A 57384-nucleotide genomic window follows, 5' to 3' on the forward strand; every position below is an offset into this window, starting at 1 on the left:
ATTCAGTTGTTAAAGAGCGTTTCGATTAAGCCTTTCGTCTCAACCGAGGCCGCGCATTCTACAGCAGCCTTTCTTTCTGTCAACCAGTTTCGAAGAATTTTTCGTTTCCTCTCAACCGCTTGCACTTCCGATCCGCTTGCGCTTCACATCAGCGGGAGGCGAATTCTACAGCGTTCAAACTCGCTGTCAACCACCTCTTTTCAGCTTCTCCAGCCCTTTCGGGCCGAAGCACCGACAGGATCAAACCACCACCCTGCCAGCCCGGCGCATTCTACTCGAATCCGCCACCGGAGCAACCTTTATTTTCATCTAACTCATTGTTTATCAAGGAGTTTTCAGATCAGGCCGCGCCGGAAGAGGTGCGCATTATAGGCCCGCAAAACCTCCCGTCAACACCTTATTGAAAGCTTTATTCGGCTTTTAACGAGATACGAGCAAAAGCCTTCTTGCCGGCCTGGCAGACATGGGTCGAACCCAGCTTGAAGATGAACGCACGATCAACCACCTCGCCATCCACCTTCACCCCACCAGAACCCAGCAGATCACGAGCCCCAGCAGCGTTCTTGACCAGGCCTGCCTTATTAAGGACGAAGGAGATCGGCATATCTTCCGCCGACAGCAACTCGACCTCTGGCAGGTCTTCCGGCAGTTCACCATCCTTCATGCGGTTGCCCGCAGAGCGGTGCGCAGTAGCCGCAGCCTCTTCGCCGTGAAAGCGCGCCACAATCTCCTCAGCCAGCTTGATCTTGATGTCGCGAGGATTGGCGCCCTTCTCTATATCCACCTTGAACTGCTCGATCTCTTCCATGGAGCGAAAGCTCAGCAGCTCGAAATAACGCCACATCAGCGCATCGGGCATCGACACCAGCTTGTTGTACATGACGCCTGGCGCTTCCTGGATACCTATATAGTTGCCCAGCGACTTGGACATCTTCTTCACGCCGTCCAGCCCCTCAAGCAGCGGCATGGTAACGATGCACTGCGACTCCTGACCGTAGCCACGCTGCAACTCGCGCCCCATCAGCAGATTGAACTTCTGATCGGTACCGCCCAGCTCGACATCCGCACGCAACGCGACCGAGTCATAGCCCTGCACCAGCGGATAGAGGAACTCGTGAATGGCGATAGGCTGGTTACTGCTGTAACGCTTGTCGAAGTCATCGCGCTCGAGCATGCGCGCAACTGTGTATTGCGAGGTCAGGCGAATGAAGTCGGCCGGACCCATCGCATCCATCCAGGTGGAGTTGAAGGCCACTTCGGTCTTCGCTGGATCGAGGATCTTGAACACCTGAGTCTTGTAGGTTTCGGCGTTCTCCAGCACCTGCTCACGAGTCAGCGGCGGGCGCGTGGCGCTCTTGCCGCTCGGATCGCCGATCATGCCGGTGAAGTCGCCGATCAGGAAAATCACCTGATGGCCCAGCTCCTGGAACTGGCGCAGCTTATTAATAAGCACGGTATGACCTAGGTGCAGATCCGGTGCGGTTGGATCGAAACCCGCCTTGATCCGCAGCGGCTGGCCGCGCTTGAGTTTCGCGATCAGTTCCGCCTCGACCAGAACCTCTTCCGCACCGCGCTTGATCAGCGCCAGCTGCTCTTCAACCGACTTCATAACAGGACTCGTCGCCACTCAAAAACAAAAGGGAACCAACCATACAAGATCACTGACCAATTACAAGCTCTGCGCCTGGCGCATGCCACTGGGCCGATGCTTGGCCTGCAGGGTTGCCTATAGATAAATTTGATTATATTTTAGACAGTTAATGCATTCTTCCAAGAAACACCCTTAGCCATGACGCAATCTGTACCCAAAGCCCCGCCCTACTATCCGAGGAGCCACCTGCTGGCGGCCAGCGGCGTAGCGGCGCTGCTGAGCCTGGCCTTGCTGGTGTTCCCGTCGCGCGAAGTCGAGGCGAAGAAGACCTACTTGAGCCTGGAGCTGGATAACGGCTCCGAGCAACTGCTGCAGGAAAAAGACGATCTCCGACCAGGTCAAGCCTCCGGGGATATCGGCAGCTCGCCATTCAACGGCAGCGCCAACCTTAATAAAGACAGCGCCAACCAAGACGCGAACAAGACCGCAGCAGCGACTCCTCCCTCCGACCCTTTGCAGAAAACCGTTACCGTCGGCAATGGCGATACGCTGTCGACGGTGTTCGCGCGTGTCGGCCTGAGCGCAACGGATTTGCACGAAGCCCTGAACAGCAGCAAGGATGCCAAGCAGCTCAGCCGCCTGAAGATCGGCCAGGTGCTGGACTTCAAGCTGACTCCCGACGGCAAGCTGGACAACGTCCGCAGCAAGCTCAGCGACCTGGAAAGCATTGCCCTGAGCCGCACCGACAAGGGCTACAACTTCAAGCGCGAGCTGGTCAAACCAGACATGCGCACCGCCTACTCCCACGGCGTGATCAACAGCTCACTGTTCCTCTCGGCCAAACGTGCCGGCCTGTCGCATGACCTGACCATGGACTTGGCCAACGTCTTCGGCTACGACATCGACTTCGCTCTCGACATCCGCGAAGGCGACGAATTTGAAGTGATCTACGAAGAGCACGTGGTTAACGGCAAGCAGGTGGGTAACGGCGACATCCTCGCCGCCCGCTTCACCAACCGCGGCAAGACCTACACCGCCGTGCGCTACACCAGCAAACAGGGTGTAACCAGCTACTACAACGCCGACGGCAACAGCATGCGCAAGGCGTTCATCCGCACCCCGGTGGACTTCGCCCGTATCAGTTCGCGCTTCTCCATGGGCCGCCGCCACCCAATCCTGAACAAGATCCGCGCCCACAAAGGCGTCGACTATGCAGCCCCGCGTGGCACGCCGATCAAGGCGGCCGGGGATGGCAAGATCCTCCTCGCTGGCCGCCGCGGTGGCTACGGCAATGCGGTGATCATCCAGCACGGCAACAGCTATCGCACCCTCTACGGGCACATGCAGGGCTTCGCCAAAGGCATTCGTACTGGCGGCATGGTCAAGCAGGGGCAGATCATTGGCTACATTGGCACCACCGGCCTGTCGACCGGCCCGCACCTGCACTACGAGTTCCAGGTCAACGGCAAACACGTCGACCCGCTGAGCCAGAAGCTGCCGATGGCCGACCCCATCGCGCGCAACGAGAAACAACGCTTCATGCAACTGAGCCAGCCGCTGATGGCGCGCATGGATCAGGAAAAGGCCACGCAACTGGCCATGAACAAGCCCTGAGCATGCAGCGCTACCTGGGGGTAATGTCCGGCACCAGCCTTGATGGCCTGGACATTGCCCTGATCAGGCAAGATCAACGCCCCACCCTCCTCGCTCATCACTACATCCCGATGCCCGCCGAACTGCGCAGCGCCCTGCTTGCGCTGTGCGCCAGTGGCCCCGATGAGCTGGCGCGTGCCGCTATGGCCGAGCAGCAGTGGGTCGCACTGGCCGCCCAAGGCATTCACGACCTGCTGGCCCGCGAAGGACTGCATGCCAGTGATATCCAGGCGATTGGCAGCCACGGCCAGACGGTGCGCCACGAACCGGCCCGCAGCTTCACCATCCAGATTGGTAACCCGGCTCTGCTCGCCGAGCTGACTGGTATCTGCGTGGTCGCCGACTTTCGCCGTCGCGACGTAGCCGCTGGCGGCCAGGGCGCGCCACTGGTACCGGCGTTTCACGAAGCCCTGTTCGATGACAGCAAGCAGCCCCGCGCTGTGCTCAATATCGGTGGATTCAGCAACCTCAGCCTGATCGACCCGGAGCAGCCCGTACGCGGCTTCGACTGTGGGCCCGGCAACGTGCTGCTCGATGCCTGGATCCAGCAGGAAAATGGCGCGAGCTACGACCGCGACGGCGCCTGGGCTGCCAGCGGGGACCTGGATCAGGGCCTGCTACAGGTACTGCTTGGTGACCCGTTCTTCTGCGCACGCGGCCCCAAGAGCACCGGGCGCGAACTGTTCAACCTGGCCTGGCTGCAACAGCACCTTGCCGCCCTGCCTGCGATTGCGCCTGCCGACGTGCAACGCACCCTGCTGGAACTCACTGCACGCAGCATCGTCGACTCGTTGCAGCACGCCCAGCACGGCACAGCCGAACTGCTCGTCTGTGGCGGCGGCGCGCACAACGGCGCCCTGATGCGACGCTTGCAGGAGCTGCTGCCGGATTGCCACGTGGCCAGCACCGAAGCCCATGGCGTAGCACCTGACTGGATCGAAGCGATGGCCTTCGCCTGGCTGGCCCATTGCTGCCTGCACGGCATCCCGACCAATCGCCCCAGCGTGACCGGCGCTCGCGGCCTGCGCGTACTCGGCGCGATCTACCCCGCCTGAAGCCCAGCCCCAGAAACGAAAAAGCCGCGCAAATGCGCGGCTTTTTACTGGGTGATACCGGTCAGATCGAGAAGGACGAACCGCAACCGCAGGTAGTGCTGGCATTGGGGTTCTTGATCACGAAGCGCGAACCTTCCAGACCTTCCTGGTAGTCCACTTCGGCACCTGCCAGGTACTGGAAACTCATCGGGTCGACCACCAGGCTTACGCCCTCGCGCTCGACGATGGTGTCGTCATCCGCCACGTCTTCATCGAAGGTGAAACCGTACTGGAAGCCAGAGCACCCGCCGCCGGTCACGAACACACGCAATTTCAGGCGCTCGTTACCCTCTTCATCGACCAGGCTCTTCACCTTGTTCGCTGCCCCGTGGGTGAAAACCAAGGGGGTTGGAGTGAAGGTTTCGACGCTCATCTTGCTGCTCTCCCGGCGCCAGGCGCCATGTTACGTACTGCTGAGGCTAGGCATTATCCGCTTACCCGAGCAAATTGGTCAATTATTGTCCGACCGCACGCCCGGGCTCACTCGCCTGTAAATGGGTACCTGCAGCGGCGAAATCAAGCCTGGCGCCGCAAGCAGTTCACCCTTACGGCATCATCCCGGCGTGGGAAAGACCCAGGCGCTCATCGAGGCCGAACAGGATGTTCAGGTTCTGTACCGCCTGGCCGGAGGCGCCCTTGACCAGGTTGTCGATCACCGCCAGCACCACCACCAGCTCGCCGCCTTGCGGGCGATGCACGGCAATGCGGCAGACGTTGGCGCCGCGCACGCTGCGGGTTTCCGGATGGCTGCCGGCCGGCATCACATCGACGAAAGGCTCGTTGGCATAGCGCTTCTCGAACAAGGCCTGCAGGTCGACACCCCGGTCCGCCACGGTGGCGTAGAGGGTGGCATGGATGCCACGGATCATCGGCGCCAGGTGCGGCACGAAGGTCAGCCCCACCGGCCCGCCGGCGGCGCGGCGCAAGCCCTGGCTGATTTCCGGCAGGTGGCGGTGGCCCTTGACCGCATAGGCCATCAGACTTTCGCTGGTCTCGCACAGCAGCGAACCGACCTTGGCACCACGCCCGGCACCGCTGACACCAGAGGCGCAGTTGGCGATCAGGCGACCCGGCTCGGCCAGGCCAGCCTCCAGCAACGGGATCAAACCGAGCTGGGTGGCGGTCGGGTAGCAACCCGGCACGGCGATCAGGCGTGCGCCCTTGATCGCTTCGCGGTTGACCTCGGGCAGGCCATAGACCGCCTCGGGCAGCAGGTCTGGCGCGCCGTGCGGCTGGCCGTACCACTTGGCCCATTCCTCGGCATCCTGCAGGCGGAAGTCGGCGGACAGGTCGATGACCTTGGTGCCGGCAGCCAGCAGTTCGCCGGCCAGGGCATGGGCCACGCCGTGCGGAGTGGCGAAGAACACCACGTCGCAGGCGCCCAGGGTCGCCACGTCCGGCACGCTGAAGGCCAGGTTGTCGTAATGGCCGCGCAGGTTCGGGTACATGTCGGCAACCTTCACCCCGGCCTCGGAGCGCGAGGTGATGACCGCCACTTCAGCCTGTGGGTGCTGAGCCAGCAGGCGCAGCAATTCCACCCCGGTGTAGCCCGTGCCGCCGACAATACCAACCTTGACCATCAGATTTTCCTCGAAGCGAACCCAGAAAAGCTGTCGATGATAAGGCGCACCGGGGCTGCGGCCAACCTCAAAGGTGACGCGCGGGCCGACCTTTCACTACTATCGGCAGCAGAATCCGCGCTCAGGAACCGCTCGATGCTCTATCTGTGGGTCAAGGCCCTGCACATTATCGCCATGGTCTGCTGGTTTGCCGGCCTCTTCTACCTGCCCCGGCTGTTCGTCTATCACGCCCAGAGCGACGACGAGACCAGCCAGCAACGCTTCTGCGTGATGGAGCGCAAGCTCTATCGCGGCATCATGAATCCCTCGATGATCGCCACCCTCGTGCTCGGCGGCTCGCTGCTGTACCTCAACCCCGCCTGGCTGCAGATGGGCTGGCTGCACGCCAAGCTGCTGCTGGTAGCGCTGCTGATCGGCTACCACCATGTGTGCGGCGCCCAACTCAAGCGCTTCGCCCGCGGCGAGAACGCCCGTGGCCATGTGTTCTATCGCTGGTTCAATGAAATCCCGGTACTGTTCCTGCTGCTTATCGTCATTTTGGTGGTGGTGAAACCCTTCTAGGATCACCCACGCCACAACACTATGAGGAAGCCCCATGTCTCTGCCCGCCCTGCTTGATAAACGCCTGCGCCTGCCGGTAGTCGCTGCGCCGATGTTCCTGGTCTCTACCCCGCCATTGGTGCTGGCCTGCTGCCACAGCGGCGTGGTCGGCAGCTTCCCCGCCCTCAACCAGCGCGAAAGCAGTGGCTTCAAGGCCTGGCTGGAGGAGATCGAAGCAGGCCTGACAGCCGACTCCGCGCCCTACGCGGTCAACCTCATCGTGCATGGCAGCAACCCGCGCCTGCAGGCCGACCTGGCGATCTGCGTGGAGCACAAGGTGCCGGTGGTGATCACCAGCCTGGGCGCGGTGAAGGAAGTGGTGGATGCGGTGCACAGCTATGGCGGCCTGGTGTTCCATGACGTGACCACCCGCCGGCATGCCGAAAAAGCCGCCGAAGCCGGAGTCGATGGCCTGATTGCCGTGGCCGCCGGCGCCGGTGGCCATGCCGGCACCTGGAGCCCGTTCGCCCTGGTGGCGGAGATCCGTCAGTTCTTCGACAAGACCGTCCTACTGGCCGGCTGCCTCAACCACGGCCACGAGATTCTCGCCGCGCAACTGCTCGGTGCCGACCTGGCCTACCTTGGCAGCCGCTTTATCGCCACCCGCGAGAGCAATGCCGGTGAGGCGTACAAGCAGATGATCCTCGAAGCCAAGGCCGCCGACATCGTGCACACCCCGGCGGTGTCCGGCGTGCCAGCCAGCTTCATGCGCCAGAGTCTGACCGCGGCCGGCTATGATCTGCAGCAGCTGCAGAACAAGGGCGACATCAACTACGGCGAGAAACTCAAACCGATCAACGATGAAGCCAAGGCCTGGAAGACCGTGTGGTCTGCTGGCCAGGGGGTGGGCGGGATCGACGATCTGCCGAGCGTGGCCGAACTGGTCGCCCGCCTGGATGCCGAATACCGCGCGGCGGCAGCCCGCAGCGGGCAACTGGTGCAACACTGGCCACGTTGAGCCGCGGACTTGTCTAGCCGCTTTAGCGAACATTAGGCTGTAGCCAATCGACCATAAGAACCGACAGGGACGCATCGATGACACAAGCTCGTTTCAAGATCGTATTCAGCGGCGAACTGATGCCGGATATGGCACTGGATACCGTCAAGGACAACCTCGCGCAGCTCTTCAAGAGCAACCGCAGCCGGGTCGAATCGCTGTTCAGTGGCGCCAACGTGCCGATCAAGCGCGACCTGCCCGAGGATGAGGCGGACAAATACCTGATCGCCCTGCAGAACGCCGGCGCCAAGGTGCGCAAGGAGCCCGACCTGGCCGCCAGCCTGACCCTGGTGGACACGGAGACCCCGGAGCCCGCGCAAACGGTGGTCAGCATGAACTGCCCGAAATGCGGCCACACCCAGGCCAAGTCCAACGAATGCAGCGCCTGCGGCATCATCATCGACAAGTACCTGGCCCGCCAGGCGCAACTGGCCGCCAACCCGCCACCACAGCCGCAGCCCGCGGCCAGCGCCGACCCCTCGCCCTACTCCACGCCCAAGGCCCAGGTCGCCGAGGAGCTGTCGGACTATGCCGAGCTGAAGGTGTTCAGCGTCCAGGGCCGGATCGGCCGGGTGCGTTACCTGGGCTGGTCGGCCGCCCTGCTTTTCATCGCCATGATTGTCTATGGCCTGGTCATGGGCGCCATCGCCCTGTCTCCGACGCTGGGCATCATCCTCGCCATCCCGGCAGCCATCGCCACCATTGTGGTCAGTGTGCAGATCGGCGTGCAGCGCCTGCATGACCTCGGCTGGTCCGGCTGGCTCTGGCTGCTCAACTTCGTCCCAGTGATTGGCAGCGTATTGGCCCTGCTCCTGCTCGTCGTACCGGGCAACACCGGCGCCAACCGCTACGGCCCGCCGCCACCGCCAAACAGCCGCGGCGTGGTTGCCCTGGCCTGGAGCATGCTGCTGATTCCGATCCTCGGCATCCTCGCCGCCATCGCCATCCCCTCCTACCAGGACTACACCGAGCGCGCCGAGCAGGCGCAGCACACGGACTCCGCCACGACTATCGAGGAGTAACCGGTGAGCCAGCCAAAGGAGCACGCATGAGCGGTTACGCGCTGATCACCGGGGCCTCGGGTGGCCTGGGCCTGGCCCTGGCCGAAGCGCTGGCCCGGCGCGGGCACAAGCTGATTCTGGTCGCCCGCCAACGCGAGGCCCTGGAAAGCGTGGCCTGCGAGCTGAGCCAGCGCTTCGGCGTCGAAGCGCTGTTCCGCGTCTGCGACCTCAGCCAGCCGATGCAGGTCAGCGGCCTGATCCAGGAACTGGAACAGGGTGAGCGGCGCATCGACCTGCTGGTGAACAACGCCGGCATCGGCAGCGCCGGCCTGTTCACCGAGCTGGATTGGGGTCGAGAGCAGCAGCTGATCGAGCTCAACGTGCTGGCCCTGGCGCGCCTGTGCCATGCCATCGGCCAAGGCATGGTCGCCCAGGGTGGCGGGCAGATCCTCAACGTCGCCTCGCTGGCTGCCTTCCAGCCAGGCCCGCTGATGAGCAACTACTTCGCCAGCAAGGCCTATGTGCTGAGCCTGTCCGAGGGTTTGCGCAACGAACTGGCGCCCCACGGGGTGAAGGTTTCCGTGCTGTGCCCGGGGCCGGTTGCGACCGGTTTCTTCCGCAATGCGGCGATCCGCTCCAGCGGGCTGGAACGCCAGCAGTTGCTGGCCAGTCCAGAGGAAATCGCCCTGATCGCCGTGCGCGGCCTGGACAAGAACCGCGCGATCATCATTCCCGGCTGGCGCAACCGCCTGGTGCCACCGCTGCTGCGCCTGGCGCCCCGTGCACTGGTGCGGCGGATCGCCATGCGCATGATCCGCCCACTGCTCCCCCGCGAGTAACCCCGCACACGGCACGCCGGTTCAGCCGGCGTTGACCGTGCGTCCATCCGCCCACGCGCGCAGCTCGGCCAGGTCCTCGGCCATCACCACCGACAACGGCGCAGTGCTCTGAATGTTCTGCAACAACAACGCCTGATCCACCGGCTGCTGGCGCGCCTGCGCCGCATACAGGCCGCTGACCACCACTTGCTCGATCTCCGCCCCGGAGAACCCAGCGCAGGCGTCGGCCAACTGCTTGAGATCGAATTGCGCCGGGTCCAATTCGCGCCGCCGCAGGTGAATGGCGAAGATGTCCGCACGCACAGTCGCATCCGGCAGGTCGACGAAGAACAGCTCGTCGAAGCGCCCCTTGCGCACCAGCTCTGGCGGCAACCGCTGGATGGCGTTGGCCGTGGCGACCATGAACACCGGCGCCGTGCGTTCGGCCATCCAGGTCAGCAGGGTGCCGAGCACGCGCTGGCTCACCCCGTCATCGTGCTCGCCACTGGCCAGCCCCTTCTCCAGCTCATCCATCCACAACACGCAGGGCGCCATCTGCTCGGCCAGCTTGAGCGCCTCACGCAGGTTGCGTTCGGTCTCGCCGAAGAACTTGTTGTACAGGCAGGCGAAGTCCAGGCGCAGCAGCGGCAGGCCCCAGAGCCCGGCAACGGCCTTGGCCGCCAGGCTCTTGCCGCCGCCCTGCACGCCGACCAGCAACACGCCCTTGGGCATGTCCGTGGACTTGCCGCTGACGAAGATTTCCTCCCGCTCGCCCAGCCAGCGCTTGAAGTTGTGCAAACCACCGACCTCGGCAAAGCGCGCGGTGTCGTACTCGAAACTGAGCACGCCTTCGAGGTCGAGCAGCTTGAACTTGGCCTTGTTCAGCTCCGGCAGGTCTTCCTGGGTGATCGCGCCGTCGTCGCAGATCACGTTGCGCGCCAGTGCCCGCGCCTCGGCGTGGCTCATGCCGCGCAGGTTCTTCACCACCTGCTGCAGGGTGCGATTATCGGTACGCACCCGCGCGCCGCGGTTGCGCTCGCTCCAGCGCGTGGCCTCTTCGCGCACGATGCTCAGCAGTTCTTCCTCGGTCGGCAGCGCCAGGCTAAAGCGCGCGGCGTAGCGCTGCACTTCCGCCGGCAGCTTGAGCGCGTGGGACACCAATGCCAGCGTCGGCTTGTTCGGCGCCTCGCTCATCGCCACTTCCTTGAGCAACCGCACCAGCTTGGGGTTGTCGACCAGGAACGGATGTAGGTCGCACATCACATAGAGATTGGGCGTGGGGTCCGCCTTGATCAGGCGCAGTGCCTGCTCCGGTTCACGACTGTCCAGCTCGCCCACCGGCTCGCCGCCAAAGGCCAGGCGCTGCAGGCCTTCGGTCACCGACCAGGTGTAAATGCCCAGGCCGCGCTTGATCGCCAGGGCCGTCAGGGTCTCCAGCACCCGCGCCTCGTCCCAGGACTCGACTGCCACCAGCTTGACCCTGGAATCGAGCACCAGCCCCAGATCATGAATATCGTTCTTCACACTCACTCCTTGTGAAACCGGCCCAGGCTGGCCGGGGTAGATAGGCGCCACTACACTGCCAGCTTACCGAAACTCGTAAGAGGAAAGCCCGTGGACTGCCTGTTCTGCAAGATCGTCGCCGGTGTCATTCCCGCCCGCAAGATTTACGAAGACGACCAGGTGCTCGCCTTCCACGATATCGGCCCGCAGGCACCCGTGCACTTCCTGGTGATCCCCAAGCGCCACATCAGCACGCTCAATGACCTGGGTGAAGACGATCGCCCGCTGGCCGGGCATATCCTCTTCACCGCCCAGCGCCTGGCCAAGGAACTGGGCTGCGATGCAGGCTTTCGCGTGGCGATGAACTGCAATGAGCTGGGCGGGCAGACCGTCTACCACATCCACATGCATGTACTCGGGCAACGGCAGATGAACTGGCCACCGGGCTAACGCCTCCCCTGGCCCCGCGGCCTCTTGTCGCCGGTCAATTTTCTGCCCGGCTGTTCAGGTAAACTGCCGGCATGCTTTCCGTGGAGATGGCCATGAGCAACGAACGCCAGTTTTCCCCCGTCGACCGCCTGCTGATGCAGGCCGATGCGGCCATGCGCACCCTGCTGCCCTTCAGTGGCGCACCCGCTCGCCCTTCGCCGGCCGTGCTGCAGAACGAAGCGCAGATGAGCGAGGAAGAAACCCGCCATGTCGCCGGGCTGATGCGCATCAACCACACTGGCGAGGTCTGCGCCCAGGCGCTGTATCAGGGCCAGGCGCTGACCGCCAAGCTGCCGCAGGTGCGCAAGGCCATGGAGCATGCCGCCGATGAAGAGGTAGATCACCTAGCCTGGTGCGAACAGCGCATCCGCGAGCTGGGCAGCCACCCGAGCGTGCTCAATCCGCTGTTCTACGGCTTGTCGTTCGGCGTCGGCGCGGTCGCCGGGCTGATCAGCGACAAAGTCAGCCTGGGCTTCGTCGCCGCCACCGAGGATCAGGTGGTCAAGCACCTGGACGAGCACCTCGAGCAGATCCCCCTGGATGACGCCAAGACCCGCGCGATCCTGCAGCAAATGCGCGACGACGAAGAGCAGCACGCCACCAGTGCCCTCGAGGCCGGCGGCCTGCGCTTTCCCGCACCGGTGAAGTTCGGCATGAGCCTGTTGTCCAAGGTGATGACCAAGAGCACCTATCGGATTTAAAACAACAGACATGAAAAAGGGCGCCAATCGGCGCCCTTTTTCTTTACCACCACAAATACCTGCTTGCATCTGTGCCGCTTGACCTGGATTCCCGCCTGCGCGGGAATGACGGTGCTGCTACCCAGCCAAAACAGTCATCCCCGCGCAGGCGGGGATCCAGTGCACGGACTCGAGGTCTCAGCGCGGCATGTTGCGCGCGTAGAAGATCTCCAGCATCTCGTGCCGCACCCGCTCTTCCACCTGCTTGCGCTGCTCGGCGCTGAGGTTGCGGGTGGCGTCGCCGAACAGGTAGTTGTCCAGTTCGAAGTCCTTGAGCAGCATCTTGGTGTGGAACAGGTTCTCCTGGTACACGTTGACGTCCGTCATCTGATAGGCGTCCTGGGTGTCGTCGGAGAGGTAGTTCTGGATCGAGTTGATCTCGTGGTCGATGAAGTGCTTCTTACCTTGCACGTCGCGGGTGAAGCCACGCACGCGGTAGTCGACCGTAACGATGTCCGAGTCGAACTGGTGGATCAGGTAGTTGAGCGCCTTCAGCGGCGAAATCACCCCGCAGGTCGACACGTCGATATCCACGCGGAACGTCGCGATACCTTCGACCGGATGAATCTCCGGGTAGGTGTGTACGGTGATGTGGCTCTTGTCGAGGTGCGCCAGGATGGTATCCGGCAGCGGCCCCGGTGATTCCTCGATCTGGCTGGCGGTGGGTTCCACCGGCTGTTCGGAGATCAGGATGGTCACGCTGGCGCCTTGTGGGTCGTAGTCCTGACGGGCAATGTTCAGGATATTGGCGCCGATGATGTCGACAACATCGGTGAGGATCTGCGTCAGGCGCTCGGCGTCGTACTCGGTGTTGATGTACTGGACGTAGGCCTGCTGGTCTTCCGGCGTTTCCGCGTAGCAGATGTCATAGATGTTGAAGCTCAAGGTCTTCGTCAGGTTATTGAACCCGTGGAGCTTGAGTTTGCTTTTCACCGTTGGAGATTCTCTTTGTGGATGCGGCTCTGCCGCGTGATCGAGCATGCCCGTCAACTGCGAACGACACAGCTGCGTAGGACGGTTAACACCTCTTCGCGATGGCGATATGGGTAAGGTTTGGGGCGCTGGCCAGCCCCGAAAAAAGGCCGCGCATTATGCAGAGCGACGGCGCCGACTGCCAGAGTCTGCGCCGTCTTTATGAGCGTCGTGTGTCAGACGCCCAGCTCGATTATTTCGTAATCGTGGGTGATCTCCACGCCGGCGCGGCCAAGCATGATCGAGGCCGAGCAGTACTTCTCCGCCGACAGCTCCACCGCGCGCTTGACCTGGGCTTCCTTGAGCCCACGGCCCTTGACCACGAAGTGCAGGTGGATTTTGGTGAACACCTTGGGATCTTCGTCGGCGCGCTCGGCTTCGAGGAAGGCTTCGCAGCTCTCCACCGGCTGACGCGACTTCTTGAGGATGCTGACCACATCGAAGTTGCTGCAGCCACCCAGGCCGATCAGCAGCATTTCCATGGGGCGTACGCCGAGATTGCGACCGCCAGCCTCGGGCGGACCGTCCATCACCACCACGTGACCGCTACCGGATTCGCCAAGGAACATGGCCTCGCCGGCCCATTGAATGCGCGCTTTCATCGCCAGGACTCCACTGCCAAAAAGGGGCGCGTAGCTTATCACAGGCCTCTGCGCCGCCCCTCCCGGACAGAACCGCGGAGTTTAGTGACAGCCAGTGTTAGCTACGTCGCAAATCGGCTTGCCCGACCGGTCCGGTCTGTTAAGCTGGCCGCGGATAACTGGCACACTTGTTCGGATAACTAAATAAAAAAACGCCTGTGGACAAAGGCTTACTCTTTTTTCTTTTCGGGACTCGGGCATGGTCGCTATTACCCTCACACCAAAAATCAAGAATCTCGACAAACTCCTCGCGCATTGCCATCGCCGCCGCTACACCGCGAAAAGCACCATCATCTATGCGGGCGATCGCTGCGAAACCCTGTTCTTCATCATCAAAGGCTCCGTCACCATCCTGATCGAGGACGACGACGGCCGTGAAATGATCATCGCCTACCTCAATCCCGGCGACTTCTTCGGCGAGATGGGTCTGTTCGAGAAGGAAGGCACCGAGAAAGAACGCAGTGCCTGGGTACGTGCCAAGACCGAGTGTGAAGTGGCGGAGCTGAGCTACACCAAGTTCCGCGAGCTGACCCTGCAAGACCCGGAAATCATGATTGCCCTGGGCAGCCAGATGGCCGAACGCCTGCGCAACACCACGCGCAAGGTCGGCGACCTGGCCTTCCTCGACGTTACCGGCCGTGTCGCGCGCACCCTGCTCGACCTGTGCAAGCAGCCAGACGCCATGACCCATCCGGATGGCATGCAGATCAAGATCACCCGCCAGGAAATCGGCCGCATCGTCGGCTGCTCGCGCGAGATGGTCGGGCGTGTACTGAAGAGCCTGGAGGAACAGGGTCTGGTGCATGTCAAAGGCAAGACCATGGTGGTCTTCGGCACCCGCTGACGGACTGCTGCCTGGCGAAAGCTTCTGCCAGGCACAAAAAAGCCCGCCAATCGGCGGGCTTTTTTATTGGCCGGCGATCAGTCCGGGTCGGCGCCCAGCACCACGCGTCCTTTCTCCGGGAAGAACAGCCGGCGCAGCTCGTTGCCAGGCTCCTCGGCACGCATGAACGCCTCGCCCACGAGGAAGGCATACACCTCGCTGATTTCCATCAGCTCGACATCGGCGCGGTTGAGAATGCCACTCTCAGTGATCACCAGGCGGTCGCGCGGAATGCGCGGCAGCAGGTCGAGGGTGTTTTCCAGGCTGACTTCGAAGGTGTGCAGGTTGCGGTTGTTGATACCTACCAGCGGCGTATCCAGCACCGTCAGCGCGCGCTCCAGCTCGTCGCCATCGTGCACTTCCACCAGCACATCGAGGCCGACATCCTTGGCGGTCGCGGCCAGCTCGGCCATGCGCACGTCATCCAGCGCGGAGACGATCAACAGCACGCAGTCGGCGCCCAGGGCCCGGGCTTCGACGATCTGGTACGGGTCGACCATGAAGTCCTTGCGGATCACCGGCAGCGCACAGGCGGCACGCGCCTGCTGCAGGTACTCGTCGGCGCCCTGGAAGAAGTCGATATCGGTCAGCACCGACAGGCAGGTGGCGCCGCCGGCCTCGTAGCTCTTGGCGATCTGTGCCGGCACGAAGTCCTCGCGCAGCACGCCCTTGCTCGGCGAAGCCTTCTTGATTTCCGCGATCACCGCCGGCTGCTTGCGCGCCGCCTGTTCCAGCAGGGCACGGGCAAAGCCGCGTGGGGCATCGGCGATACGGGCCTGCGCTTCGACCTCGGAAAAACTGACGCGCGCCCTGCGCTCGGCCACTTCCTCGAACTTGCGGGCGATGATTTTCTCCAGCACGGTAGGCAGACTCATGCCTGGTTCTCCACTCGATAAACCGCGGTAAAGGACGCCAGCTCCGACAGCTTCTCCAGCGCCAGCCCCGTGTGCAATGCATCATGGGCGAGCGCCACGCCCTGCGCCAGGCTGCTGGCCAGGTCGGCGGCATACAGCGCCGCGCCGGCGTTGAGCACGATCATGTCGGCGGCCTTCTGGCCGTTCTCGGTGCGGCGCTTGCCCAGCGCATCGCGAATCAGCTCCAGCGAAGCCTGCGGGCCGTCGACCGTGAGGCCGATCAGGCTCTGGCTCTTGATGCCGAAATCCTCCGGCTGTACCTGGTATTCACTGACCACGCCATCCTTGAGTTCGGCGACGTGTGTGGGCGCGGCCAGGCTGAACTCGTCCAGCCCGTCGCGCGAGTGCACCACCAGGATGTGCGTGCTGCCCAGGCGCTTGAGCACCTCGGCCAACGGCCGGCACAGCGCCTGGTTGAACACGCCGATCACCTGATGACGCACGCCGGCCGGGTTGGTCAGCGGGCCGAGCATGTTGAACAGGGTGCGCTGGCCCAACTCACGACGCGGGCCGGCGGCATAGCGCATGGCCTTGTGGTGCGACTGGGCGAACATGAAGCCGACACCGACGTGCTCGATGCAGCGCGCCACCTGCTCGGGCTGCAGATCGAGGTAGATGCCGGCCGCTTCGAGCAGGTCGGCACTGCCACTCTTGCCCGACACCGCGCGATTGCCATGCTTGGCCACCTTGCCGCCCGCCGCCGCCACCACGAAGGTGGCCGCCGACGACACGTTGAAGATGTTCGCGCCGTCGCCACCGGTACCGACCACATCGACCACGTGGTCCAGGTTGCTCAGTTCGACCTTGGCGGCCAGCTCGCGCATTACCGACACGGCACCGACGATCTCGTCGATGCTCTCGCTCTTCATGCGCATGCCCATGAGGAAGGCACCGATCTGCGCGTCGGTGCACTGCCCGGTCATGATCTCGCGCATCACGTCCTGCATTTCCTCGGTGCTCAGGTCCAGGGAGTTGACCACCCGGCCGAGGGCTTCCTTGATATCCATGTCAGCGCACCCCGCCTTGCTGTCGGAGGAAATTGGCGAACAGCTCGTGCCCCTGCTCGGTGAGGATGGATTCCGGGTGGAACTGCACGCCCTCGATGTTCAGGGTCTTGTGGCGCAAGCCCATGATCTCGTCGACCGAGCCATCGGCATGCTGGGTCCAGGCGGTGACTTCCAGGCACTCGGGCAGGGTTTCGCGCTTCACGATCAGCGAGTGATAGCGGGTCACGGTCAGCGGATGGTTCAGGCCGTTGAACACGCCCAGGTCTTCATGGAACACCGGGCTGGTCTTGCCGTGCATGGCCTGGCGCGCACGCACCACGTCGCCGCCGAAGGCCTGGCCGATGCTCTGGTGGCCGAGGCACACCCCGAGGATTGGCAGCTTGCCGGCGAAGTGCAGGATGGTCTCGATGGACACCCCGGCCTCGGTCGGCGTGCACGGACCGGGCGAGACCACGATGCGCTCGGGCTTCAGCGCCTCGATCTCGGCGACCGTCAGCTCATCGTTACGGATCACGTGGACGTCGGCACCCAGCTCGCCCAGGTACTGCACCACGTTGTAGGTAAAGGAGTCGTAGTTATCGATCATCAGCAGCATGGTAGGGGCTCCCTTACTTCTTGGCCGCAGGTACGGACTGTTCGGCGAGGCTGACCGCGCGGAACATGGCACGACGCTTGTTCAGGGTCTCTTCCCACTCCAGGGCCGGCTGTGAGTCGGCAACGATGCCGGCCCCTGCTTGAACGTGCAGTTCGCCGTCCTTGATCACCGCGGTGCGGATGGCAATCGCGGTGTCCATGTTGCCGTTCCACGCCAGGTAACCCACGGCGCCGCCGTAGACACCGCGTTTGACCGGCTCCAGCTCGTCGATGATTTCCATCGCACGGACCTTCGGCGCCCCGCTGAGGGTGCCCGCCGGCAGAATGGCACGCAGCGCGTCCATGGCCGACAGCCCTTGCTTGAGCTGGCCAGTGACGTTGGAAACGATGTGCATGACGTTGGAATAGCGCTCGATGACCATCTTCTCGGTGACCTTCACCGAGCCGGTGCTGGCGACGCGGCCGACATCGTTGCGGCCCAGGTCGATCAGCATCAAGTGCTCGGCCAGTTCCTTGGCGTCGGACAGCAGGTCCTTCTCCAGTTCCACATCGGCCTCTTCCGTGGCCCCGCGCGGGCGGGTGCCGGCGATCGGGCGCACGGTGATCAGGTTGTCCTCGACGCGCACCAGCACTTCCGGCGAGCTGCCGACCACATGGAAGTCGCCGAAGTTGAAGAAGTACATGTACGGCGTCGGGTTGATGCAGCGCAGCGCGCGGTAGAGGTCGATCGGCGCCGCCTGGAACGGGATCGACATGCGCTGGGAAATCACCACCTGCATGCAGTCGCCGGCGAGGATGTATTCCTTGATCGCCAGCACAGCGGCCTCGTAGTCGTCGCGCTTGAAGCTGGAGACGAAATCCGGTTCGGCACCCGCCGGCGCGGCCAGGTCGACGCCCAGGCGCGGGGTGATCGGCTGGCGCAGCTGGTCCAGCAGTTGGCCGAGGCGCGCCTGGCCTTGCTCGAAGGCATCGGCAGCGGCCGGATCGGCGAGCACGATGGCGTGCATCTTGCCCGCCAGGTTGTCGAACACCACCACGGCGTCGGACACCATTAGCAGGATATCCGGGGTGCCCAGCGGGTCCGGGTTGGGGCTGGCGCCGAGTTTCTTCTCGACGTAACGCACGCTGTCATAGCCGAAGTAACCGACCAGGCCACCGTTGAAGCGCGGCAGGCCGCCTAAGGTCGGTACGTTGTAGCGGGCCTTGAACTGCTCGACGAAATCCAGCGGATCGGCGCACTCATGGCGCTCCACCTCGACCCCGTCGACGCTGACACTGACCGTGTGGCCGTAGGCGCGCAGCACGGTGCGGGCCTGCAGGCCGATGATCGAGAAGCGCCCCCATTTCTCACCGCCCTGCACGGACTCGAGCAGGTAGGTGTTGGGCGCATCGGCCAGTTTCAGGTAGATCGACAGCGGGGTGTCGAAGTCGGCGAGGGTTTCGAAAGCAAGCGGAATGCGGTTGTAGCCGTCAGCGGCCAAACGCAGGAATTCGTCGCGGGTCATGATCAATCAGCCTCATGGCCGGAAGCCTGTGGGCGTCCGGTAAGCAAAACACTGGGGTAGCAAACACGCCGGCGGGCCGGCCAAAAATCGATCAGGCGCGCCAACGCCAGCGGGCCAGGGCCTTGATGATTTTCATGTTGGCAAGATTGAGCCAGTGTTTGCAGGGAACCGCCACGGTGCGCTCTCTCGGCTGCGGGTATTGGGAGGGGTTCGCCGACATTAGCGTAGCCTCGTCCTCCAGGCAACCACCCGGCAGCAGCTGGCGCAGGTCATCGAGCACCAGCTCCGGTTGCTCCTCGGCAATCGGCCGCCCGTGGTTGTAGCCATAGGACAGCCCCACGCACGGCACACTGGCGGCGCGGGCGGCGAGTACGTCGTTGCGCGAGTCGCCGACGAACAGCGCGTGCTGCGCCTCGACGCCAGCCAGGCGCATTACATGCAGCAGCGCGGCCGGGTCGGGCTTCTGCTGCGGCAGGGTGTCGCCGCCAATGATCCAGCGGAAGTAGCGACCGAGCTTCATCTCGTCCAGCAAGGGGGCGACAAAGCGCTCCGGCTTGTTGGTGATCAGCGCCAGCTCCACCCCCTGCTTCTTCAGCCACTTGAGGGTCGCGGTGACGCCCGGGTAGACGCTGCTCAGGTGATGGCTGCCGGCATAGGCCTGGTTGAACAGCTCCAGCGCCTGCTCGGTGTCCGCATCACTCACGGCGGCATGTTCGATGCTGCCGGCCAGGGCGCGGCGCACCAGCACGCGGGCACCGTTGCCAACCCAGTCGCGCACCTGCTCAACCCCGGCTGCCGGACGATCGAGCTGGCCGAGCATGCGGTCGATGGCCGCTGCCAGGTCCGGCACCGAGTCGACCAGCGTGCCGTCCAGGTCGAACATCACCAGGCGCGGCAGGCGGCCGTCGTAGAGGCCGTGCAGCAGGGTCACGCGCGCACCTGGGCCAGCTCGGCGCGCATGGCGTCGATCACCGCTTTGTAGTCCGGCTGGTTGAAGATCGCCGAGCCGGCAACGAAGGTATCGGCGCCTGCCGCGGCGATTTCGCGGATGTTGTTGACGTTGACCCCGCCGTCGATCTCCAGGCGGATATCGCGGCCGGACGCATCGATCAGCGCCCGCGCTTCGCGCAGCTTATCGAGGGTGCCAGGGATGAACTTCTGCCCGCCGAAGCCGGGGTTGACGCTCATCAGCAGGATCATGTCGACCTTGTCCATCACGTACTTCAGCGCATCCAGCGAGGTCGCCGGGTTGAACACCAGGCCGGCCTTGGCGCCACCGTCGCGGATCAGCTGCAGCGAGCGGTCGATGTGCTGGCTGGCTTCCGGGTGGAAGGTCACGTAGGTGGCGCCGGCGTCGATGAAGTCGCCAATGATGCGATCAACCGGAGAGACCATCAGGTGCGCGTCGATCGGCGCGGTGATGCCGTACTTGCGCAGTGCCGCGCAGACCATCGGGCCGATGGTCAGGTTGGGCACGTAGTGGTTGTCCATCACGTCGAAGTGGACGATGTCGGCGCCGGCGGCGAGAACCTTGTCGACTTCTTCACCCAGGCGGGCGAAATCGGCGGACAGAATCGACGGAGCGATGGCGAAGGGTTGCATGACGACCTCAGAGCTTGAATCACGGTGGCGCGATTGTAGCCTGAGTCGCCGTCAGAGGCAGTTGTCGTATGTCAGGGAGCGGCCCTCTCCGACGGGAGAGGGCCATGCACGGGGATTATTCCGGCATCGAGGTGCGCAGTTTCTCGCTGCGCCCTCGCAGCCACTCCAGGGTCAGCAGCATGACGATGGAGAAGCCGATCAGCAGGGTCGCCGCGGCGGCGATGGTCGGCGACAGGTTCTCGCGGATACCGCTGAACATCTGCCGGGGTAGCGTCGCCTGCTCGGGGCCGGCGAGGAACAGGGTCACCACCACTTCGTCGAACGAGGTGGCGAAGGCGAACAGCGCACCGGAAATCACCCCGGGGGCGATCAGCGGCAGGGTCACCCGGCGGAACGCGGTCAGCGGCGTGGCACCCAGGCTGGCGGCGGCGCGCACCAGGTTGTAGTTGAAGCCCTGCAGGGTCGCCGACACGGTGATGATGACGAACGGCACGCCGAGCACCGCATGCACCAGGATCAGCGAGATAAAGCTGTTGCCCAGGCCCAGCGGGGCGAAGAACAGGTAGCTGGCCACGCCGACGATCACCACCGGGGCGACCATCGGCGAAATCAGCAGACTCATCACCAGCGCCTTGCCGCGGAATTCGCCACGGGTCAGGCCGATCGAGGCCAGGGTGCCGAAGATCATCGCCAGCACGGTGGCGGCCGGCGCCACGATCAGGCTGTTGGTCAGCGCGCGCACCCACTCGGCGGAGGTGAAGAAATCGGCGTACCAGCGCAGGGAAAAACCCTGCAACGGGTAGACCAGGAAGCTGCCGGAGTTGAACGACAGCGGGATGATCACCAGCACCGGCAGGATCAGGAACAGCAGCACCAGCGCGCACAGGCTGCGATGGGTCCAGAACCAGGCGCGTTCGATCGGCGATTTGTAGGGGCTCAGCATCTCGATGTTCTCCTGATCAACCCAGACGCAGGCGGCTAGCGCCCACCAGCCAGCTGTACACCACGTAGAGCAGCATGGTGGCGAACAGCAGCAGGCCGCCGAGGGCCGTGGCCATGCCCCAGTTGATGGTGGTGTTGGTGTAGAAGGCGACGAAGTAGCTGATCATCTGGTCGCTCGGGCTGCCCAGCAGCGCCGGGGTGATGTAGTAGCCAATCGACAGGATGAACACCAGCAGGCAGCCGGCGCCGACGCCAGCCAGGGTCTGCGGGAAGTACACCCGCCAGAAGCTGGCGAACGGATGGCAACCAAGGGAAATCGCCGCGCGCATGTAGCTCGGCGAAATGCCCTTCATCACGCTGTAGATCGGCAGGATCATGAACGGCAGCATGATGTGCACCATCGCCACGTACACGCCGGTGCGGTTGAACACCAGTTGCAGCGGCTCATCGATGATGCCCATGGCCAGCAGCGCGCCGTTGATCAGCCCGCCCGACTGCAGCAGCACGATCCACGCCGCCACCCGCACCAGGATCGAGGTCCAGAACGGCAGCAGCACCAGGATCATCAGCAGGTTGCTCTGCCGGGTCGGCAGGCTGGCCAGCAGGTACGCCAGCGGATAGGCCAGCACCAGGCAGATGGCGGTGATCACCAGGCCCATCCAGAAGGTACGGACGAAGATGTCCAGGTAGATGGCCTGGTCCGGGGTAGCCGGGGCCAGCTCGCCGAGGTCGTCGATGCGGTGATCGAGGGCCGCCAGCAGGTAATAGGAGGTCAGCGCACTGTCGTTGCGGCGGATCACCTGCCAGTAGGCCGGGTCGCCCCAGCGCTCGTCGAGGTTTTCCAGCGCTTCTTTATAGGAGGCAGGCTCCTGCTTGAATGGCAGGGCACGGCCGGTCTTGGCCATCAGGCTGCGGTAGCCGGCCAGTTCCATGTTCAGGCGCTTGGACAGGTCGCCAATCGTCTGGTTCTTGCGTGCATCGGCCAGGTCCAGGCTGAGGGCCTTGTAGGTCGCCTCTTCCGGCAGGCCGCGTCCATCCCACGCGGCGATGGCCGCAACTGTACGCGGCAGAGCCTGCACCACTTCGGGGTTTTCCACGCTCTTGTAGAGCAGGATGCCGATCGGCAACAGGAACACCAGGACGAGGAACACCAGCAACGGCAGGATCAGGCCCTGCGCCTTGAGGCGATTGATCCGCTCGGCACGCGCCAGCTTCTGCTTCAACGTGAGGCCGGCGAACTCGGTGAGGGAGACGGTTTCAGCCATTGCTAGCTCCGCTAAATCGAGCCGCACCAGGCGGCGAAAAAAGAGAGGAGCAGGCGCCACCGGCGCCGCCCCCTCTCAGACCTCCCCCGCAGGAGAGGGGCATTACCGAACTTACTTGGCGGCCCAGGCGTTGAAGCGCTGTTCCAGTTGCTCGCCGTAGTCGGCCCAGAAGGTCACGTTCATGGCCACCTGGCCCGCGATGTTTTCCGGGGTGGTCGGCATGTCGGCCAGCAGGCCCTTGTCGAGCAGCGCCACGGCGTTCTTGTTGGCCGGGCCGTAGGCGATGTTCGACGAGTAGATCTTCTGCTGCTCAGGCTGCACCGAGAACGCGGCGAAGGCCTTGGCCACGTCGAGGTCCTTGGCGCCTTTGGGGATGGCCCAGGAGTCGAAGTCGTAGACGCCGCCGTTCCATACCACCTTCAGGTTGCTCTCCTTCTGCACGGCGGCGATGCGACCGTTGTAGGCGGAGCTCATGACTACGTCGCCGGAGGCGAGGAATTGCGGCGGCTGGGCGCCGGCTTCCCACCACTGGATGCTCGGCTTGATCTGGTCGAGTTTCTTGAACGCGCGGTCCTGGCCTTCCTGGGTGGCGAGCACGGTGTAGACGTCTTTCGGTGCCACGCCGTCGGCCATCAGGGCGAATTCCAGGGTGTACTTGGCGCCCTTGCGCAGGCCGCGCTTGCCGGGGAATTTCTTCACGTCCCAGAAATCCGCCCAGCCGGTCGGCGCACTGGCCAGTTTGTCGGCGTTGTAGGCGAGCACGGTGGACCAGACGAAAAAGCCCACGCCGCACGGCTGGATGGCACCGTCGACGAAGTCGGCAGCGTTGCCGAACTGGGCCGGGTCGAGCTCCTCGAACAGGCCTTCGTCACAGCCGCGCGCCAGCTCCGGCGACTCCACTTCCACCAGGCTCCACGACACGCTGTTGGTATCGACCATGGCTTTGACCTTGGCCATCTCGCCGTTGTACTCGCCGGCGATGACCTTGCCTTTGCCGGCCGCTTCCCACGGCTGGTAGAAGGCCTTGGCTTGCGCTTCCTTGTTGGCGCCACCGAAGGAAATCACCGTCAGATCGGCGGCGGCCGCCTGGCCGGCACACGCCAGGCCGAGGGTCAGGGCGCCGAGGCGAAGGTTGCTGTGCAGTTTGTTCATTGTTGTTTTCTCCACGTGTGCGGTGTGCGGGTTGATAAACGAAGCACTCATTCCACGATCAGCGGATCGAGCGCGCGAACGTGTTCCACATGCCAGCCAAGCGGCACCACATCGCCCACGCCCAGGGCGGGATCGAGCTCGGCAATCGGCTGTTTGACGAAGAAATCGGGTTTGCCACACACCTCCATGCGGATGCGCACGTGGTCGCCCAGGTAGATGAATTCCGCCACGCGCCCGGAGAAGCGGTTGGCGCACTGTTCGCTGGCGGCATTGAGGCGCACGCGCTCGGGGCGGATCGACAGAGTCACCGGCTCGCCGGGTGCGCCAACATTCACCGCCAGCGCCTCGATCTTCTCGCCACGGGCCAGGCCGACCACGCAGCGCTCGCCATCACGGCTGAGCAACTGGCCGCTGATGCGGTTGTTCTCGCCGATGAAGTTGGCCACGAAGGTGTTCTTCGGCGCCTCGTAGAGCTCACGCGGCGGGGCGATCTGCTGGATCTCGCCCTGGTGGAACACCGCCACGCGGTCGGACATGGTCAGCGCTTCGCCCTGATCATGGGTCACGTAGACCACAGTCACGCCCAGGCGCTGGTGGATGTGCTTGATCTCCATCTGCATGTGCTCGCGCAGCTGCTTGTCCAGCGCGCCGAGCGGCTCGTCCATCAGCACCAGCTGCGGCTCGAACACCAGCGCGCGGGCCAAAGCCACGCGCTGTTGCTGGCCGCCGGAGAGCTGCGCCGGGTAGCGGTTGCGGAAGCTGTCGAGCTGCACCATCGACAGCGCGCGCTTGACCCGCTCGCTGACGTCGGTCTTGCTCATGCCGCGCACGCTCAGCGGGAAGGCCAGGTTCTCGGCCACCGTCATGTGCGGGAACAGCGCGTAGTTCTGGAACACCATGCCGATGTCGCGCTTGTGCGGCGGCACGTTGTTGATCGCCCGGCCGGCCAGGAGGATTTCGCCGGCAGTGGGGGTTTCGAAACCGGCCAGCATCATCAGACTGGTGGTCTTACCCGAGCCGGACGGACCGAGCAGGGTGAGGAACTCGCCTTTGCGAATATCCAGATTGAGGTCTTTGACGATCAGGTTCTCGCCGTCGTAGCTCTTCTGTACGCCACGAAAACTGACCAGCACGTCGTTGCACGGAGTCTCGACCATCACCACACCTTTTGTTCTGTTCTGCCGTGCCCTAAGACTAGGAAGAGCTGCAGCCAGCGCAAATCGGGCGGTATGAGAGATTGCTATAAGGCTTAGAGAGGAAGTGTTGTAGGGATCGCCCTACAGCGGTGCACTGACCTATAGGAGCCAGCTTGCTGGCGATCAGATGCCCGCGCGGAGACTGCGGATCGCCAGCAAGCTGGCTCCTACAAGAGCACGGTGTTCAGACCAGTTTGTGTTCCACCGCGTAGCGCACCAGATCGGCCACCGAATGCAGGCCGAGCTTCTGCAGCAGGCGCGCCTTGTGGGTGCTGATGGTCTTGCTGCTGACCGACAGCTGCTGGGCAATCTCGTTGACACCCTCGCCCTGCACCAGCCGCTCGAACACCGAGAACTCGCGCTCGGAGAGCTGCGCATGGGGCGGCCGCGAGTCGGTCAGGCCGACCTCGAAGACCATGCGGTCGGCCAGGTCCGGGTCGATGTAGCGCCCGCCGCTGGCGACCTTGCGGATGGCAGTGAGCAACAGCGCCGGGTCGCTGTCCTTGGTCGCGTAACCGGCGGCGCCGGCCTTGAGCGCACGCGCAGCCATCTGCGCCTCGTCGTGCATGGACAGCACCAGGATCGCCGGCGGCTGGCTCAGCGCGCGAATCCGCGGGATCGCTTCCAGGCCGTTGACCCCGGGCATGGAGATGTCCAGCAGCACCACTTCGCAGGGAATCTGCCGTAGGGTTTCCAGCAGCTGCTCGCCGTTGCAGGCCTCGCCCACCACCTGCAGGTCCTTGGCCAGGCCGATCAGTTGCTTGATGCCCTCGCGGACGATGGTGTGGTCTTCGGCGACCAGGACTCGAATCACGACACGTGCTCCTCTTGCTCCACTGCGATCCTCACGCTGAGGGTGGTGCCCTCACCGGCCTGGCTGTCGATCTGCAGGCTACCGCCGAGCATCAATACCCGCTCGCGCATGCCCACCAGGCCGAAGGATTGTGCGCGCACCGCGCCCGCATCGAAACCCTGACCATCGTCGCTGATGCTCAGGCACAGCTGGCCCGCGTCCACCTCCAGGCGGATTTCCACGGTGTGCGCCTGGGCGTGGCGCATGACATTGGTCAGCGCCTCCTGCAGCACGCGGAACAGGCCGATGGCCTTGGCGTCGGACAGTGCCGGCAACTGCTCGGGCACCAGCACCAGGCAGGGAATCTGCGTGCGCGCCTCGAAGCGCCGGCCCTGCCACTCGATGGCCGAGCCGATGCCGGCATCGAGGATCGGCGGGCGCAACGCCGTGGCCACGTCGCGCACCAGCTGGAACAGGTTGGCGATCAGTTTCTTCATGCTCTCCAGGCGCTCGCCGAGGCCCGGATCGAGGTTGCCGAAGGCCAGTTCGCACATCGAGGTCTCCAGCTTGAGCACAGTCAGCACCTGGCCCAGTTCGTCGTGCACTTCGCGGGCGATGCGCGCCTTTTCTTCCTCGCGCACGCTTTCCAGGTGCGCCGACAGCTCGCGCAACTGCGCCCGCGACTCGCCCAGGGCCAGCTCGATGGCCTTGTTGTCGCTGATGTCCCAGACCACGCCGTCCCACACCACATGCTCGTCGCCCAGGTGGCGGGCACTGGCCTTGATGTCGGCCCAGCGCTCACGGCCGTCACGGGTGAGAATGCGCCCCTGCCACTGCCAGTCGCTGGCCGCCTCGATGGCGGCATCCTGGGTCGCGTGGTAGCGCGCGCGATCATCGGGATGCACCAGGCTGCGGATACCGAAATCCGCCGCCATGATCTGCGCCGCCGGGTAGCCCACCAGCTGCTCGCTGCCTTCGCTGATGTAGGCGAAGTCCACCGGCGCGCCGGGCAATGGGCGTTCCAGGCGGAACACCAGCCCCGGCACGTTGCCGGCGATGCCCTTGAGGCGCGCCTCGCTCTCTTCCAGCGCGGCGCGCACACGGCGCCGCTCGGTGACGTCGGTGAGGTACACCACCAGGTACTCGGCTTCGCGAAAGCGCAGGAAACTCAGCGACACGTCTACCGGCAGCAGGCTGCCGTCGGCGCGCAGGCAGCTGCTCTCGAAGTTCAGCGCGCCCTCCTCCTGGGCCCGCACCCGCCGCCACAGGCCGAGCCAGCGATCCATGCCCAGCCCCGGCTCGATTTCCTGCAGCGGCCGGTCGACCAAGGCGCCGGCCGCGTGGCCGAGCATCTGCTCCACCGCCCGATTGGCATAGCGCACCCGGCTGTCCCAGTTGACCCAGAGAATGCCCACCGTGCTGTGATCGATGGAAAACTGCGCCAGACGCAACGCCTCCTCCGCCACCTCGCGCAGCGCCAGGGCCTGGCGCGCTTCCAGCAGCCCCCGCTCCAGGCGAGTGCGCTGGCGCCGCAGCACCACCAGCAAGGCGCCGCTGAGCAATAGCAACGCAGCGAGCAGCACGCTGAGGTTGCGCCAGAACCCGGCCGACTGGCCCAGCCCCGGCGTGCGCGCACTCAGCCAACGCTGTTGCAGGCGCTCCAGTTGCTGGGGCGGCAACTCGTGCAGGGCGCGGTCGATGATCACCGCCAGTTGCGGCCAGTCGCGCCGGGTGCCGATGCGCAGCAACTGCGGCAGGCCCACATCGCCCACCACCGCCACCCGGGCGAACTCGCTTTCCTGGGTCAGGCGACTGAGCTGGGCCTGGTCGATCACCGCGTAGCGCACGTCCTGCGCCAGCAAGGCCTGTAGCGCCTGGCGATCGGACGCCTGGCCGCGCAGGTTGAGGTTGAAGTAGTTGCCCTGCAGGTAATCGGCGATGGCGCTGGGCATGCGCACCGCCACGGCGTCACCGGCGCCGAGCTGCTCCAGCTCCACCGCGCCAGTGCCCTGGCGCTCGCCCACCAGCAGGTGCGGCACGCGCAAGTAGGGATCGGAGAACAGCCACAGGCGCAGGGCCGCGGGGGTCTGGGTCAGTCCCGGCGCGAGATCGATACGCCCCTCGCGCAGGGCGGCCTCCAGTGCCGGCTGATCGGTGAAGCTGTGCCAGCTCAGCTCGACGGCCAGGCTCTGCGCCAGGGTATCCATCAGCTCGACACTGAGCCCGGAGAGCTGCTGCTGACGGCGCACATACTGCGCATGCGGGGCCTGCAACACCACGCCCACCCGCAGCCGTGGGTGCTCGCCGAGCCAGGCGCGCTGCTCGGTACTCAGCGCCACCGGCGCAGTCGGCGCCGCCAGCAACCAGGCGGGAGCGAGCAGGAGCAGGCAACAGCAGAACACTCGAATCATGCGCAACAACTCAGGCGGCGCAGGCCGCTCGCAAGGTCAATCGGCATACCTTACCCCGCCCTTCCGGGTCTTTCCTAACACTGACAAAACGCCGGCCAACGCTTAGGCTGCAAGCATCATTCGCCACCACGACTGCTGAGATGTCCCCACTACTGCGCCCGACCCTGCTTGCCCTGTGCCTGGGCCTCTGCCTGAGCCCGACCCTGCACGCCGAAGAGACGCCTGCCGCCGAGCAGCCCGCCAGCGACAGCGCCGCCGCCAAAGATGCTGAAGGCGGCGAGGACAAGTCCACCGACAAACCCGCCGAAGTCCCCCGCGTGCCGCTCGACGAGCGCACCAGTGCCGAGGCCGGCGCGCTCGAACGGCAACTGCCGCAAACCGAGCAACAACAACTGCAGGCGGGCGACGAACGCTTCCTGGCCTTGTGGAAGCCGGCCAATGCCGCCGAAGCCACGGGCGTGGTGATCCTGGTTCCCGGCGCCGACGAGACCGCCGACTGGCCCAGCGTGATCGGCCCGCTGCGCACCAAGCTGACCAATGCCGGCTGGAGCACCTTGAGCCTGACCCTGCCGGACAGCCCGGCGGCGCCCCTGCCCACCGCCATCCTGCCGCAGCCGATCGTGGTCGCCCCGCCCGTCGATACCAGCGCCGCAGCGAGCCAGGAGCAAGACCCCGCCAGCGCCGACAAACCAGCCGCGGACGCAGCAGCCGCACCGGTCGCAGAGCCTGCTCCCGCCGCGCCACCCGTGGATCCGGCGGTACGCGTGTTCGCCCGCATCGAGGCCGGTATCGCCTACGCCGAACAACAGGGCGCGCAGTCCATCGTCCTGCTCGGGCATGGCGATGGCGCCTACTGGGCCGCGCTGTTCCTCGCCGAGAAGAAACCGACCCAGGTGGAAAACCTGCTGACCGTGGCCGCGCACCTGCCGGCCGGCCAGCAGCCGCCCCTGGAAGAACTTATCCCGGGGCTCAAGCTGGCCACCGGCGACTTCTTCTACAAGGACCAGGCCAGCGACCGCAGCGACGCCGTCAAACGCCTGCAGGCCAGCAAACGCCTGGCCCACCCGAGCTACGTGCAGGTTGCGCTCAAGGCCTTGCCGGGCAACAACGACGCCGAACAGGAACAGCTCTACCGACGCATCCGCGGCTGGCTGGACAAGCAGCTACCGGCAAAGAAATAAGAGGCTACGTAGCGTTAGCGGAAGCCGTGCCGCTGGCGTACCAGCTCGTAGGCGGCCTGCAGTTCACGGGTCTTGTCGGTGGCACTGCGCAGCTGCGCCGCACTGGCGCCGCTACCGACCAGTTTGTCCGGGTGATGGCGACTGAGCAGCCGCCGGTAGGCCCGCTTGATCACCGCCGGCTCGCTCTGCGCCTCGACGCCAAGCAGGCGCAAGGCCGAACGGTAATCGCCAGGCGTCAGCTCCCGCGCCGGCTTGGCGGGTTCGTACTCGTCAGCCAGGGCTTTGAGCGCATCGCGCTTCCAGCCCAGCAACTGCCCCCACTCCTGGATCAACTGGTATTCCGCCGCACTGACCCGGCCATCGGCCCAGGCCATGCGCCAGCAGGTGCGCAACAGCACTTCGCCGCGCTCGCGGCGTTGCTGCAAGGCCCGCAGCGGCCCCTGCAGCGCTTGCTCGGCCTGCTTGCCGCGCGCGAAGGCCTCCATCGCCCGGCGCAATGCGCCGTCATCCAGCCCCAGGCGCTGCATTTCGTCACGCGCCATGCGGATATGACTGTCCAGCACCCGCCCATCACATTTCGCCAGACGGCCGAGGAGCATGAACAGCAGCTCATCGTCATCCATCTCGCGCTCGCGCAGCAGCAAGCCCCGCACCTGGGCCCAGGACTGCAGGCGCAACTGACGCGCCAGCAATTGCCCCAGCAAGCCGCCCAGCAGCGCACCGGGAATGCTCGCCAGGGCCCAGCCAGCCGCAGCGCCCAGCAGGGTTATCGACCAGAGCACGTCAGGCCTCCACCACCAGGCGCTCGACCTCGGCAAGGCGCTCATGGGTACCAACGTCGATCCAGCGCCCGGTGAAGTGTTCACCGCTGATCTGCTGCGCCGCCATGGCCTGGCGCAGCAGGGGCGCCAGTTTGAAGGCGCCCGGCTGGCAGCCATCGAACAGCTGTGGATGCAGCACCGCGATACCGCTGTAGGTCAGGCTCGGCCGATCAGCCGCCGCGTCGCTGACCTGCCCGGCCTGCAGCTGAAAGTCACCCGCTTGGTGATGACCAGGATTGTCCACCAGCACCAAGTGGCCCAAGCCGGTCAGTGGGCGACGCAGGGCAGCGAAGTCGTAGTCGGTCCAGATATCGCCATTGACCACCACAAACGGCTCATCGCCCAGCAACGGCAGGGCGCGGAAAATCCCGCCACCGGTTTCCAGCGGCTCGCCTTCGGCGGAATAAACGATGCTCAGGCCGAAGCGCGAGCCATCGCCCAGGTAGTCCTCGATCTGCTGACCAAGCCAGGCATGGTTGATCACCAGCTCGCGAAACCCGGCAGCCGCCAGCGCGCGCACGTGAAACTCGATCAGCGGCACGCCACCCGCGCGCACCAGCGGCTTGGGTGTGTGCAGGGTCAGCGGACGCAGGCGCTCGCCCTTGCCCGCCGCAAGAATCATCGCCTTCATGCCGGCTGGGTCTCCCGCTGCGGCAGGCTGGCCAGCAGCTCGCCGAGCACCGCCAGCTCCGGCCGGCGCGCCAATACCGCTTCTATATAGGAGAAGAACCGCGGCACATCGCCCAGGTACTTGGGTTTGCCATCACGGTGGCAGATGCGCGCGAAGATGCCGATCACCTTGAGGTGGCGCTGCACGCCCATCAGGTCGCTGGCGCGGTGGAACTCGGCAAAACTCTCCGGCAGTTCGATGCCGGCCTCGCGGGCTAGTTGCCAGTAGCGCTGCAGCCAGCCCGCAACGCGCTCCTCGGGCCAACTGAGGAAGGCATCCTTGAACAGGCTGGTAACGTCGTAGCTGACCGGGCCGAGCACCGCATCCTGGAAATCCAGCACGCCGGGGTTGGGCGTGCTCAGCATCAGGTTGCGCGGCATGTAGTCGCGATGCACCAGCACCCTCGGCTGGGCCAGGGCGCTGTTGACCAGCAGATCGCAGACCTGCTGCCACTGCGCCTGCTGGGCGGCATCCAGCTCAACACCGAGGTGGCGCTGCAGGTACCAGTCCGGGAACAACTGCAATTCGCGGCGCAGCAGGGCGTCGTCATAGGCCGGCAGCAGGCCTTCGACCGGCAGTTTCTGCAGCGCGATCAGCGCTTGCAGGGCTTGGTCGAACAGGGCATCGGCATTGTCCGCTGTCAGTACTTCCAGCCAGGTCTGGCTGCCCAGATCGTCCAGCACCAGGAAACCACGCGGCAGATCGGCCGCCAGAATCCGCGGCACATGCACGCCGGCTTCGGCCAGCAAGCCAGCCATCTTGACGAAGGGGCGGCAGTCTTCCTGGGGCGGCGGCGCATCCATCAGGATCAAGCTGCGGCCATTACCTTCCCAGCGGAAATAGCGGCGGAAACTGGCGTCACTGCTGGCCGGGGTGAAGCGCTCGCAACGTGCCTCACCCCAGTTATGTTGTGCGAACAATGCGGGCAAACACTCATCCAGCCAGCCCTGCAGGAGCTCTAGGCGTACATCTTGATCAGGCATTACAAGGGTCTCCGACGGCGCTAGCCGTTGTGCGGGTCATGCTTTATTATCCAGCATCTTTTTTCGCCCATCGAGAGGCGTGCGGCCCCCGCGGGTCGAAGGCGCGCAGGAAGCCCGGACTAACAAGATGGCAGTAAAAATCCCCGTGTTCCGTAAAAAATTCCCATTGCTGGTGACTGGCAGTTTGCTGGCCCTGCAACCAATAAGCACCTCTTTCGTCATGGCTGCCGAGCAGTTCGACTGCCAGCCTTCCGCCGGTAGCTGGGCGTGCGCCCCGAAAGCCAACTCCGCCAGCCAGATACCACGCCCGCTGCACAGCGACAGTGCTGTCAGCTCCGTGGCCGGCACCAGCGCCGCGGCAGCAGTCGCCGGCGCGGCCAGCGTCGATGAGTCCGGACAACCGCGCCCCGTGCTGGTCACCGAGAGCGAAGGCAAAGGGTTGGCCAGTCGCAGTGCTGACTACAGCCACCTCGACTGGGTTCCGCGCGACAAGCTGACCACCGCCCAACTGGCGGAAGTCGGCCCGTACTGCGCAGGCTCCTACGTCGAGCCGCTGCGCCCGGGTATGAGCGACAACACGCCGATGGACGAGTCGCCCATGTTCGTCTCGGCCAAGGTATCGCGCTACGAGCAGGAAAAGCAGACCGCCACCCTCGCCGGTGACGTGGTGTTGCGCCAGTCGAGCATGCAGATCGAGGCCGACGAGGCCAGCCTGCACCAGGCGGAAAACCGCGGCGAACTGGTCGGCAACGTCAAGCTGCGCGACAAGGGTTCGCTGGTCGTCGGCGATCGCGCCGAAATCCAGCTGGACAACGGCGAAGCCAAGATCGAGAACGCCGAGTATGTGATCCACGAAGGCCACGTACGCGGCAGCGCGCTCTACGCCAAGCGCGCAGAGACCGCCATCATCCGCCTCAAGGATGGCACCTTCACCCGTTGCGAGCCGGGCAACAATGCCTGGCACCTGAAGGGCAACAACATCAAGCTGGATCCGGCCACCGGTTTCGGCACCGCGACCAACGTGACCCTGCGGGTGAAAGACATTCCAGTCTTCTACACCCCGTACATGTACTTCCCGATCGATGATCGCCGCCAGTCCGGCTTCCTCACGCCGAGTTTCGGCAGCGGCAGCGACACCGGCGTCTACCTGCAGACCCCGTACTACTTCAACCTCGCGCCGAACTACGACGCCACCCTCTATCCGACCGTGATGACCAATCGCGGCCTGTTGATGGAAGGTGAGGTTCGCTACCTGACCAAGAGCAGCGAAGGCCAGTTCGGCGGCGCGTTCCTGGACGACCAGGAAGACGAACGCAAGCTGCAGTCCGAGTACGAAGACCAGCGCTGGCTGATCAACTGGCAAAACAAGAGCGGCCTGGATTCGCGCCTGCTGGCCGAAGTCGACTACACCGACATCAGCGACCCCTACTACTTCCAGGACCTGAACAGCGACCTCGGCATCGAAACACCGAGCTACGTCGATCAGCGCGGCACCCTGACCTGGCGTGGCGACAGCTACACCGCCCGCCTGAACGCCCAGGCCTATGAAATGGCCACCGTTACCGACATCACGCCGTACGACCGCCTGCCGCAACTGACCCTGGACGGCGCCCTGCCCTTCCAGCCGGGCGGCCTGAACTTCGCCTATGGCACCGAGTTCGTGCGTTTCGACCGCGATCTGCGCACCGGCAACTTCAGCGACAAAGATGGCAACCTGACCCCTTGGTACGACACGCGAATCCAGGGTTTGGCACGCGCCAACGGCGATCGCGCCCATGTCGAGCCGAGCGTAAGCCTGCCACTGAGCTCCAGCTGGGGCTTCTTCACGCCAAAGATCAAGTACCTGCAGACCGAGTACGACCTGGATATCGACCAGCGCGGCAAGAACACCCTACTGGCCGAGCAGGACTACAGCAGCAGCCAGAGCCGCGGCGTTGGCATGTTCAATCTAGACAGCGGCCTGTACTTCGACCGCAATACCCAGCTGTTCGGCAACAACTACCGGCAGACCCTGGAACCACGCCTGTTCTACCTCTATGTCCCAGAGGAAGACCAGACCGACATCCCGGTGTTCGACACCAGCGAAAGCACCTTCAGCTATTCGTCGTTGTTCCGCGAGAACCGCTTCACCGGCAAAGATCGCATCGGCGACGAGAACAAGCTGTCCCTGGGCGTGACCAACCGCTGGATCGAGTCGAATGGCTTCGAGCGCCAGCGCTTCAGCCTCGGCCAGGCGATCTACTTTGCCGACCGCGAAGTCCAGCTGCCGGGCATCGACTACCGCTCACGGGATGAGGCGCAAGCCGATGTATCGCCCTATGCCCTCGAGTACCTGTATCGCTTCAACCGCGACTGGCGCCTGTCGTCCGACTTCAACTGGGACCCGGACAGCCACAGCACCCGCTCCGGTAGCGTGATGTTCCACTACCAGCCGGAAGACAACCCGAACAAGGTGATCAACGCTGGCTATCGCTACCGCAACGACACCGTGCGTTACGATCAGTCCACCGGTAACTGGGTGGTTGGTGGTGGCGACTACGGCACCCCGGGCACCCCGGGCTACATCAAGGACTACTACAAGATCGACCAGCACGACCTCTCGGTCATCTGGCCGGTGGTCCCGCAGTGGAGCGTGATTGCCCGCTGGCAGCATGACTACAACCGCAGCCGCACCCTCGAAGCCTTCGGTGGTTTCGAATACGACAGCTGCTGCTGGAAGCTGCGTCTGATCAACCGCTACTGGGTTGATTATGACGAAACCACCCTCAACCCCTCCGAAAACGACGAAGGCGATCACGGCATCTTCCTGCAGATCGTCCTCAAAGGCCTCGGCGGCGTAGTGGGCAACAAGGTAGGCAGCTTCCTCGACAAAGGCATTCAAGGTTATAGCGAACGTGAAGAACAAGCTTTCTGATTGCCTGCGCCCCCTGCTGTTGGGCGCAGTGTTCCTGAGTAGCGTGGCCCAGGCCGACGTACAGTCCCTCAACCGGGTCGTGGCCATTGTCGACAACGACGTCATCATGCAGAGCCAGCTCGACCAGCGTATTCGCGAGGTCGAGCAGACCATCGCCAAGCGCGGCGCCGAAGCGCCGCCGCGCGATGTGCTGCAACAGCAGGTACTGGAGCGCCTGATCGTCGAGAACCTGCAACTACAGATTGGCGACCGTTCCGGTATCCGCATCACCGACGAAGAACTGAATCAGGCCATGGGCACCATTGCCCAACGCAACAACCTGAGCCTGGATCAGTTCCGTGCCGCTCTGGCCCGTGACGGTCTGTCCTATGACGACGCGCGCAACCAGATCCGCCGCGAGATGGTCATCAGCCGTGTGCGCCAGCGCCGCGTCGCCGAGCGCATCCAGGTCACCGAACAGGAAGTGCAGAACTTCCTCGCCTCCGACCTCGGCAAGCTGCAGCTGTCGGAAGAGTATCGCCTGGCCAACATCCTGATCCCGGTACCGGAAGGCGCGTCGCCTGAAGTTATCCAGGCGGCCGGAAAGCGCGTCGGCGAGGTCTACAACCAACTGCGCAGCGGCGCCGACTTCGCCCAACTGGCCATTTCCAACTCGGCCAGCGAAACCGCCCTGGAAGGCGGCGAGATCGGCTGGCGCAAGGCTGCCCAGCTGCCGCCTCCGTTCGACAGCATGATCGGCGCCCTGAGCGTCGGCGAAGTGACCGAACCGGTGCGCACCCCTGGCGGCTTCATCATCCTCAAGCTGCTGGAGAAGCGCGGCGGTAGCACCGCAGTGCGTGAGGAAGTGCATGTACGCCACATCCTGATCAAGCCCAGCGAGATCCGTAGCGAAGAAGAAACCCGTCGTCTGGTCGAGCGCTTGTATGAGCGCATTACCTCCGGCGAAGACTTTGCCGAACTGGCGAAGAACTTCTCCGAAGACCCTGGCTCGGCGCTGAACGGCGGCGACCTCAACTGGATCGACCCGCAAGCGCTGGTGCCGGAATTCCGTGACGTCATGGCCAACACCGCCACCGGCCAGCTGTCCAAACCGTTCAAGAGCACCTACGGTTGGCACGTGCTGGAAGTGCTGGGTCGTCGTGCCACCGACAGCAGCGAGCAGATGCGTGAACAACAGGCGATGAACCTGCTGCGTAACCGCAAATACGACGAAGAGCTGCAGAGCTGGCTACGCCAGATCCGCGACGAGGCCTACGTCGAAATCAAGCTCTGAGCAACTGAGCGACGCAATACCAGAGCCCGGCATGCCCACGCAGCGCCGGGCTTTTTTTCGCCACCGCGCCCATAGGGCGTAGAGTTAATCCCGAACAATCCGCCATGAGGCCGCCATGACCGCTTGCCGCCTGTTTGCCCTGACCCCCGGCGAGCCCGCCGGTATCGGCCCCGACCTGTGCCTGCTGCTGGCGCGCGATGCCCAGCCGCATGCACTGGTTGCCATCGCCAATCGTGCCCTGCTCGCCGAACGCGCCACGCAGTTGCAGCTTGCCATCAAGCTGATCGAGGTCGCGCCAGACGCCTGGCCGAACACGCCGGCGCCGGCCGGCAGCCTGTATGTCTGGGATACCCCCCTGCCCGCACCGGTCATCCCCGGCCAACTCAACCAGGCGAATGCCGGCTACGTGCTGGAAACCCTCACCCGCGCCGGACAAGGCTGCATCGACGGGCACTTTGCCGGGATGATCACCGCGCCCGTGCACAAAGGGGTGATCAACGAAGCCGGCATCCCCTTCTCCGGGCACACCGAGTTCCTCGCCGAGCTGACCCACACTGCGCAGGTGGTGATGATGCTTGCCACCCGCGGCCTGCGTGTGGCGCTGGTCACCACCCACCTGCCGCTCAAGGATGTGGCCGCCGCCATCACCGCCGAGCGCCTGACGCGGGTCACGCGCATCCTGCATGCCGATCTGGTGGAGAAATTCGGCATCGCCAACCCGCGCATCCTGGTCTGCGGCCTCAATCCGCATGCAGGCGAAGGCGGGCACCTGGGTCGCGAGGAAATCGAAGTGATCGAGCCGACCTTGGACCAGCTGCGTGGCGAAGGCCTTAACCTGATCGGCCCGCTGCCGGCCGACACCCTGTTCACCCCCAAGCACCTCGACCATTGCGACGCCGTGCTGGCGATGTACCACGACCAGGGTCTGCCGGTGCTCAAGTACAAGGGCTTCGGCGCGGCGGTCAACGTCACCCTGGGCCTGCCGATCATCCGCACCTCGGTCGACCACGGTACCGCGCTGGACCTGGCCGGCAGCGGCAACGTCGACAGCGGCAGCCTGCAGGTCGCCCTGGAGACCGCCTACCAGATGGCCACCAGTCGGGCGTAACGCTCGCCCGGCCTACGGTTGCCGCCGGCAATGCTGTTAAACTGCCATTCTTTGCATGCGCTTTAAGCTTGTGGCTTGAAGCTTGGAGCTGTCCCGATGTCCGAGTACCAACACCGCGCGCGCAAGCGCTTCGGCCAGAACTTCCTGCATGACGCCGGGGTGATTCACCGCATCCTGCGCGCCATCCACGCCCGTGAAGGCGAGCGCATGCTGGAAATCGGCCCAGGCCAGGGCGCCCTGACCGAAGGCTTGCTGAGCAGCGGCGCGCAGCTCGACGTGATCGAGATCGACCTCGACCTGATCCCCATCCTGCAAGCCAAGTTCGGCCAGCAGCCGAACTTTCGCCTGAACCAGGGCGATGCGCTGAAGTTCGACTTCAACCGCCTGGATGCCGCGCCCAACAGCCTGCGCGTGGTCGGCAACCTGCCGTACAACATCTCCACGCCGCTGATCTTCCACCTGCTGGACAACGCCCACCTGATCCGCGACATGCACTTCATGCTGCAGAAGGAAGTGGTCGAGCGTCTGGCCGCCGAGCCCGGCGGTGGTGATTGGGGCCGGCTGTCGATCATGGTGCAGTACCACTGCCGCGTGGAGCACCTGTTCAACGTTGGCCCCGGCGCATTCAACCCGCCGCCCAAGGTCGACTCGGCGATCGTCCGCCTGGCGCCACATGAAGTGCTGCCACACCCGGCCAAGGACCACCGTCTGCTCGAACGCGTGGTGCGCGAGGCGTTCAACCAGCGCCGCAAGACCCTGCGCAACACGCTCAAGCAACTGCTGCCGGCCAGCGCCATCGAGGCCGCCGAGGTAGATGGCAGCCTGCGCCCCGAGCAGCTCGACCTTGCCGCTTTCGTTCGCCTGGCCGACCAGCTCGCCGCCCAACCCGGCGCCGCGCACCAGGACTAAACTGCTGTTCCAGCTAGTCGAGTTTTCTCCATGTCCGAGTCCCGTTACCAGGTAGATGTCAGCGTCGTCACTCGCCACCTGCCCGAGCAGTCCAACCCCGAGCAGAAGCGCTATGCCTTCGCCTATACCGTGACCATCCTGAATTCGGGCGCGGTGGCCGCCAAGCTGCTGAGCCGCCACTGGATCATCACCGACGGCGACGGTCGCGTGCAGGAAGTACGCGGCGCCGGCGTAGTCGGCCAACAGCCGCACCTCGAACCCGGCCAGAGCCACACCTACAGCAGCGGCACCGTGATGGCCACGCTGGTCGGCAGCATGCACGGCAGCTACCAGATGCTCGCCGATGACGGCACCCGCTTCGACGCCACCATCACGCCCTTCCGCCTGGCCGTACCGGGAGCCCTGCACTGATGGCGACCTATGCCGTCGGCGACCTGCAAGGCTGCCTGCAACCGCTCAAGTGCCTGCTCGAACGGGTCGCCTTCGACCCGCTGCAGGATCGCCTGTGGCTGGTCGGTGATCTGGTCAACCGTGGCCCGCAATCGCTGGAGACCCTGCGTTTCCTGTTCGCCATGCGCGACTCGCTGGTCTGCGTTCTGGGCAACCACGACCTGCACCTGCTGGCCGTGGCGCACAACATCGAGCGCCTGAAGAAAAGCGATACCCTGCAGGAAGTCCTCGACGCACCAGACCGCAAGGACCTGCTCGACTGGCTGCGCCTGCAAAAGCTGCTGCACTACGACGAACAGCGCGACATCGCCCTGGTGCATGCCGGCATCCCGCCACAGTGGACGCTGGAAAAAGCCCTCAAGCGCGCTGCCGAAGTGGAAGAAACCCTGCGCGACGACGCCCGCCTGCCGCTGTTCCTCGACGGCATGTACGGCAACGAGCCGGCCAAGTGGGACAAAGACCTGCACGGCGTCACCCGCCTGCGGGTGATCACCAACTACTTCACCCGCATGCGCTTCTGCACCGCCGACGGCACGCTCGACCTGAAGAGCAAGGAAGGCCTCGACACCGCCCCGCCCGGCTACGCGCCCTGGTTCAGCTACCCACAGCGCAAGACCCGCGGGCAGAAGATCATCTTCGGCCACTGGGCCGCACTGGAAGGCAACTGCACCGAGCCCGGCCTGTTCGCCCTGGACAGCGGCTGCGTGTGGGGCGGCGCCATGACCCTGATGAATATCGACAGCGGCGAACTGCACCGCTGCAGCTGTGAGGACCTGAAATGAGCGAATTCAAACGCATCCCCCCCGAGCAGGCCCAGGCCCTGCGTGAGCAAGGCGCCGTGGTGGTCGACGTCCGCGACCCACAGAGCTTCGCCAATGGCCATATCAGCGGCTCGCAACTGCTGGATAACCACTCGCTGCCGGACTTCATCGCCAAGGCCGACTTCGATCACCCGTTGATCGTCACCTGCTACCACGGCAACTCCAGCCAGAATGCCGCCGCCTACCTGGCGCACCAGGGCTTCTCCGAGGTCTACAGCCTGGATGGCGGCTTCGAGCTATGGCGCAACCAGTACCCCGGTGAAGTCGCCAAGAGCGAGCCCGAGTAAAAAAATTCTGCGCGGCCGAACCCCCGCAACGCCTACGCCTTCGCGCCCTGCCGACGGGCGGTAATATCCTGTCACCCTCATGACATCCTTGCGCCTGCCGAATCCGAACTACTCTTAGTTTCAGGCCATCCAAAAGGGAGAGCCGGCACACCGGTTCCGGGCCATCGGTAGCGTTTTTATGGTGTTCTGGGGGTTCCTGACGGCCGACGCGTCGGCTTCCCCTGCACCCGCCCGAATGACCCGTGCCGGCTCCTATGCAGCGAGCGAGGTGCAGTCATGAGTATTTTCAGCCACTTCCAGCAACGCTTCGAGGCGACCCGCCAGGAGGAGTATTCCCTTCAGGAATATCTCGACCTGTGCAAGGCGGATCGCAGCGCCTATGCCTCGGCATCCGAGCGGTTGCTGATGGCCATTGGCGAGCCGGAGCTGATCGACACCTCGAGCAACTCGCGGCTGTCGCGAATCTTCTCCAACAAGGTCATTCGCCGCTATCCGGCCTTTGCCGACTTCCATGGCATGGAAGAGTGCATCGACCAGATCGTCTCCTACTTCCGCCACGCGGCGCAGGGCCTGGAAGAGAAGAAGCAGATCCTCTACCTGCTCGGCCCGGTCGGCGGCGGCAAGTCCTCGCTGGCGGAAAAACTCAAGCAATTGATGGAGAAGGTGCCCTTCTATGCCATCAAGGGCTCGCCGGTGTTCGAGTCGCCGCTCGGCCTGTTCAATGCCGCCGAAGATGGCGCCATCCTCGAAGAGGACTACGGCATCCATCGCCGTTACCTGAACAGCATCATGTCGCCTTGGGCCAGCAAGCGCCTGGCCGAGTTCGGCGGCGATATCAGCCAGTTCCGCGTGGTCAAGCTGTACCCCTCGATCCTCAACCAGATCGCCGTGGCCAAGACCGAGCCGGGCGACGAGAACAACCAGGACATCTCCGCGCTGGTCGGCAAGGTGGATATCCGCAAGCTGGAAGAATTCCCGCAGAACGATGCCGATGCCTACAGCTACTCGGGCGCCCTGTGCCGGGCGAACCAGGGGCTGATGGAGTTCGTCGAGATGTTCAAGGCGCCGATCAAGGTCTTGCACCCCTTGCTCACCGCCACCCAGGAAGGCAACTACAACAGCACCGAAGGCCTCGGCGCGATCCCCTACAGCGGCATCCTGCTGGCCCACTCCAACGAGTCCGAGTGGCACAGCTTCCGCAACAACAAGAACAACGAGGCCTTCATCGACCGTATCTACATCGTCAAGGTGCCGTACTGCCTGCGCGTCACCGACGAGATCAAGATCTACGACAAGCTGCTGATCAACAGCTCCCTGGCCAACGCCCACTGCGCGCCGGACACGCTGAAGATGCTTGCCCAGTTCTCCACGCTCAGCCGGCTGAAAGAGCCGGAGAACTCCAACATCTACTCGAAAATGCGCGTCTATGACGGCGAGAACCTCAAGGACACCGACCCCAAGGCCAAGTCGATCCAGGAATACCGCGACACCGCTGGCGTGGACGAAGGCATGAACGGCCTGTCGACCCGCTTCGCCTTCAAGATTCTGTCCAAGGTATTCAACTTCGACCCCCACGAGATCGCCGCCAACCCGGTGCACCTGCTGTACGTGCTGGAACAGCAGATCGAACAGGAGCAGTTCCCCGCCGAAGTCCGCGAGCGCTACCTGCGCTTCATCAAGGAGTACCTGGCGCCGCGCTACATCGAGTTCATCGGCAAGGAAATCCAGACCGCCTACCTGGAGTCCTACAGCGAGTACGGGCAAAACATCTTCGACCGCTACGTGCTGTACGCCGATTTCTGGATTCAGGACCAGGAATACCGCGACCCGGAAACCGGCGAAATCCTCAACCGCGTGGCCCTCAACGAGGAGCTGGAGAAAATCGAGAAGCCGGCCGGCATCAGCAACCCGAAGGACTTCCGCAACGAGATCGTCAACTTCGTGCTGCGCGCGCGCGCCAACAACAACGGCAAGAACCCGACCTGGCTCAGCTACGAGAAGCTGCGCGTGGTGATCGAGAAGAAAATGTTCTCCAACACCGAAGACCTGCTGCCGGTCATCAGCTTCAACGCCAAGGCCAGCAAGGAGGACCAACAGAAGCACAACGACTTTGTCACACGCATGGTCGAACGTGGCTACACCGAGAAACAGGTGCGCCTGCTGTCCGAGTGGTACCTGCGGGTTCGCAAGTCGCAGTAACCCGCCGTCGGCGCGCGCCATCCGCCGCGTCGGCCGCCGCAGGCCCGCATGGGCGTGCGCGCCACGAACCGACACAGGGGCTCGCGAGCCCTGTGCCGGTTCTAAGGAGACGTCATGAGCTATGTGATAGACCGGCGCCTGAATGGCAAGAACAAGAGCACGGTGAACCGCCAGCGCTTCCTGCGGCGTTACCGTGACCACATCAAGAAGGCCGTGGAGGAGGCTGTCAGCCGGCGCTCCATCACCGACATGGAACACGGCGAACAGATCAGCATTCCCGGCCGCGACATCGACGAGCCGGTGCTGCACCACGGCCGTGGCGGCAAGCAGACCATCGTCCATCCCGGCAACAAGGAGTTCACCAGCGGCGAGCGCATTGCCCGCCCGCAGGGTGGCGGCGGCGGACGGGGCAGCGGCAAGGCAAGCAATTCCGGCGACGGCATGGACGAGTTCGTCTTCCAGATCACCCAGGAGGAATTCCTCGATTTCATGTTCGAGGACCTCGAACTGCCCAACCTGGTGAAGCGTCACCTGACCGGCAGCGACACCTTCAAGACCGTGCGCGCCGGCATCAGCAGCGAAGGCAACCCGTCACGCATCAACATCATCCGCACCCTGCGCTCCGCCCATGCGCGGCGCATCGCACTGTCCGGCAGCAGCCGCGGCAAACTCAAACTAGCGCTGATTGAGCTGGAGCGATTGAGGCGCGAAGAGCCAGACAACTTCGGCGATATCCAGGAATTGGAAGCAGAAATCGTCAAACTGCGCGCGCGCATCAATCGGGTGCCGTTCCTCGACACCTTCGACCTCAAGTACAACCTGCTGACCAAGCAGCCCAACCCCAGCTCCAAGGCGGTGATGTTCTGCCTGATGGACGTATCCGGCTCGATGACCCAGGCCACCAAGGACATCGCCAAGCGCTTCTTCATCCTCCTGTACCTGTTCCTCAAGCGGAACTACGACAAGATCGAAGTGGTGTTCATCCGCCACCACACCAGCGCCAAGGAAGTCGACGAGGAGGAGTTCTTCTACTCGCGTGAAACCGGCGGCACCATCGTCTCCAGCGCGCTGAAAATGATGCAGGAGATCATGGCCGAGCGTTACCCGATCAACGAATGGAACATCTACGCAGCCCAGGCCTCGGACGGCGACAACTGGAACGACGATTCGCCGATCTGCCGCGATATCCTGATCAACCAGATCATGCCGTTCGTGCAGTACTTCACCTACGTCGAGATCACCCCGCGCGAGCACCAGGCGCTGTGGTTCGAGTACGAGCAGGTCGGCGAGAACTACGCCGACACCTTCGCCCAGCAACAGCTGGTGTCGCCCGCCGATATCTACCCGGTGTTCCGTGAACTGTTCCAGCGCCGCCTGGTGAGCTGAGGGGAAGCGCGATGACCGCAACCGAGAGAAAACGCCAGCCGATTTCCACCGGCTCGGAATGGACCTTCGAACTGGTTCGCCAGTACGACCGCGAGATCGCGCGCATCGCCGAACGCTATGCGCTCGACACCTACCCCAACCAGATCGAAGTGATCACTGCCGAGCAGATGATGGACGCCTATGCCTCCGTCGGCATGCCGCTGGGTTACCACCACTGGTCCTACGGCAAGCACTTCCTCAGCACCGAGAAAAACTACAGCCGCGGGCAGATGGGCCTGGCCTACGAGATCGTGATCAATTCCGACCCGTGCATCGCCTACCTGATGGAAGAGAACACCATGTGCATGCAGGCGCTGGTGATCGCCCATGCCTGCTATGGCCACAACAGCTTCTTCAAGGGCAATTACCTGTTCCGCACCTGGACCGATGCCAGCTCGATCATCGACTACCTGGTGTTCGCCAAGCAGTACATCATGCAGTGCGAGGAGCGCCACGGCATCGACGCGGTGGAAGACCTGCTCGACTCCTGCCATGCGCTGATGAACTACGGCGTCGATCGCTACAAACGCCCCTATCCGATCTCCGCCGAGGAAGAACGGCGCCGGCAGAAAGACCGCGAAGAGCACCTGCAGAAGCAGATCAACGACCTCTGGCGCACCATCCCGAAAAACGCCAGCAAGGGCCACGACCAGGACAACAAGCGCTGGCCGGCCGAGCCGCAGGAAAACATCCTGTACTTCCTCGAGAAGCACGCCCCGCTACTGGAGCCCTGGCAGCGCGAGATCATCCGCATCGTGCGCAAGATCGCCCAGTACTTCTACCCACAGCGCCAGACCCAGGTGATGAACGAAGGCTGGGCCACCTTCTGGCACTACACCCTGATGAACGACCTGTACGACGAAGGCCTGGTCACCGAGGGCTTCATGATGGAGTTCCTCCAGTCGCACACCAGCGTGGTCTACCAGCCGGGCTTCGACAGCCCCTACTACAGCGGCATCAACCCCTACACCCTGGGTTTCGCCATCTACTGCGACATCCGCCGTATCTGCGAGAAACCCACCGAGGAAGACCGCCGCTGGTTCCCGGACATCGCCGGCAGCGACTGGCTGTCGACCCTCAAGTTCGCCATGCAGAACTTCAAGGACGAGAGCTTCATCCTGCAATTCCTCTCCCCCAAGGTGATCCGCGACCTCAAGCTGTTCAGCGTGATGGACGACGACCAACAGGACGAGCTGCTGGTCCCGGCCATCCACGACGAACCGGGCTACCAGATCATCCGCGAGACCCTGGCCGCGCAATACAACCTGGGCAATCGCGAGCCCAACGTGCAGATCTGGAGCGTCGACCGCCGCGGCGACCGTTCGCTGACCTTGCGCCACCAGCAACATGACCGAAAACCACTGGGCGACTCCACCGGCGAAGTGCTCAAGCACCTGCACCGCCTGTGGGGCTTCGACATCCACCTAGAAGTGCGCCAGGGCGAGCAGATCATCAGTACCCAGCACGTACCGCCGCGTAACGAGCAGGATGCCGAGAACGAATACCCGCGCCTGGATCTGGTGATTCCGCCGATCTGAGCAAACCGTAGGGTGGATGTCGCTTTACCCATCCACCAAGCCCCACTCGAGGGCTCAATGAAAGCGCGAGCCACACGTAGGAGCGAGCTCTGCTCGCGAAGCATTCAACGCAAGCGCTTCGCGAGCAGAGCTCGCTCCTACGACAACGCACAGGCGCTTTTTCGCTTATCCTCCGCCGCTACGGAGGACTCAACCCATGCAGATCTACAAGGTCGGCGGCGCAGTACGCGACCGCCTGCTCGGACGCCCCATCACCGATATCGACTGGGTGGTGGTCGGCGCCGATGCGCAGAGCATGCTCGACCAGGGCTATCGGCCGGTGGGCGACGACTTCCCGGTCTTCCTGCACCCGCAGAGTGGCGAGGAATATGCCCTCGCCCGCACCGAGCGCAAATCCGGCCAGGGCTACGGCGGCTTCACCTTCTACGCCAGCCCCGACGTGCCCCTGGAAGACGACCTGATCCGCCGCGACCTCACCGTCAACGCCATGGCCGAGGACGACCACGGCCAGGTCATCGACCCCTACGGCGGGCAGCAGGACCTCGAAGCCCGCCTGCTCCGCCACGTCTCCCCGGCGTTCGCCGAAGACCCGCTGCGCGTGCTGCGGGTGGCGCGCTTTGCCGCACGCTATGCACCACTGGGCTTCACTGTCGCGCCCGAAACCCTGGCACTGATGCGCCAGCTGGCTGAATCCGGCGAGCTCAAGGCGCTGACCGCGGAGCGCAGCTGGAAGGAAATCTCCCGCGCACTGCTGGAGCCGCGCCCCGATGTGTTCATCCAGGTATTGCGCGACTGTGGCGCCTTGCGCGAACTGCTGCCGGAAGTCGACGCGCTGTTCGGCGTGCCGCAGACGGCCGCGCACCACCCGGAAATCGACACCGGCGTGCACAACCTGATGGTGTTGCAGCAATGCGCCCTGCACACACAGCCGCTGAGCGTGCGCTGGGCCTGCCTGCTGCACGACCTGGGCAAAGGCACCACGCCGCAAGCGGAGTGGCCACGGCATATCGCCCATGAGGTGCGCGGGCTGAAGTTGATCCGCGCGGTCAATACGCGCTGCAAGGTACCCAAGGAATGCGCCGAGCTGGCGCTGCTGGTCGGCGCATACCACACCCACTGCCACCGCGCCCTGGAACTCAAACCCTCGACGCTACTCGAGCTGCTACAGAGCTTCGACGTCTACCGCCGCCCGCAACGTTTCGAGGAGTTCATCGCCGCCTGCGAGATGGACGCCCGCGGCCGCCTGGGCTTCGAAGACCGCGACTACCCGCAAGCCGCCTACCTGCGCAGCGCCATGCAGGCCGCACGGGCAGTCACGGTGCAACCGCTGCTGGAAAAAGGACTACAAGGCGCGGAACTGGGCGAAGCCCTCAAGCAGGAGCGCCTGAAAGCCCTCAAGGCCTACAAGGCAGGCACCCAGCAGCTGTAGGAGCGAGCTTGCTCGCGATCCCGCCAGCGCCAAAGCATCGCGATCGGGGATCGCCCCTAGATAGGGGCCGGAAAAGCCTGCAGCAATCTGGTCGGGGTCAGTTCCAGCGAGCGCCACTGGAATGCCACCGGCCACAGCTGCTGGTCGATCTGCGCTGCCGCCCACAACTCGGCAAACGGTTTGCCCGCAACCGGATGCACCTCCTCCGGCGCCAACAGCGTCAGCGGCCAAAGCACGAAGGCATTCTTGAGGATTTCCGCACGCGGCAGGATCAGCCCATCGAAGTTGCCCGCCAGGCCGTCGTACAGCAGCACATCGATGTCCAGCGGCAACCCACGGCGCTCCGGCGCATAGCGACCGTTGTCCGCCTCGATGCACTTCAGCCGTCGATCCAGCTCATGCAGTGGCAGGTCGGTGCGCGCGCTGACCACCAGATTGAAGAACGGCCCGCTCTTGATCCCCACCGGCGCGCTCTCGAACACCGGCGAGCAGCGCAGATCCTGAAGAAAACCAGCCAGCGCATCGAGGCCGGCACACAGATGCGCCTCACGCTCGGTATTGCTGCCCAGCCCGAGAAAGACCTGGGTCATGGCCGGCTACGCTCGATTTCCACGCCTACTGCGCGCGCGGCAGGATTGGCGCCAGGCTTGGTCACCTTGAGGTGCAGCCAGGGCGCGCCGAACTGCGCCAGCAGGCTCTCGGCCAGGCGCTCGGCAAAGGTTTCCACCAGTTCGAACTGTGCTGCGCCGGCAAACTGCTGTACGTGGGCATGCACTGCCGCGTAGTCGAGGGCCTTGCTCAGGTCATCGCCTGCCGCAGCCGGGCGGATATCCCAGGCAAAGGTCAGGTCCAGGCGCAGGCATTGGCGAATGCCGCGCTCCCAGTCGTAGGCACCGATCAGGGTGTCGACTTCCAGACCTTCGATGAAGACTTTGTCCAAGCATTCTCTCCGCAGCACGACAAGGACCCCGCCCCGCCGCTAGAATCGGGGCTCTCTTCGCCCCGGAATGGATACCATGTTCTGGTTGTTGGTGCCGCTCGCCTACCTGCTTGGCTCGCTGTCCTTCGCCATCCTGCTCAGTCGCCTGAGCGGTGGGCCAGACCCGCGCGCCAGTGGTTCAGGCAATCCCGGCGCCACCAACATGCTCAGGGTGGCGGGCAAGAAACTGGCCATCCTCACCCTGCTCGGCGACCTGCTCAAAGGCCTGCTGCCCGTGCTAATCGCCAGCCTGCTCGGCCTGAGCATCCAGCAACAGGCCTGGATCGGCCTCGCCGCCGTGATCGGCCATCTGTATCCGCTGTACTTTCGCTTCAAGGGCGGCAAGGGCGTAGCCACTGCCGCCGGTATGCTGCTCGGCCTGTATCCGCCGGCCGCCCTGCTGGCCCTCGCCGCCTGGGCGCTGACCTTCATCCTCACCCGTACCAGCTCGCTGGCCTCGCTGATCGCCACGCCGCTGACCCTGCCGTTACTGGCATGGCAACAACCGGCAGCGCTGCTGCCGATGTGCGTGCTGACCGGGTTGATCGTCTGGCGTCACCGGGGCAATTTACGCGACCTGTTCGCCGGACGCGAACGACACTTCTGAATGCCCAAGCTGAGCCCGCTTCATATCGCGGGCAGTTGCTCCATCGGCCAGCGTGCCTGCACACCAATCGCCGGACCATCCTGCTGGCCCGCCAGCAGGCGCTGGCAGCCGGCGTAGGCGATCATCGCGCCGTTGTCGGTGCAGAAACGCGGCCGGGCGTAGAACACCTGGCCCTTGAACTCACCGAGCATCTTCTCCAGCGACTGGCGCAGCGCCTGGTTGGCACTCACCCCTCCGGCAATCACCAGGCTATTCAGCCCGGTCTGCTTCAAGGCGCGACGGCACTTGATGGTCAGGGTATCGACCACCGCCTGCTGGAAGGCCAGGGCGACGTCGGCACGGGTCTGCTCGCTGGCATCACCGGCATCGCGGCACTGCGTCCAGGTATTGAGGGTGAAGGTCTTCAGGCCGCTGAAGCTGAAATCCAGACCCGGGCGATCGGTCATCGGCCGCGGGAAGGTGAAGCGCCCCGGCGTGCCGACTTCAGCCAGCCGAGCGATCTCCGGGCCACCGGGATACGGCAGGCCCATCAGCTTGGCGGTCTTGTCGAAAGCCTCGCCAGCCGCATCGTCCAGCGACTCACCGAGCAGCTGATAACGACCAATGCCATCGACCCGAACCAGCTGGGTATGGCCGCCGGAAACCAACAAAGCGACGAACGGGAACGCCGGCGGCTGTTCTTCCAGCATCGGCGCCAACAAATGACCTTCCATGTGATGCACGCCGACGGCCGGAATGCCCCAGGCAAACGCCAGCGCCTGGGCGCAGGAAGCCCCCACCAGCAATGCGCCAACCAGGCCAGGACCCGCGGTGTAGGCGATGGCGCCGATCTGCGTGCGCTCGGCACCGGCCTCGGCCAGCACCTCGCGAATCAACGGCAGCATGCGCTTGACGTGATCACGCGAAGCCAGCTCCGGCACCACGCCGCCGAACACACGATGCTGCTCGATCTGGCTGAACAGGGCATCGGCCAGCAGACCGCGCTCGCTGTCATACAGCGCAACGCCAGTTTCATCGCAGGAGGTTTCCAAGCCCAGTACCAGCATGGGTTCGCGCCTTTAATACAGGGGGAATTCGAAGGCGCGCATAATAATCGTCGTCCCACGGCCCGGCCAGCGGTTTTCGATCAGAGGCTTTGCATTCTCTGGCACTTGGCGTTAATATCCGCAGCCCTTGAAAACCGACGTATTCCCGTGCCCTAGCCGGATCGCGTCGTCCATTCGGTAAAACAGTGAAGGTACGACCTGGATGCCAGCCGTCAAAGTAAAAGAGAACGAACCCTTCGACGTAGCTCTGCGTCGCTTCAAGCGCTCCTGTGAAAAAGCCGGTGTTCTGGCCGAAGTTCGCAGCCGCGAGTTCTACGAGAAGCCAACCACCGAGCGCAAGCGCAAAGCAGCAGCCGCTGTTAAGCGTCACGCGAAGAAAGTGCAGCGCGAACAGCGCCGCCGTGAGCGCCTGTACTGAGTTATCAGTAGCGCCACAAAGGTTTCCGCACTGCCCGGCTTATGCCGGGCTTTGCATTTCAGGCGTCATCAACTCCGCTTTGCCACCTGGCGAATGATCGGAGTTTTTTCGTTTATGCTCCCGCCTTCTGGCACCCGCACGCTGACGAGTTCATGGCCGGCCTGATCCCCCAATCCTTCATCGATGACCTGCTCAACCGCACCGACATAGTCGAAGTGGTGAGTTCGCGCATCCAGCTGAAGAAGGCCGGCAAGAACTACACGGCCTGCTGCCCGTTCCACAAGGAGAAGACCCCCTCCTTCAGCGTCAGCCCGGACAAGCAGTTCTACTACTGCTTCGGCTGCGGCGCCGGCGGCAACGCCCTCGGCTTCGTCATGGACCATGACAGCCTGGACTTCCCCCTGGCGATCGAAGAACTGGCCAAGCGCGCCGGCATGGAAATCCCGCGCGAGGAAGGCGGTCGCAACCACAAGCCGCGCCAGCCAACCGACTCACCGCTCTACCCGTTACTGACCGCCGCCTCCGACTACTACCGCCAGGCGCTGAAAAGCCATCCGACGCGCAAGGCCGCGGTGACCTACCTGAAAGGCCGCGGCCTGTCTGGCGAGATCGCCCGCGACTTCGGCCTCGGCTTCGCCCCGCCCGGCTGGGACAACCTGCTCAAGCACCTGGGCGGCGACAGCCTGCAGCAGAAAGCCATGATCGACGCCGGCCTGCTGATCGAGAACGCCGACACCAAGCGCACCTACGACCGCTTCCGCGACCGGGTGATGTTCCCGATCCGCGACAGCCGCGGGCGCATCATCGCCTTCGGCGGCCGCGTACTGGGCGACGACAAGCCCAAGTACCTGAACTCGCCGGAAACCCCGGTCTTCCACAAGGGCCAGGAGCTCTACGGCCTGTACGAGGCGCGCAAGAACAACCGCGACCTCGACGAGATCATGGTGGTCGAGGGCTACATGGACGTCATCGCCCTGGCCCAGCAAGGCCTGCGTAACGCCGTCGCCACCCTCGGTACCGCCACCAGCGAAGAGCACCTCAAGCGCCTGTTCCGCCTGGTGCCCAGCGTACTGTTCTGCTTCGACGGCGACGCCGCTGGGCGCAAAGCTGCCTGGCGCGCCCTCGAGTCGACCCTGCCGAGCCTGCAAGATGGCCGGCGCGCGCGCTTCCTGTTCCTGCCAGACGGTGAAGACCCGGACAGCCTGGTGCGCGCCGAAGGCACCGACGCCTTCCGTGCCCGCATCAACCAGCATGCCCAGCCACTGGCCGAGTATTTCTTCCAGCAACTGAGCGAGGAAGCCGACCCGCGCTCCCTGGAAGGCAAGGCACACCTGGTCACGCTGGCCGCACCACTGATCGACAAGATTCCCGGCAACAACCTGCGCACCCTGATGCGCCAGCGCCTCGGTGAGATCACCGGCCTCAATGGCGAAGCCCTCAACCAGGTCGCCCGCAGCGCCCCAGCCCCCGTAACGGCCGCCCCCAGCAACGACTACTCCGGCGACAGCTATTACGACGCCCAGCCGGACTACGGCGACATTGCCGACTACGCCAACCATATCGAGCCACCCGCCGACGAAGGCTTCGAGCCGAAGAAGAACTGGAAGAAAGGCGAAGGCAAGCCGTGGAAAAAGGACGGCAACTGGAAAAAAGGCGGCCGCGACGATCAGCCACGCACGCCGCGCAAGGCCGTCAGCGTCGAATCGCCGACCCTGACCGCCTTGCGCACCCTCCTGCACCACCCGACACTGGCGCAAAAGGTCGAGGATGTCAGCCATTTCGCCGCAGAAGACGACACCTACGCGCAACTATTGGTTGCCCTGCTCGGCGCCCTGCAGAAAAACCCCAGGCTGCGCTCACTGCAACTGATCGCCCGCTGGCACGGCACCACGCAAGGCCGCCTGCTGCAAGCGCTGGCGGAAAAGGAATGGCTGATTGATCAGGACAATCTTGAAAAGCAGTTCTTCGACACCATTACTACACTTGCTCACAGCCAACTGCAGAAACGACGCGAGCAACTCTTACGCAGCGTCATGCAAAAAAGCCCCAGTGAACTCACTCCGGAAGAAAAAACTCTACTGAGAGAGCATTTCAGCCTCTCTTCTTCCTCCAGCGACAAGAGCCAAACTGGCGCCTGAGCCCCTTAATCGGGTATAATCCTCGGCTTATTTTCAGCCCGCCAAGACCTTCAATGGATAGGGTGTTATGTCCGGAAAAGCGCAACAGCAATCTCGTTTGAAAGAATTGATCGCCCGTGGTCGTGAGCAGGGTTACCTGACTTACGCGGACGTCAACGACCACCTGCCGGAGGAGATTTCCGACCCGGAACAGGTGGAAGACATCATCCGCATGATCAACGACATGGGGATCAACGTATTCGAAACCGCTCCGGATGCAGATGCCCTGTTGTTGGCCGAGGCCGACACCGACGAAGCCGCCGCTGAGGAAGCGGCAGCCGCTCTGGCTGCAGTAGAGACCGATATCGGCCGCACCACCGACCCCGTGCGCATGTATATGCGTGAAATGGGCACCGTGGAGCTGCTGACCCGCGAAGGCGAAATCGAAATCGCCAAGCGGATCGAGGAAGGCATCCGGGAAGTCATGGGCGCCATCGCCTTCTTCCCGGGCACCGTTGACGGCATCCTCGCCGAATACCAGCGCATCACCAGCGAAGGCGGCCGCCTGTCCGACATCCTCAGCGGTTATATCGACCCGGATGACGGCAGCGTGCCGGCTGAAGAAGTACCGGTCGATCTGAAAACCGCGACCCCGGCTGCCGAGGCAACCGAGGACGAGGAAGAAAGCGACGGCGACGACGAGGAAGAAGAAGGCGACGGCGGTCCGGATCCGGAAGAAGCCGCACGCCGTTTCGGCGCCGTCTCCGAGCAGATGGAAAAAGCCCGCAAGGCGCTGAAGAAGCACGGTCGTCAGAGCAAGCAGGCTAACAACGAGCTGCTCGCCCTCGCCGAGCTGTTCATGCCGATCAAGCTGATTCCGAAGCAATTCGAAGTGCTGGTCGAGCGTGTACGTGGTTCGCTGGAGCAGGTTCGTGCCCAGGAACGCGCCATCATGCAGCTCTGCGTGCGTGATGCCCGTATGCCGCGCGCCGACTTCCTCAAGCTGTTCCCCGGCAACGAAATCGACGAAAGCTGGTCCGTAGGGCTGGCCAAAGGCAAGGCCAAGTACGCCGAAGCCATCGGCAACCTGCAGGCCGACATCCAGCGCTGCCAGCAGAAGCTGATTGCACTGGAAGCCGACACCAGCCTGGCCATCGCCGAAATCAAGGACATCAACCGCCGCATGTCCATCGGTGAAGCGAAAGCTCGCCGGGCGAAGAAAGAGATGGTCGAGGCCAACCTGCGCCTGGTTATCTCCATCGCCAAGAAGTACACCAACCGCGGCCTGCAGTTCCTCGACCTGATTCAGGAAGGCAACATCGGCCTGATGAAAGCGGTGGACAAGTTCGAATACCGTCGCGGCTACAAGTTCTCGACCTATGCCACCTGGTGGATCCGTCAGGCGATCACTCGCTCGATCGCCGACCAGGCCCGCACCATCCGTATTCCGGTGCACATGATCGAGACGATCAACAAGCTCAACCGCATCTCCCGTCAGATGCTTCAGGAAATGGGCCGCGAGCCCACTCCGGAAGAACTGGGCGAGCGCATGGAGATGCCTGAGGACAAGATCCGCAAGGTATTGAAGATCGCCAAAGAGCCGATCTCCATGGAAACCCCGATCGGCGACGACGAAGATTCGCACCTGGGCGACTTCATCGAGGACTCCAGCATGCAATCGCCGATCGACGTGGCGACTGTGGAAAGCCTCAAGGAAGCCACCCGCGAAGTGCTGGCCGGCCTCACTGCCCGTGAAGCCAAGGTCCTGCGCATGCGCTTCGGCATCGACATGAATACCGACCACACCCTTGAGGAAGTCGGTAAGCAGTTCGATGTCACCCGCGAGCGGATCCGTCAGATCGAAGCCAAGGCGCTGCGCAAGCTGCGCCACCCGACGAGAAGCGAACACCTGCGGTCGTTCCTCGACGAGTAAATACAAAACCCCCGGCCCCGACCGGGGGTTTTGTTTTCTGTACCCGCCGCGAACTACACTGGGCTTATCTGCATTTCTCCGGAAGCTGCCTGCATGCCGCGTCTGCTGGCCATTCTCCTGTTGTGTCTGGCGTTCTGGGCGACCCCGGCGGCCGCACTCACCCTCAGCCCGGCAGAACAGGCCTGGCTCAAAGCACACCCGCAACTGAGCCTGGGCATCGACGCCTCCTGGCCACCCTTCGAGTTTCGCGACAGTCAGGGCCACTACCAGGGCCTCGCAGCCGGCTATGTGCAGCTGATCGAAAAGCGCCTGCAGATAAAACTTCTGCCGGTCGAGCCGAGCAGCTGGAGTGAAGTGCTGGCCGGTGCCAAGACGGGCCGCATCGATCTGCTCCCAGGCGTGATGGCCACTCCGGAGCGCCAACGCGACCTGGCCTTCACCCGCCCCTACCTGGACTTCCCCATCGTCATCATCGCCCATCTGGGCGGGCCGCAACCGCGGCGACTGGAGGATCTCTACGGCCTGAAAGTGGCGGTGGTGCAGGACTATGCCCCCCACGAACTGCTGCGCACACGCAACCCCGACCTCAACCTGCTGCCCGTCCCCAGCGTCAACGCCGCACTGCAGGCCGTCGCCACCGGACAGGCCGACGCACTGGTTGGCGACCTCGCCTCCAGCGTCTGGAGCATGCGCCAGCTCAAGCTCGAAGGCCTCTACATCAGCGGCGAAACACCCTACCGCTACCAACTGGCGATGGCCGCACGACACAGCCAGGCAACCCTCATCGGCATCCTCGACAAACTGTTCGCCGAACTGACTCCGGGCGAAATAGAAACCCTGCAAGAACCCTGGATCGGTGGCGTGCTCGATCGCCGCGAGGTCTGGCAGGAAGTCCTGCTGTATGGCCTCCCGGCACTACTGGCCGTGCTATTGGTACTCGCCGCCGTGCTGCGCATCAACCGGCGCCTGCGCCAGGAAGTGAGCAACCGCAAGGCGCTGGAACAGCAACTGCGCATCAGCGAGCAGCACTACCGCGGCCTGGTGGAAAGCCTCAACGCCGTGGCCTGGGAAATGCGCCTGGACGACTACCGCTTCACCTACGTCTCGCCGCAGGCCGTCAAACTTCTCGGCTACCCCCTCAGCGACTGGTTCCAGCCTGGATTCTGGCAAGACCACCTGCACCCGGACGACGCCGAAGCAGCGCTCAGCTACAGCCGCGGCGAAAGCCAGCAAGGCCACGACCACAACCTGGACTACCGGATGCTCGCCGCCGATGGTCGCCCGGTATGGATACGCGACATCATCACCCTGAGCACCCTGGATGGCGCGCAGGTCATGCGCGGCCTGATGATCGACATCAGCGAAGCCCGCCAGGCCGAGGACCGTTTCAGCTCGGTGTTCCACCACTGCCCGGACATCCTGGTCATCGCCCGACGCAGCGACGGCGTGCTGCTCGCCCTCAACCATACCTTCGAGCAACAGCTCGGCATCAGCAGTGCGCAAGCGCTTGGCAAGACCGCTACCGACCTGGATATCTGGGGCGTGCCCGGCATCGGCAGCGACCTGCTCCAGCGCATGCAGGGCCAGGCCCTGAACAACGTGGAAATGCTCTTCCGCCGGCGCAATGGCGAGCTGTTCACCGGCCTGATCTCGGCCCAACCCATCGAGCTGGACGGTAGCGCCGCCCTGGTGGTGGCCGTACGCGACATCACCGAGCTCAAACGCACCCAGCAACAACTGCAAGTCTCCGAAGAGAAATTCGCAAAGGCCTTCCACGCCTCGCCCGATGGCCTGCTGATCACCCGCCTGAGTGACGGCCGCCTGCTGGAAGCCAACGAAGGGTTCTGCCTGATCACCGGCTACGACCTGTCGCAGGTGGTTGGCCGCACCACCTCCGACATCGGCCTGTGGGCCAACCTCGACGACCGCGACCGGATGATCGAGCTGGTACGCAGCCAGGGCATGGCGCGCGACTTCCGCGCCTGGATCTGCACCCGCACCGGCACCCGCCGCCTGGGTGAGCTGGCGGCCCAGCCGATCATGATCGACGACGAACCATGCATGCTCACCATCGCCCGCGACATCACCGAGCGCCAACTGATGCAGGAACGCCTGCACCAGGCCGCCACCGTATTCGAGAGTACCGCCGAAGGCGTGATGATCACCGACCTCGACCAGCGCATCAGCGCGGTCAACCGGGCCTTCAGCGAAATCACCGGCTACAGCGAGGCGGAAGCCCTCGGCCAATCGCCGCGCCTGCTCTCCTCCGGCCAGCACGACAGCGCCTTCTACGCCGCCATGTGGCACCAGCTGGCAGCTGAAGGCCACTGGCAAGGCGAGATCTGGAACCGCCGCAAGAATGGCGAGATCTACCCCGAGTGGCTGACCATCAGCGCCGTGCGCGACCAGAGCGACAGCATCACCCACTTCGTTGGCGTATTTGCCGATATCAGCACCCTCAAGCAGGCCCAGGCGCGCCTCGACTACCAGGCCCACCACGACCCGCTCACAGGCCTGCCCAATCGCCTGCTGTTCGAGAATCGCCTGAATGCCGCGCTGAGCGACGCGCGTACCGACGATGGCCAAGGCGCCGTACTGTTCCTCGACCTCGACCGCTTCAAGCACATCAACGACAGCCTTGGCCACCCGGTCGGCGACATGCTGCTGAAAAGCATCGCCACGCGCCTGCGCGAGCAGCTGCGCGATATCGACACCGTGGCACGCCTGGGCGGCGACGAGTTCATCGTGCTGCTCCCCGGCCTGCACCAGCCACGCGATGCCGAACGTGTCGCGACCAAGCTACTGGCCTGCTTCAGCGCCCCCTTCCAGGCCGAGCAACACGAGTTCTTCATCAGCGCCAGCATCGGCATCAGCCTGTTCCCGGAAGATGGCAACGACGTCGCCACCCTGGTGAAAAACGCCGATGCCGCCATGTACAGCGCCAAAGCCAAAGGCCGCAACCGCACTGAGTTCTATACCCGCAGCCTGACCTTCCAGGCTACCGAGCGCATGACCCTGGAGCACGAACTGCGCCGCGCCATCGAACGCAATGAACTGAGCCTGCATTACCAGCCCAAGCTGTGCCTGAGCACGCAGAAACTGATCGGCGCCGAGGCCCTGTTGCGCTGGCGCCACCCGGTGTTCGGTGATATCCCGCCGGATCGCTTCATCCCCCTGGCCGAAGAAAACGGCATGATCCTCCAGCTCGGCGACTGGGCCCTGCAGGAGGCCTGCCGCCAACTGAGCGAATGGCAAAGCTGCCACGCGCCCTTCGGCCCGCTATCGGTCAACCTGTCCGGCAGCCAGTTGCGCCAGGCGCAACTGGCCGAACACATCGCCGGCATGCTCAGCGACTTCGGCCTCGATGCGAGCAAGCTGCAGCTGGAAATCACCGAGAGCTTCATCATGAACCAGGCCGAAGAAGCCCTGTTCATCCTCCACGAACTCAAGGCCCTGGGCCTGCAACTGGCCATCGACGACTTCGGCACCGGCTACTCCTCGCTCAGCTACCTCAAGCGCCTGCCGCTGGACATCCTGAAGATCGACAAATCCTTTATCCAAGGCCTGCCCGAAGACCAGGATGACGCCGCGATCACCCGCGCCATCATCGCCCTCGGCCGCAGCCTGCAATTCACCGTGATCGCCGAAGGCGTGGAGACCAAAGCCCAGGAAGTCTTCCTCGCCGCCGAGGGCTGCCAGCAGATCCAGGGCTACGTCGTCAGCCGCCCGCTCTCGGCCGAGTCCTTCGCCAGCAACTTCCTCGGCCCATTGCCGATTGGCAGCACGGAAAAGGCGCCGGTATAATCCGCCGACTTCTGAGGGCCTATAGCTCAGTTGGTTAGAGCAGAGGACTCATAATCCTTTGGTCCACGGTTCGAGTCCGTGTGGGCCCACCATTAAAATCAAAGAGTTAGGCCAGCCTCCGGGCTGGCCTTTTTCTTTTCTGCCATTTAAAGAAATTTGCGTCCCGCTTTGCCGGCCACTGCGAAGCCTGATTGAACCCGCAAACCTCAAGCGCCCGCTCCAAGCGCACTCTCATGAGCCGATTGACAGCCAATAGCCCCCGCCTGACGCAGCATGCAGTCATGAACGAAGCTCATGAGTGACTCATGCCATTCCTGAAAGTAGCTATTGGCAGCCCAACACAAGGGCTATACCTCGCCACCCTGATCAACGACCATTGGCCAAAGGCCAGATTTGCCTATCCTGCCCCACAGCTAAACAAGGTCGGACCGTGTTCTCTTCTGAGCGTTTGAAAGGCATCGATGTATTCGTTTGTGCAGCCGAACTCGGCAGCTTTGCTGCGGCGGCCGAACGCTTGAGCCTGACCAGT

General features: G+C 64.0%; 51 protein-coding genes and 1 tRNA gene (1 of these 52 only partly in view). 28 read left to right on the forward strand and 24 right to left on the reverse strand.

Annotation, left to right across the window (positions count from 1 at the left end; translation table 11 throughout):
- Positions 1 to 409: 409 nt before the first annotated feature.
- On the reverse strand, positions 410 to 1609 hold the full coding sequence (gene tyrS / locus H3H51_RS16870) for a tyrosine--tRNA ligase (RefSeq protein ID WP_183090240.1): 1200 nt from the start codon (positions 1607 to 1609) through the stop codon (positions 410 to 412).
- A gap of 180 nt (positions 1610 to 1789) precedes the next feature.
- Between tyrS and H3H51_RS16875 the strand changes: the two genes are divergently transcribed.
- Positions 1790 to 3205, forward strand: coding sequence for a peptidoglycan DD-metalloendopeptidase family protein (locus tag H3H51_RS16875; protein WP_183090241.1), 1416 nt, complete (start codon positions 1790 to 1792; stop codon positions 3203 to 3205).
- Positions 3206 to 3207: 2 nt separating this feature from the next.
- Positions 3208 to 4299, forward strand: a complete 1092-nt coding sequence (locus H3H51_RS16880; RefSeq protein WP_183090242.1) for an anhydro-N-acetylmuramic acid kinase — start codon at positions 3208 to 3210, stop codon at positions 4297 to 4299.
- 61 nt (positions 4300 to 4360) lie between these two features.
- Here H3H51_RS16880 and erpA read toward each other — a convergent pair whose 3' ends face one another.
- Positions 4361 to 4711, reverse strand: coding sequence for an iron-sulfur cluster insertion protein ErpA (erpA, locus tag H3H51_RS16885; RefSeq protein WP_183090243.1), 351 nt, complete (start codon positions 4709 to 4711; stop codon positions 4361 to 4363).
- Between the two features lie 172 nt (positions 4712 to 4883).
- Positions 4884 to 5918 (reverse strand): N-acetyl-gamma-glutamyl-phosphate reductase, encoded by a 1035-nt coding sequence (gene argC, locus H3H51_RS16890; protein ID WP_183090244.1) that lies wholly within the window; start codon positions 5916 to 5918, stop codon positions 4884 to 4886.
- Between the two features lie 135 nt (positions 5919 to 6053).
- Here argC and hemJ point away from each other — a divergent pair, with 135 nt between their 5' ends.
- From hemJ to H3H51_RS16910, 4 genes are all read left to right on the forward strand, one after another.
- The gene (hemJ, locus tag H3H51_RS16895; RefSeq protein ID WP_183090245.1) at positions 6054 to 6479 is read left to right on the forward strand and encodes a protoporphyrinogen oxidase HemJ; all 426 of its coding nucleotides are present in this window, start codon (positions 6054 to 6056) and stop codon (positions 6477 to 6479) included.
- Positions 6480 to 6513: 34 nt separating this feature from the next.
- Positions 6514 to 7476, forward strand: coding sequence for an NAD(P)H-dependent flavin oxidoreductase (locus H3H51_RS16900; RefSeq protein WP_183090246.1), 963 nt, complete (start codon positions 6514 to 6516; stop codon positions 7474 to 7476).
- 77 nt (positions 7477 to 7553) lie between these two features.
- Positions 7554 to 8537: a DUF805 domain-containing protein gene (locus tag H3H51_RS16905; RefSeq protein ID WP_183090247.1), complete on the forward strand. Its 984-nt coding sequence runs from the start codon at positions 7554 to 7556 to the stop codon at positions 8535 to 8537.
- 26 nt (positions 8538 to 8563) lie between these two features.
- Positions 8564 to 9355 (forward strand): SDR family NAD(P)-dependent oxidoreductase, encoded by a 792-nt coding sequence (locus H3H51_RS16910; RefSeq protein ID WP_183090248.1) that lies wholly within the window; start codon positions 8564 to 8566, stop codon positions 9353 to 9355.
- Between the two features lie 21 nt (positions 9356 to 9376).
- Here H3H51_RS16910 and H3H51_RS16915 read toward each other — a convergent pair whose 3' ends face one another.
- Positions 9377 to 10858, reverse strand: a complete 1482-nt coding sequence (locus H3H51_RS16915; protein ID WP_183090249.1) for an AAA family ATPase — start codon at positions 10856 to 10858, stop codon at positions 9377 to 9379.
- 90 nt (positions 10859 to 10948) lie between these two features.
- On the opposite strand from H3H51_RS16915, the gene H3H51_RS16920 reads away from it, so the two are divergent.
- Positions 10949 to 11287, forward strand: a complete 339-nt coding sequence (locus H3H51_RS16920; protein ID WP_183090250.1) for a histidine triad nucleotide-binding protein — start codon at positions 10949 to 10951, stop codon at positions 11285 to 11287.
- Between the two features lie 92 nt (positions 11288 to 11379).
- Positions 11380 to 12027 (forward strand): 2-polyprenyl-3-methyl-6-methoxy-1,4-benzoquinone monooxygenase, encoded by a 648-nt coding sequence (coq7, locus tag H3H51_RS16925; protein ID WP_183090251.1) that lies wholly within the window; start codon positions 11380 to 11382, stop codon positions 12025 to 12027.
- 177 nt (positions 12028 to 12204) lie between these two features.
- On the opposite strand, the gene speD is transcribed toward coq7, so the two are convergent.
- Positions 12205 to 12999 (reverse strand): adenosylmethionine decarboxylase, encoded by a 795-nt coding sequence (speD, locus tag H3H51_RS16930; RefSeq protein ID WP_183090252.1) that lies wholly within the window; start codon positions 12997 to 12999, stop codon positions 12205 to 12207.
- 215 nt (positions 13000 to 13214) lie between these two features.
- The gene (locus tag H3H51_RS16935) at positions 13215 to 13640 is read right to left on the reverse strand and encodes an OsmC family protein (protein WP_183090253.1); all 426 of its coding nucleotides are present in this window, start codon (positions 13638 to 13640) and stop codon (positions 13215 to 13217) included.
- 238 nt (positions 13641 to 13878) lie between these two features.
- Between H3H51_RS16935 and crp the strand changes: the two genes are divergently transcribed.
- A complete protein-coding gene (crp, locus tag H3H51_RS16940; protein ID WP_183090254.1) occupies positions 13879 to 14523 on the forward strand; it encodes a cAMP-activated global transcriptional regulator CRP in 645 nt (214 codons plus the stop codon).
- A gap of 77 nt (positions 14524 to 14600) precedes the next feature.
- Here the strand turns inward: crp and trpC are convergent, their stop codons facing one another.
- From trpC to H3H51_RS17000, 12 genes are all read right to left on the reverse strand, one after another.
- Positions 14601 to 15437: an indole-3-glycerol phosphate synthase TrpC gene (trpC, locus tag H3H51_RS16945; RefSeq protein ID WP_183090255.1), complete on the reverse strand. Its 837-nt coding sequence runs from the start codon at positions 15435 to 15437 to the stop codon at positions 14601 to 14603.
- The gene (gene trpD, locus H3H51_RS16950; RefSeq protein ID WP_183090256.1) at positions 15434 to 16483 is read right to left on the reverse strand and encodes an anthranilate phosphoribosyltransferase; all 1050 of its coding nucleotides are present in this window, start codon (positions 16481 to 16483) and stop codon (positions 15434 to 15436) included. Before trpD ends, trpC begins: the two co-directional genes overlap by 4 nt.
- Before the next feature lies 1 nt (position 16484).
- Complete coding sequence (locus H3H51_RS16955; protein WP_183090257.1) at positions 16485 to 17078, reverse strand: aminodeoxychorismate/anthranilate synthase component II; 594 nt, start codon at positions 17076 to 17078, stop codon at positions 16485 to 16487.
- A gap of 13 nt (positions 17079 to 17091) precedes the next feature.
- The gene (gene trpE, locus H3H51_RS16960) at positions 17092 to 18582 is read right to left on the reverse strand and encodes an anthranilate synthase component I (protein ID WP_183090258.1); all 1491 of its coding nucleotides are present in this window, start codon (positions 18580 to 18582) and stop codon (positions 17092 to 17094) included.
- 91 nt (positions 18583 to 18673) lie between these two features.
- Positions 18674 to 19465: a phosphoglycolate phosphatase gene (locus H3H51_RS16965; protein WP_183090521.1), complete on the reverse strand. Its 792-nt coding sequence runs from the start codon at positions 19463 to 19465 to the stop codon at positions 18674 to 18676.
- A gap of 44 nt (positions 19466 to 19509) precedes the next feature.
- Positions 19510 to 20184 (reverse strand): ribulose-phosphate 3-epimerase, encoded by a 675-nt coding sequence (gene rpe / locus H3H51_RS16970; RefSeq protein ID WP_183090259.1) that lies wholly within the window; start codon positions 20182 to 20184, stop codon positions 19510 to 19512.
- Between the two features lie 115 nt (positions 20185 to 20299).
- Positions 20300 to 21127, reverse strand: coding sequence for an ABC transporter permease (locus H3H51_RS16975; RefSeq protein WP_183090260.1), 828 nt, complete (start codon positions 21125 to 21127; stop codon positions 20300 to 20302).
- A gap of 16 nt (positions 21128 to 21143) precedes the next feature.
- The gene (locus tag H3H51_RS16980) at positions 21144 to 22391 is read right to left on the reverse strand and encodes an ABC transporter permease (RefSeq protein ID WP_183090261.1); all 1248 of its coding nucleotides are present in this window, start codon (positions 22389 to 22391) and stop codon (positions 21144 to 21146) included.
- 111 nt (positions 22392 to 22502) lie between these two features.
- Positions 22503 to 23543, reverse strand: a complete 1041-nt coding sequence (locus H3H51_RS16985; RefSeq protein WP_183090262.1) for an ABC transporter substrate-binding protein — start codon at positions 23541 to 23543, stop codon at positions 22503 to 22505.
- Between the two features lie 47 nt (positions 23544 to 23590).
- On the reverse strand, positions 23591 to 24700 hold the full coding sequence (locus H3H51_RS16990; protein ID WP_183090263.1) for an ABC transporter ATP-binding protein: 1110 nt from the start codon (positions 24698 to 24700) through the stop codon (positions 23591 to 23593).
- Between the two features lie 223 nt (positions 24701 to 24923).
- Positions 24924 to 25553 (reverse strand): response regulator, encoded by a 630-nt coding sequence (locus H3H51_RS16995; RefSeq protein WP_183090264.1) that lies wholly within the window; start codon positions 25551 to 25553, stop codon positions 24924 to 24926.
- Positions 25550 to 27943, reverse strand: coding sequence for a PAS domain-containing sensor histidine kinase (locus H3H51_RS17000; protein WP_183090265.1), 2394 nt, complete (start codon positions 27941 to 27943; stop codon positions 25550 to 25552). The genes H3H51_RS16995 and H3H51_RS17000 overlap by 4 nt, the downstream gene beginning before the upstream one ends.
- A 140-nt stretch (positions 27944 to 28083) precedes the next feature.
- Here H3H51_RS17000 and H3H51_RS17005 point away from each other — a divergent pair, with 140 nt between their 5' ends.
- On the forward strand, positions 28084 to 29124 hold the full coding sequence (locus H3H51_RS17005; RefSeq protein WP_183090266.1) for an alpha/beta hydrolase family protein: 1041 nt from the start codon (positions 28084 to 28086) through the stop codon (positions 29122 to 29124).
- A gap of 14 nt (positions 29125 to 29138) precedes the next feature.
- Here H3H51_RS17005 and H3H51_RS17010 read toward each other — a convergent pair whose 3' ends face one another.
- From H3H51_RS17010 to H3H51_RS17020, 3 genes are read right to left on the reverse strand one after another with little or no spacing between them, the layout of a single operon-like run.
- Positions 29139 to 29906 (reverse strand): TerB family tellurite resistance protein, encoded by a 768-nt coding sequence (locus H3H51_RS17010; RefSeq protein ID WP_183090267.1) that lies wholly within the window; start codon positions 29904 to 29906, stop codon positions 29139 to 29141.
- A gap of 1 nt (position 29907) precedes the next feature.
- Positions 29908 to 30576 (reverse strand): N-acetylmuramate alpha-1-phosphate uridylyltransferase MurU, encoded by a 669-nt coding sequence (gene murU, locus H3H51_RS17015; RefSeq protein WP_183090268.1) that lies wholly within the window; start codon positions 30574 to 30576, stop codon positions 29908 to 29910.
- Positions 30573 to 31598, reverse strand: a complete 1026-nt coding sequence (locus H3H51_RS17020) for an aminoglycoside phosphotransferase family protein (RefSeq protein WP_183090269.1) — start codon at positions 31596 to 31598, stop codon at positions 30573 to 30575. The genes murU and H3H51_RS17020 overlap by 4 nt, the downstream gene beginning before the upstream one ends.
- Before the next feature lie 127 nt (positions 31599 to 31725).
- On the opposite strand from H3H51_RS17020, the gene H3H51_RS17025 reads away from it, so the two are divergent.
- The 11 genes from H3H51_RS17025 to H3H51_RS17075 all read left to right on the forward strand — a co-directional run bounded on the left by H3H51_RS17025 (position 31726) and on the right by H3H51_RS17075 (position 45951).
- On the forward strand, positions 31726 to 34512 hold the full coding sequence (locus tag H3H51_RS17025; protein WP_183090270.1) for an LPS-assembly protein LptD: 2787 nt from the start codon (positions 31726 to 31728) through the stop codon (positions 34510 to 34512).
- A complete protein-coding gene (locus tag H3H51_RS17030; RefSeq protein WP_183090271.1) occupies positions 34493 to 35785 on the forward strand; it encodes a peptidylprolyl isomerase in 1293 nt (430 codons plus the stop codon). The genes H3H51_RS17025 and H3H51_RS17030 overlap by 20 nt, the downstream gene beginning before the upstream one ends.
- 115 nt (positions 35786 to 35900) lie before the next feature.
- Positions 35901 to 36893, forward strand: coding sequence for a 4-hydroxythreonine-4-phosphate dehydrogenase PdxA (gene pdxA, locus H3H51_RS17035; protein ID WP_183090272.1), 993 nt, complete (start codon positions 35901 to 35903; stop codon positions 36891 to 36893).
- A 96-nt stretch (positions 36894 to 36989) separates the two neighbouring features.
- Complete coding sequence (rsmA, locus tag H3H51_RS17040) at positions 36990 to 37802, forward strand: 16S rRNA (adenine(1518)-N(6)/adenine(1519)-N(6))-dimethyltransferase RsmA (protein WP_183090273.1); 813 nt, start codon at positions 36990 to 36992, stop codon at positions 37800 to 37802.
- A gap of 30 nt (positions 37803 to 37832) precedes the next feature.
- On the forward strand, positions 37833 to 38213 hold the full coding sequence (apaG, locus tag H3H51_RS17045; protein ID WP_183090274.1) for a Co2+/Mg2+ efflux protein ApaG: 381 nt from the start codon (positions 37833 to 37835) through the stop codon (positions 38211 to 38213).
- Positions 38213 to 39034: a symmetrical bis(5'-nucleosyl)-tetraphosphatase gene (locus tag H3H51_RS17050; protein WP_183090275.1), complete on the forward strand. Its 822-nt coding sequence runs from the start codon at positions 38213 to 38215 to the stop codon at positions 39032 to 39034. The genes apaG and H3H51_RS17050 overlap by 1 nt, the downstream gene beginning before the upstream one ends.
- Positions 39031 to 39360 carry a thiosulfate sulfurtransferase GlpE gene (glpE, locus tag H3H51_RS17055; protein WP_183090276.1) on the forward strand — a complete coding sequence of 110 codons (330 nt, stop codon included), beginning with the start codon at positions 39031 to 39033 and terminating at the stop codon, positions 39358 to 39360. Before H3H51_RS17050 ends, glpE begins: the two co-directional genes overlap by 4 nt.
- A 276-nt stretch (positions 39361 to 39636) precedes the next feature.
- Positions 39637 to 41559 carry a PrkA family serine protein kinase gene (locus H3H51_RS17060; RefSeq protein ID WP_183090277.1) on the forward strand — a complete coding sequence of 641 codons (1923 nt, stop codon included), beginning with the start codon at positions 39637 to 39639 and terminating at the stop codon, positions 41557 to 41559.
- A gap of 114 nt (positions 41560 to 41673) precedes the next feature.
- Positions 41674 to 42945: a YeaH/YhbH family protein gene (locus tag H3H51_RS17065; protein ID WP_183090278.1), complete on the forward strand. Its 1272-nt coding sequence runs from the start codon at positions 41674 to 41676 to the stop codon at positions 42943 to 42945.
- An 11-nt stretch (positions 42946 to 42956) separates the two neighbouring features.
- Entirely contained in the window at positions 42957 to 44522 is a 1566-nt protein-coding gene (locus H3H51_RS17070) for a SpoVR family protein (RefSeq protein WP_183090279.1), read from the forward strand.
- Between the two features lie 196 nt (positions 44523 to 44718).
- Entirely contained in the window at positions 44719 to 45951 is a 1233-nt protein-coding gene (locus H3H51_RS17075; RefSeq protein ID WP_183090280.1) for a multifunctional CCA addition/repair protein, read from the forward strand.
- 56 nt (positions 45952 to 46007) lie between these two features.
- Here H3H51_RS17075 and folK read toward each other — a convergent pair whose 3' ends face one another.
- The gene (gene folK, locus H3H51_RS17080; protein WP_183090281.1) at positions 46008 to 46541 is read right to left on the reverse strand and encodes a 2-amino-4-hydroxy-6-hydroxymethyldihydropteridine diphosphokinase; all 534 of its coding nucleotides are present in this window, start codon (positions 46539 to 46541) and stop codon (positions 46008 to 46010) included.
- Positions 46538 to 46891 carry a dihydroneopterin aldolase gene (gene folB, locus H3H51_RS17085; protein WP_183090282.1) on the reverse strand — a complete coding sequence of 118 codons (354 nt, stop codon included), beginning with the start codon at positions 46889 to 46891 and terminating at the stop codon, positions 46538 to 46540. The genes folK and folB overlap by 4 nt, the downstream gene beginning before the upstream one ends.
- A gap of 76 nt (positions 46892 to 46967) precedes the next feature.
- Here folB and plsY point away from each other — a divergent pair, with 76 nt between their 5' ends.
- Positions 46968 to 47537 (forward strand): glycerol-3-phosphate 1-O-acyltransferase PlsY, encoded by a 570-nt coding sequence (gene plsY, locus H3H51_RS17090; RefSeq protein ID WP_183090283.1) that lies wholly within the window; start codon positions 46968 to 46970, stop codon positions 47535 to 47537.
- Between the two features lie 20 nt (positions 47538 to 47557).
- Here the strand turns inward: plsY and tsaD are convergent, their stop codons facing one another.
- Positions 47558 to 48583, reverse strand: coding sequence for a tRNA (adenosine(37)-N6)-threonylcarbamoyltransferase complex transferase subunit TsaD (tsaD, locus tag H3H51_RS17095; RefSeq protein WP_183090284.1), 1026 nt, complete (start codon positions 48581 to 48583; stop codon positions 47558 to 47560).
- A 202-nt stretch (positions 48584 to 48785) separates the two neighbouring features.
- Between tsaD and rpsU the strand changes: the two genes are divergently transcribed.
- From rpsU to H3H51_RS17125, 6 genes are all read left to right on the forward strand, one after another.
- The gene (gene rpsU / locus H3H51_RS17100; protein ID WP_021702507.1) at positions 48786 to 49001 is read left to right on the forward strand and encodes a 30S ribosomal protein S21; all 216 of its coding nucleotides are present in this window, start codon (positions 48786 to 48788) and stop codon (positions 48999 to 49001) included.
- 152 nt (positions 49002 to 49153) lie between these two features.
- Positions 49154 to 51139, forward strand: a complete 1986-nt coding sequence (gene dnaG, locus H3H51_RS17105) for a DNA primase (protein WP_183090285.1) — start codon at positions 49154 to 49156, stop codon at positions 51137 to 51139.
- A 67-nt stretch (positions 51140 to 51206) separates the two neighbouring features.
- Positions 51207 to 53051: an RNA polymerase sigma factor RpoD gene (rpoD, locus tag H3H51_RS17110; protein ID WP_183090286.1), complete on the forward strand. Its 1845-nt coding sequence runs from the start codon at positions 51207 to 51209 to the stop codon at positions 53049 to 53051.
- Positions 53052 to 53144: 93 nt separating this feature from the next.
- The gene (locus H3H51_RS17115) at positions 53145 to 56855 is read left to right on the forward strand and encodes a bifunctional diguanylate cyclase/phosphodiesterase (protein ID WP_183090287.1); all 3711 of its coding nucleotides are present in this window, start codon (positions 53145 to 53147) and stop codon (positions 56853 to 56855) included.
- A 15-nt stretch (positions 56856 to 56870) separates the two neighbouring features.
- Positions 56871 to 56947: transfer RNA gene (locus H3H51_RS17120), tRNA-Ile, on the forward strand.
- Between the two features lie 338 nt (positions 56948 to 57285).
- Positions 57286 to 57384, forward strand: the 5' end (the start) of a protein-coding gene (locus tag H3H51_RS17125; protein WP_183090288.1) for a LysR family transcriptional regulator. It continues 855 nt past the right edge of the window; the window shows 99 of its 954 coding nt (coding positions 1-99); its start codon is at positions 57286 to 57288; its stop codon lies beyond the right edge, outside the window.

It is taken from the genome of Aquipseudomonas ullengensis, from assembly GCF_014174475.1.
Taxonomy (GTDB): domain Bacteria; phylum Pseudomonadota; class Gammaproteobacteria; order Pseudomonadales; family Pseudomonadaceae; genus Aquipseudomonas; species Aquipseudomonas ullengensis.

Bases quoted from the DNA above. Each gene is read 5' to 3' on its own strand.
- H3H51_RS16990 (WP_183090263.1), bottom strand. From the start codon at position 24,700: ATGGTCGAGACTCCGTGCAACGACGTGCTGGTCAGTTTTCGTGGCGTA.
- H3H51_RS16900 (WP_183090246.1), top strand. From the start codon at position 6,514: ATGTCTCTGCCCGCCCTGCTTGATAAACGCCTGCGCCTGCCGGTAGTC.
- coq7 (WP_183090251.1), top strand. From the start codon at position 11,380: ATGAGCAACGAACGCCAGTTTTCCCCCGTCGACCGCCTGCTGATGCAG.
- H3H51_RS17020 (WP_183090269.1), bottom strand. From the start codon at position 31,598: ATGCCTGATCAAGATGTACGCCTAGAGCTCCTGCAGGGCTGGCTGGAT.
- erpA (WP_183090243.1), bottom strand. From the start codon at position 4,711: ATGAGCGTCGAAACCTTCACTCCAACCCCCTTGGTTTTCACCCACGGG.
- H3H51_RS17000 (WP_183090265.1), bottom strand. From the start codon at position 27,943: ATGATTCGAGTGTTCTGCTGTTGCCTGCTCCTGCTCGCTCCCGCCTGG.
- hemJ (WP_183090245.1), top strand. From the start codon at position 6,054: ATGCTCTATCTGTGGGTCAAGGCCCTGCACATTATCGCCATGGTCTGC.
- H3H51_RS17005 (WP_183090266.1), top strand. From the start codon at position 28,084: ATGTCCCCACTACTGCGCCCGACCCTGCTTGCCCTGTGCCTGGGCCTC.
- rpsU (WP_021702507.1), top strand. From the start codon at position 48,786: ATGCCAGCCGTCAAAGTAAAAGAGAACGAACCCTTCGACGTAGCTCTG.
- trpD (WP_183090256.1), bottom strand. From the start codon at position 16,483: ATGGATATCAAGGAAGCCCTCGGCCGGGTGGTCAACTCCCTGGACCTG.
- H3H51_RS17115 (WP_183090287.1), top strand. From the start codon at position 53,145: ATGCCGCGTCTGCTGGCCATTCTCCTGTTGTGTCTGGCGTTCTGGGCG.
- H3H51_RS17075 (WP_183090280.1), top strand. From the start codon at position 44,719: ATGCAGATCTACAAGGTCGGCGGCGCAGTACGCGACCGCCTGCTCGGA.
- crp (WP_183090254.1), top strand. From the start codon at position 13,879: ATGGTCGCTATTACCCTCACACCAAAAATCAAGAATCTCGACAAACTC.
- glpE (WP_183090276.1), top strand. From the start codon at position 39,031: ATGAGCGAATTCAAACGCATCCCCCCCGAGCAGGCCCAGGCCCTGCGT.
- H3H51_RS17060 (WP_183090277.1), top strand. From the start codon at position 39,637: ATGAGTATTTTCAGCCACTTCCAGCAACGCTTCGAGGCGACCCGCCAG.
- H3H51_RS17065 (WP_183090278.1), top strand. From the start codon at position 41,674: ATGAGCTATGTGATAGACCGGCGCCTGAATGGCAAGAACAAGAGCACG.
- plsY (WP_183090283.1), top strand. From the start codon at position 46,968: ATGTTCTGGTTGTTGGTGCCGCTCGCCTACCTGCTTGGCTCGCTGTCC.
- H3H51_RS16875 (WP_183090241.1), top strand. From the start codon at position 1,790: ATGACGCAATCTGTACCCAAAGCCCCGCCCTACTATCCGAGGAGCCAC.
- trpC (WP_183090255.1), bottom strand. From the start codon at position 15,437: ATGAGTCTGCCTACCGTGCTGGAGAAAATCATCGCCCGCAAGTTCGAG.
- tyrS (WP_183090240.1), bottom strand. From the start codon at position 1,609: ATGAAGTCGGTTGAAGAGCAGCTGGCGCTGATCAAGCGCGGTGCGGAA.
- H3H51_RS17070 (WP_183090279.1), top strand. From the start codon at position 42,957: ATGACCGCAACCGAGAGAAAACGCCAGCCGATTTCCACCGGCTCGGAA.
- H3H51_RS16880 (WP_183090242.1), top strand. From the start codon at position 3,208: ATGCAGCGCTACCTGGGGGTAATGTCCGGCACCAGCCTTGATGGCCTG.
- H3H51_RS17050 (WP_183090275.1), top strand. From the start codon at position 38,213: ATGGCGACCTATGCCGTCGGCGACCTGCAAGGCTGCCTGCAACCGCTC.
- H3H51_RS16980 (WP_183090261.1), bottom strand. From the start codon at position 22,391: ATGGCTGAAACCGTCTCCCTCACCGAGTTCGCCGGCCTCACGTTGAAG.
- dnaG (WP_183090285.1), top strand. From the start codon at position 49,154: ATGGCCGGCCTGATCCCCCAATCCTTCATCGATGACCTGCTCAACCGC.
- H3H51_RS16975 (WP_183090260.1), bottom strand. From the start codon at position 21,127: ATGCTGAGCCCCTACAAATCGCCGATCGAACGCGCCTGGTTCTGGACC.
- trpE (WP_183090258.1), bottom strand. From the start codon at position 18,582: ATGACCCGCGACGAATTCCTGCGTTTGGCCGCTGACGGCTACAACCGC.
- rpe (WP_183090259.1), bottom strand. From the start codon at position 20,184: ATGCAACCCTTCGCCATCGCTCCGTCGATTCTGTCCGCCGATTTCGCC.
- murU (WP_183090268.1), bottom strand. From the start codon at position 30,576: ATGAAGGCGATGATTCTTGCGGCGGGCAAGGGCGAGCGCCTGCGTCCG.
- apaG (WP_183090274.1), top strand. From the start codon at position 37,833: ATGTCCGAGTCCCGTTACCAGGTAGATGTCAGCGTCGTCACTCGCCAC.
- H3H51_RS16955 (WP_183090257.1), bottom strand. From the start codon at position 17,078: ATGCTGCTGATGATCGATAACTACGACTCCTTTACCTACAACGTGGTG.
- H3H51_RS16905 (WP_183090247.1), top strand. From the start codon at position 7,554: ATGACACAAGCTCGTTTCAAGATCGTATTCAGCGGCGAACTGATGCCG.
- folK (WP_183090281.1), bottom strand. From the start codon at position 46,541: ATGACCCAGGTCTTTCTCGGGCTGGGCAGCAATACCGAGCGTGAGGCG.
- pdxA (WP_183090272.1), top strand. From the start codon at position 35,901: ATGACCGCTTGCCGCCTGTTTGCCCTGACCCCCGGCGAGCCCGCCGGT.
- tsaD (WP_183090284.1), bottom strand. From the start codon at position 48,583: ATGCTGGTACTGGGCTTGGAAACCTCCTGCGATGAAACTGGCGTTGCG.
- H3H51_RS16965 (WP_183090521.1), bottom strand. From the start codon at position 19,465: ATGTTCGACCTGGACGGCACGCTGGTCGACTCGGTGCCGGACCTGGCA.
- argC (WP_183090244.1), bottom strand. From the start codon at position 5,918: ATGGTCAAGGTTGGTATTGTCGGCGGCACGGGCTACACCGGGGTGGAA.
- H3H51_RS16985 (WP_183090262.1), bottom strand. From the start codon at position 23,543: ATGAACAAACTGCACAGCAACCTTCGCCTCGGCGCCCTGACCCTCGGC.
- rpoD (WP_183090286.1), top strand. From the start codon at position 51,207: ATGTCCGGAAAAGCGCAACAGCAATCTCGTTTGAAAGAATTGATCGCC.
- H3H51_RS16910 (WP_183090248.1), top strand. From the start codon at position 8,564: ATGAGCGGTTACGCGCTGATCACCGGGGCCTCGGGTGGCCTGGGCCTG.
- rsmA (WP_183090273.1), top strand. From the start codon at position 36,990: ATGTCCGAGTACCAACACCGCGCGCGCAAGCGCTTCGGCCAGAACTTC.
- H3H51_RS16935 (WP_183090253.1), bottom strand. From the start codon at position 13,640: ATGAAAGCGCGCATTCAATGGGCCGGCGAGGCCATGTTCCTTGGCGAA.
- H3H51_RS17025 (WP_183090270.1), top strand. From the start codon at position 31,726: ATGGCAGTAAAAATCCCCGTGTTCCGTAAAAAATTCCCATTGCTGGTG.